General features: G+C 29.6%; 54 protein-coding genes, 1 tRNA gene and 1 other RNA gene. 26 read left to right on the forward strand and 30 right to left on the reverse strand.

Annotated elements, in window-relative coordinates:
• Positions 1-377: peptide-methionine (S)-S-oxide reductase MsrA (msrA, locus tag CAMP18497_RS05605; protein ID WP_337213034.1), on the forward strand; the 377-nt coding region annotated here is incomplete at its 5' end.
• Here the strand turns inward: msrA and CAMP18497_RS05610 are convergent.
• The 7 genes from CAMP18497_RS05610 to CAMP18497_RS05640 form a co-directional block, all read right to left on the reverse strand.
• Positions 374-574, reverse strand: coding sequence for a YgaP family membrane protein (locus CAMP18497_RS05610; RefSeq protein ID WP_012661495.1), 201 nt, complete (start codon positions 572-574; stop codon positions 374-376). The genes msrA and CAMP18497_RS05610 overlap by 4 nt on opposite strands.
• Before the next feature lie 44 nt (positions 575-618).
• Positions 619-990, reverse strand: coding sequence for a Crp/Fnr family transcriptional regulator (locus tag CAMP18497_RS05615; protein WP_337213036.1), 372 nt, complete (start codon positions 988-990; stop codon positions 619-621).
• A gap of 260 nt (positions 991-1,250) precedes the next feature.
• The gene (gene tpx, locus CAMP18497_RS05620) at positions 1,251-1,775 is read right to left on the reverse strand and encodes a thiol peroxidase (RefSeq protein ID WP_337213038.1); all 525 of its coding nucleotides are present in this window, start codon (positions 1,773-1,775) and stop codon (positions 1,251-1,253) included.
• Positions 1,776-1,835: 60 nt separating this feature from the next.
• Complete coding sequence (locus tag CAMP18497_RS05625) at positions 1,836-3,857, reverse strand: ATP-dependent helicase (protein WP_337213040.1); 2,022 nt, start codon at positions 3,855-3,857, stop codon at positions 1,836-1,838.
• A 7-nt stretch (positions 3,858-3,864) separates the two neighbouring features.
• On the reverse strand, positions 3,865-5,106 hold the full coding sequence (locus CAMP18497_RS05630) for an ArsS family sensor histidine kinase (protein WP_337213042.1): 1,242 nt from the start codon (positions 5,104-5,106) through the stop codon (positions 3,865-3,867).
• Positions 5,103-5,777, reverse strand: coding sequence for a response regulator transcription factor (locus CAMP18497_RS05635; protein WP_039626094.1), 675 nt, complete (start codon positions 5,775-5,777; stop codon positions 5,103-5,105). The genes CAMP18497_RS05630 and CAMP18497_RS05635 overlap by 4 nt, the downstream gene beginning before the upstream one ends.
• A gap of 12 nt (positions 5,778-5,789) precedes the next feature.
• Positions 5,790-7,208 (reverse strand): DegQ family serine endoprotease, encoded by a 1,419-nt coding sequence (locus CAMP18497_RS05640; RefSeq protein ID WP_337213044.1) that lies wholly within the window; start codon positions 7,206-7,208, stop codon positions 5,790-5,792.
• Positions 7,209-7,357: 149 nt separating this feature from the next.
• On the opposite strand from CAMP18497_RS05640, the gene CAMP18497_RS05645 reads away from it, so the two are divergent.
• The 17 genes from CAMP18497_RS05645 (at position 7,358) to CAMP18497_RS05725 (ending at position 22,338) form a co-directional block, all read left to right on the forward strand.
• Positions 7,358-8,239 carry a J domain-containing protein gene (locus tag CAMP18497_RS05645; protein ID WP_337213046.1) on the forward strand — a complete coding sequence of 294 codons (882 nt, stop codon included), beginning with the start codon at positions 7,358-7,360 and terminating at the stop codon, positions 8,237-8,239.
• A 12-nt stretch (positions 8,240-8,251) separates the two neighbouring features.
• Entirely contained in the window at positions 8,252-8,626 is a 375-nt protein-coding gene (locus tag CAMP18497_RS05650; protein ID WP_039668403.1) for a heat shock protein transcriptional repressor HspR, read from the forward strand.
• A 28-nt stretch (positions 8,627-8,654) separates the two neighbouring features.
• Positions 8,655-10,280, forward strand: coding sequence for a cation:proton antiporter domain-containing protein (locus CAMP18497_RS05655; RefSeq protein WP_337213048.1), 1,626 nt, complete (start codon positions 8,655-8,657; stop codon positions 10,278-10,280).
• On the forward strand, positions 10,277-10,609 hold the full coding sequence (locus tag CAMP18497_RS05660; protein WP_258107332.1) for a hypothetical protein: 333 nt from the start codon (positions 10,277-10,279) through the stop codon (positions 10,607-10,609). Before CAMP18497_RS05655 ends, CAMP18497_RS05660 begins: the two co-directional genes overlap by 4 nt.
• Positions 10,606-11,232: an HAD family hydrolase gene (locus CAMP18497_RS05665; protein ID WP_337213050.1), complete on the forward strand. Its 627-nt coding sequence runs from the start codon at positions 10,606-10,608 to the stop codon at positions 11,230-11,232. The genes CAMP18497_RS05660 and CAMP18497_RS05665 overlap by 4 nt, the downstream gene beginning before the upstream one ends.
• Positions 11,233-11,234: 2 nt before the next feature.
• Complete coding sequence (locus CAMP18497_RS05670) at positions 11,235-11,498, forward strand: DUF2018 family protein (protein ID WP_039618310.1); 264 nt, start codon at positions 11,235-11,237, stop codon at positions 11,496-11,498.
• The gene (locus CAMP18497_RS05675; RefSeq protein WP_442867791.1) at positions 11,495-11,935 is read left to right on the forward strand and encodes an exporting protein; all 441 of its coding nucleotides are present in this window, start codon (positions 11,495-11,497) and stop codon (positions 11,933-11,935) included. The genes CAMP18497_RS05670 and CAMP18497_RS05675 overlap by 4 nt, the downstream gene beginning before the upstream one ends.
• 47 nt (positions 11,936-11,982) lie before the next feature.
• A complete protein-coding gene (locus tag CAMP18497_RS05680; RefSeq protein ID WP_337213052.1) occupies positions 11,983-12,876 on the forward strand; it encodes a polyprenyl synthetase family protein in 894 nt (297 codons plus the stop codon).
• A complete protein-coding gene (gene hemA / locus CAMP18497_RS05685) occupies positions 12,876-14,183 on the forward strand; it encodes a glutamyl-tRNA reductase (RefSeq protein WP_337213054.1) in 1,308 nt (435 codons plus the stop codon). The genes CAMP18497_RS05680 and hemA overlap by 1 nt, the downstream gene beginning before the upstream one ends.
• Entirely contained in the window at positions 14,170-15,870 is a 1,701-nt protein-coding gene (locus CAMP18497_RS05690; RefSeq protein ID WP_337213111.1) for a proline--tRNA ligase, read from the forward strand. The genes hemA and CAMP18497_RS05690 overlap by 14 nt, the downstream gene beginning before the upstream one ends.
• Positions 15,867-16,262, forward strand: coding sequence for an FxsA family protein (locus CAMP18497_RS05695; RefSeq protein WP_263677795.1), 396 nt, complete (start codon positions 15,867-15,869; stop codon positions 16,260-16,262). Before CAMP18497_RS05690 ends, CAMP18497_RS05695 begins: the two co-directional genes overlap by 4 nt.
• Complete coding sequence (gene hemC / locus CAMP18497_RS05700) at positions 16,253-17,179, forward strand: hydroxymethylbilane synthase (protein ID WP_337213056.1); 927 nt, start codon at positions 16,253-16,255, stop codon at positions 17,177-17,179. The genes CAMP18497_RS05695 and hemC overlap by 10 nt, the downstream gene beginning before the upstream one ends.
• Positions 17,180-18,973 carry a menaquinone biosynthesis decarboxylase gene (locus CAMP18497_RS05705; protein WP_337213058.1) on the forward strand — a complete coding sequence of 598 codons (1,794 nt, stop codon included), beginning with the start codon at positions 17,180-17,182 and terminating at the stop codon, positions 18,971-18,973.
• A 121-nt stretch (positions 18,974-19,094) separates the two neighbouring features.
• A complete protein-coding gene (locus CAMP18497_RS05710) occupies positions 19,095-19,436 on the forward strand; it encodes a FlaG family protein (RefSeq protein WP_263679419.1) in 342 nt (113 codons plus the stop codon).
• A 2-nt stretch (positions 19,437-19,438) separates the two neighbouring features.
• Positions 19,439-21,736, forward strand: a complete 2,298-nt coding sequence (fliD, locus tag CAMP18497_RS05715) for a flagellar filament capping protein FliD (protein WP_337213060.1) — start codon at positions 19,439-19,441, stop codon at positions 21,734-21,736.
• Between the two features lie 18 nt (positions 21,737-21,754).
• The gene (gene fliS, locus CAMP18497_RS05720) at positions 21,755-22,126 is read left to right on the forward strand and encodes a flagellar export chaperone FliS (protein WP_257928202.1); all 372 of its coding nucleotides are present in this window, start codon (positions 21,755-21,757) and stop codon (positions 22,124-22,126) included.
• Positions 22,123-22,338: a hypothetical protein gene (locus CAMP18497_RS05725; protein ID WP_257941661.1), complete on the forward strand. Its 216-nt coding sequence runs from the start codon at positions 22,123-22,125 to the stop codon at positions 22,336-22,338. Before fliS ends, CAMP18497_RS05725 begins: the two co-directional genes overlap by 4 nt.
• On the opposite strand, the gene rnpB is transcribed toward CAMP18497_RS05725, so the two are convergent.
• From rnpB to CAMP18497_RS05765, 8 genes are all read right to left on the reverse strand, one after another.
• Positions 22,333-22,657, reverse strand: an RNA gene (gene rnpB, locus CAMP18497_RS05730) — RNase P RNA component class A. The two genes, CAMP18497_RS05725 and rnpB, sit on opposite strands and share 6 nt — an antisense overlap.
• A gap of 26 nt (positions 22,658-22,683) precedes the next feature.
• Positions 22,684-23,223 carry a hypothetical protein gene (locus CAMP18497_RS05735; RefSeq protein WP_337213063.1) on the reverse strand — a complete coding sequence of 180 codons (540 nt, stop codon included), beginning with the start codon at positions 23,221-23,223 and terminating at the stop codon, positions 22,684-22,686.
• On the reverse strand, positions 23,186-24,196 hold the full coding sequence (locus tag CAMP18497_RS05740; protein WP_337213065.1) for a hypothetical protein: 1,011 nt from the start codon (positions 24,194-24,196) through the stop codon (positions 23,186-23,188). Before CAMP18497_RS05740 ends, CAMP18497_RS05735 begins: the two co-directional genes overlap by 38 nt.
• Positions 24,186-25,058: a GTPase Era gene (era, locus tag CAMP18497_RS05745; RefSeq protein WP_337213067.1), complete on the reverse strand. Its 873-nt coding sequence runs from the start codon at positions 25,056-25,058 to the stop codon at positions 24,186-24,188. The genes CAMP18497_RS05740 and era overlap by 11 nt, the downstream gene beginning before the upstream one ends.
• The gene (hslU, locus tag CAMP18497_RS05750) at positions 25,055-26,374 is read right to left on the reverse strand and encodes an ATP-dependent protease ATPase subunit HslU (protein ID WP_133318898.1); all 1,320 of its coding nucleotides are present in this window, start codon (positions 26,372-26,374) and stop codon (positions 25,055-25,057) included. The genes era and hslU overlap by 4 nt, the downstream gene beginning before the upstream one ends.
• Positions 26,371-26,913, reverse strand: a complete 543-nt coding sequence (gene hslV, locus CAMP18497_RS05755) for an ATP-dependent protease subunit HslV (protein WP_337213069.1) — start codon at positions 26,911-26,913, stop codon at positions 26,371-26,373. The genes hslU and hslV overlap by 4 nt, the downstream gene beginning before the upstream one ends.
• Entirely contained in the window at positions 26,913-27,356 is a 444-nt protein-coding gene (gene rplI / locus CAMP18497_RS05760; protein WP_114640308.1) for a 50S ribosomal protein L9, read from the reverse strand. Before rplI ends, hslV begins: the two co-directional genes overlap by 1 nt.
• A 12-nt stretch (positions 27,357-27,368) precedes the next feature.
• Positions 27,369-28,589: an argininosuccinate synthase gene (locus tag CAMP18497_RS05765; RefSeq protein ID WP_337213071.1), complete on the reverse strand. Its 1,221-nt coding sequence runs from the start codon at positions 28,587-28,589 to the stop codon at positions 27,369-27,371.
• Between the two features lie 114 nt (positions 28,590-28,703).
• On the opposite strand from CAMP18497_RS05765, the gene CAMP18497_RS05770 reads away from it, so the two are divergent.
• Genes CAMP18497_RS05770 through CAMP18497_RS05790 form a run of 5 tightly spaced genes read left to right on the forward strand, consistent with a single transcriptional unit; the run spans position 28,704 to position 31,945 of the window.
• Entirely contained in the window at positions 28,704-28,952 is a 249-nt protein-coding gene (locus CAMP18497_RS05770) for an RNA-binding S4 domain-containing protein (protein WP_039618276.1), read from the forward strand.
• A complete protein-coding gene (tsaE, locus tag CAMP18497_RS05775) occupies positions 28,949-29,356 on the forward strand; it encodes a tRNA (adenosine(37)-N6)-threonylcarbamoyltransferase complex ATPase subunit type 1 TsaE (protein ID WP_337213073.1) in 408 nt (135 codons plus the stop codon). Before CAMP18497_RS05770 ends, tsaE begins: the two co-directional genes overlap by 4 nt.
• Positions 29,349-30,074, forward strand: a complete 726-nt coding sequence (lptB, locus tag CAMP18497_RS05780) for an LPS export ABC transporter ATP-binding protein (RefSeq protein ID WP_337213075.1) — start codon at positions 29,349-29,351, stop codon at positions 30,072-30,074. The genes tsaE and lptB overlap by 8 nt, the downstream gene beginning before the upstream one ends.
• Positions 30,074-31,321 (forward strand): RNA polymerase factor sigma-54, encoded by a 1,248-nt coding sequence (locus CAMP18497_RS05785; protein ID WP_039641436.1) that lies wholly within the window; start codon positions 30,074-30,076, stop codon positions 31,319-31,321. The genes lptB and CAMP18497_RS05785 overlap by 1 nt, the downstream gene beginning before the upstream one ends.
• 6 nt (positions 31,322-31,327) lie before the next feature.
• The gene (locus tag CAMP18497_RS05790) at positions 31,328-31,945 is read left to right on the forward strand and encodes a YggS family pyridoxal phosphate-dependent enzyme (protein ID WP_263727919.1); all 618 of its coding nucleotides are present in this window, start codon (positions 31,328-31,330) and stop codon (positions 31,943-31,945) included.
• On the opposite strand, the gene CAMP18497_RS05795 is transcribed toward CAMP18497_RS05790, so the two are convergent.
• The 9 genes from CAMP18497_RS05795 to CAMP18497_RS05835 all read right to left on the reverse strand — a co-directional run bounded on the left by CAMP18497_RS05795 (position 31,938) and on the right by CAMP18497_RS05835 (position 39,056).
• Positions 31,938-32,969 carry a UDP-N-acetylglucosamine--N-acetylmuramyl-(pentapeptide) pyrophosphoryl-undecaprenol N-acetylglucosamine transferase gene (locus CAMP18497_RS05795; RefSeq protein WP_337213078.1) on the reverse strand — a complete coding sequence of 344 codons (1,032 nt, stop codon included), beginning with the start codon at positions 32,967-32,969 and terminating at the stop codon, positions 31,938-31,940. The two genes, CAMP18497_RS05790 and CAMP18497_RS05795, sit on opposite strands and share 8 nt — an antisense overlap.
• Positions 32,966-33,571: a serine O-acetyltransferase gene (cysE, locus tag CAMP18497_RS05800; RefSeq protein ID WP_337213080.1), complete on the reverse strand. Its 606-nt coding sequence runs from the start codon at positions 33,569-33,571 to the stop codon at positions 32,966-32,968. Before cysE ends, CAMP18497_RS05795 begins: the two co-directional genes overlap by 4 nt.
• Positions 33,568-35,397 carry a biosynthetic arginine decarboxylase gene (gene speA / locus CAMP18497_RS05805; protein ID WP_337213082.1) on the reverse strand — a complete coding sequence of 610 codons (1,830 nt, stop codon included), beginning with the start codon at positions 35,395-35,397 and terminating at the stop codon, positions 33,568-33,570. The genes cysE and speA overlap by 4 nt, the downstream gene beginning before the upstream one ends.
• Entirely contained in the window at positions 35,394-36,620 is a 1,227-nt protein-coding gene (hisS, locus tag CAMP18497_RS05810) for a histidine--tRNA ligase (RefSeq protein ID WP_337213084.1), read from the reverse strand. The genes speA and hisS overlap by 4 nt, the downstream gene beginning before the upstream one ends.
• The gene (tmk, locus tag CAMP18497_RS05815; RefSeq protein ID WP_337213086.1) at positions 36,613-37,197 is read right to left on the reverse strand and encodes a dTMP kinase; all 585 of its coding nucleotides are present in this window, start codon (positions 37,195-37,197) and stop codon (positions 36,613-36,615) included. The genes hisS and tmk overlap by 8 nt, the downstream gene beginning before the upstream one ends.
• Entirely contained in the window at positions 37,188-37,667 is a 480-nt protein-coding gene (gene coaD, locus CAMP18497_RS05820) for a pantetheine-phosphate adenylyltransferase (RefSeq protein ID WP_337213088.1), read from the reverse strand. Before coaD ends, tmk begins: the two co-directional genes overlap by 10 nt.
• Entirely contained in the window at positions 37,667-38,245 is a 579-nt protein-coding gene (locus CAMP18497_RS05825; RefSeq protein WP_337213090.1) for a UbiX family flavin prenyltransferase, read from the reverse strand. The genes coaD and CAMP18497_RS05825 overlap by 1 nt, the downstream gene beginning before the upstream one ends.
• Positions 38,242-38,910 carry a flagellar basal body P-ring formation chaperone FlgA gene (gene flgA / locus CAMP18497_RS05830; RefSeq protein WP_087700599.1) on the reverse strand — a complete coding sequence of 223 codons (669 nt, stop codon included), beginning with the start codon at positions 38,908-38,910 and terminating at the stop codon, positions 38,242-38,244. Before flgA ends, CAMP18497_RS05825 begins: the two co-directional genes overlap by 4 nt.
• A gap of 71 nt (positions 38,911-38,981) precedes the next feature.
• Positions 38,982-39,056, reverse strand: a tRNA-Gly gene (locus CAMP18497_RS05835).
• 109 nt (positions 39,057-39,165) lie between these two features.
• Here CAMP18497_RS05835 and CAMP18497_RS05840 point away from each other — a divergent pair.
• Positions 39,166-39,462, forward strand: coding sequence for a hypothetical protein (locus tag CAMP18497_RS05840; RefSeq protein ID WP_337213093.1), 297 nt, complete (start codon positions 39,166-39,168; stop codon positions 39,460-39,462).
• Between the two features lie 30 nt (positions 39,463-39,492).
• On the opposite strand, the gene CAMP18497_RS05845 is transcribed toward CAMP18497_RS05840, so the two are convergent.
• Both CAMP18497_RS05845 and murA read right to left on the reverse strand, forming a co-directional pair.
• On the reverse strand, positions 39,493-40,653 hold the full coding sequence (locus tag CAMP18497_RS05845; RefSeq protein ID WP_337213095.1) for a molybdopterin molybdotransferase MoeA: 1,161 nt from the start codon (positions 40,651-40,653) through the stop codon (positions 39,493-39,495).
• Positions 40,650-41,906, reverse strand: a complete 1,257-nt coding sequence (gene murA / locus CAMP18497_RS05850) for a UDP-N-acetylglucosamine 1-carboxyvinyltransferase (RefSeq protein WP_337213097.1) — start codon at positions 41,904-41,906, stop codon at positions 40,650-40,652. Before murA ends, CAMP18497_RS05845 begins: the two co-directional genes overlap by 4 nt.
• Before the next feature lie 86 nt (positions 41,907-41,992).
• On the opposite strand from murA, the gene CAMP18497_RS05855 reads away from it, so the two are divergent.
• Positions 41,993-42,850: a DMT family transporter gene (locus CAMP18497_RS05855; protein ID WP_337213099.1), complete on the forward strand. Its 858-nt coding sequence runs from the start codon at positions 41,993-41,995 to the stop codon at positions 42,848-42,850.
• 2 nt (positions 42,851-42,852) lie between these two features.
• Here the strand turns inward: CAMP18497_RS05855 and CAMP18497_RS05860 are convergent, their stop codons facing one another.
• A complete protein-coding gene (locus CAMP18497_RS05860) occupies positions 42,853-43,221 on the reverse strand; it encodes a hypothetical protein (protein WP_337213101.1) in 369 nt (122 codons plus the stop codon).
• 46 nt (positions 43,222-43,267) lie between these two features.
• Complete coding sequence (locus tag CAMP18497_RS05865) at positions 43,268-44,335, reverse strand: tyrosine-type recombinase/integrase (protein ID WP_337213103.1); 1,068 nt, start codon at positions 44,333-44,335, stop codon at positions 43,268-43,270.
• A 100-nt stretch (positions 44,336-44,435) separates the two neighbouring features.
• Between CAMP18497_RS05865 and CAMP18497_RS05870 the strand changes: the two genes are divergently transcribed.
• Positions 44,436-44,618: a molybdenum cofactor biosynthesis protein gene (locus CAMP18497_RS05870; RefSeq protein WP_337213105.1), complete on the forward strand. Its 183-nt coding sequence runs from the start codon at positions 44,436-44,438 to the stop codon at positions 44,616-44,618.
• A 421-nt stretch (positions 44,619-45,039) separates the two neighbouring features.
• Here the strand turns inward: CAMP18497_RS05870 and CAMP18497_RS05875 are convergent, their stop codons facing one another.
• Positions 45,040-45,531, reverse strand: coding sequence for a SixA phosphatase family protein (locus CAMP18497_RS05875; RefSeq protein ID WP_337213107.1), 492 nt, complete (start codon positions 45,529-45,531; stop codon positions 45,040-45,042).
• On the reverse strand, positions 45,528-45,667 hold a 140-nt coding region (locus tag CAMP18497_RS05880), incomplete at its 5' end, for a rhomboid family intramembrane serine protease (RefSeq protein ID WP_337213113.1). The genes CAMP18497_RS05880 and CAMP18497_RS05875, both read right to left, overlap by 4 nt.

The raw sequence follows: 45,667 nt of genomic DNA on the forward strand, positions 1-45,667 counted from the left end.
GCGTGGTAAATGGTGATGGGAATATAGAAGTAGCTAAGATAATTTATGATGAAAAACAAATTTCATTAGAAAAAATCTTAGAAATTTTTCTCAAAATGCACGATCCAACAAGCCTAGATAAACAAGGTGCTGATAAGGGGATACAATATAGATCAGTTATTTTTTATCAAACTAATGAGGAGTTAAAAACCATTAGTGATTTTTTACAAAAAGTACAAAAATATTACGCTAAAGCCATAGTTACACAAGTTTTAAAATTAGAAAAATTTTATAAGGCTGAGGATTATCATCAAAAATATTTTAAAAATAATCCCAGCCAAGCTTATTGTAGATTTGTCATTACACCAAAGCTAGAAAAACTAGTAAATTATTCCTAATTTTTCTTTTTAGAAATAGGGCAAACCCCAAGTGGACAAGCTTGTTTTCCACTAAGCACTCTTATAGGACAAACAGCAAAAATACCCGTTAATAAAGGAATTAAACCCAATAATCCCCACCAAGTTGAAAAATAAACTCCTAAAGAAAACGCCACTATGGCTAAAGCTATTCTTAGCACTCTTTCTAATTTACTCATAATTTCTCCTTTTTGTTGATATTATAAGTATTTCTGTGATAAAGTTACAAAGAAATTAGTATTATTTTAGATCTTTCAAGTTTGATTTTACCTTCTTTTTCTAATTCTTTTAAAATTCTTGAAACAGCTTCTCTAGCGCTTCCTAAGTGATTAGCTAAAGCTTCATGGGTAATTTTTAAAGTATTATTACTAGCATTTTCTTTTAAAAAATCACAAATTCTAGAAGATAAAGGCATAAATAAAGCTTGTTCTAAAACTTTGATTAAGGTGTTAAAACGCTTAGTGATTAAACTTAAAACATAATCATTAATTTTTGGGTATTTTTCTTTTAAAATTTGAAAAATCGATGAGGGGATGATGGCTATACTTGTATTTTGAGTACTTTGTATAAAAACATCATAAGATATGCCATCCATATTACACTCAGAGCAAATAACACATTCATCATTTTCTTTAAGGTGAAAAAGTGTTATTTCTTTTGCGTTTGGAGTTAGAATAAAAGCTCTAAGCTCGCCTTTTAAAATTTTATATTATCATTGACCTTAAAGTCCTTTTCAATGCTTATTATTTGTAAGTGCTCTTGTATAAGTTTGAGATCTTGTTTTTCTATTTCAAAACGAGAAAGAAAATTTTCCATGTTTTTAAGTTTTAAAAGCCTATAAAAGGCTTTTAAATTTTAGTGGCAACCACAACCACCACATCCACAACTTTGACTAAAGAAGCTTTCTAGAGCTTGCATATTTGGAAGTTCTGTTACTTCATTTACTAATTCTTTATAAGCAACCACACCATCTTTAACTACAAACACTGCTCTAGCTAAAATTCCCTCAAGTGGACCATCAGCCATTAAAACACCATATTTTTCACCAAATTCTCTAGAAACAAAATCACTTGCAACAGTTAAATTATCTATACCTTCAGTTGAGCAAAAACGACCCATAGCAAATGGTAAGTCCATACTAACTACGATTACTTCTACACCGCTTGCTGCTGCTTTTTTATTAAATTCTCTAGCTTCAGTTGCACATACTGGAGTATCAAGGCTTGGTACGCTGATAATAATTTGAGTTTTGCCTTTTGGAGCAATTTCAACACCTGAAAGATCTTTAGCTTTTAAGGTGATATTTGGAGCCGTATCGCCAACTTGGATGTTATTTCCTTTTAAATTTACTTTATTTCCTTTGAATAATACACTATTCATTTTTTCTCCTTGAATGATTTTTATTAATCATAATATAAAAAGATTAATAAAGTCTTATTTTTATTCTTCTTTGCACATACCTGCTTCGATTAGAAAACACGAAGGTTGATAATTGCTTTTTTTAATCTTGTCATATTTTGCATAGCTTAAGTATAAAGTATCCTTAGCTCTAGTTACAGCTACATAAAAAAGCCTTCTTTCTTCTTCCAAACTTCCACCCATGCTCATGAGTTTTTGATTAGGAAATCTTCCTTGTGCAAGATCAATTACAAATACAAGTTCAAACTCAAGCCCCTTACTTGCATGTATACTTAAAAGATTAACCCCACTACCACTACTCATTTCACTAGCACCAAGAGTAAGAAAATTATAATATTTATAATTATCACTGTAATTTTTAGCAAGTTCTTTTAATACAAACATTTTTGCGTTGATCTTTTCTAAAATTTCATTTTTTTTATTTAAATCAACATTGGAGTTTTTATTAGTCGCTCTTTTAGTTGCTAAAATATCACAAATTTCTTTAAAATAATCATTTTCTAAGATCAAATTTACAAGCTGGGTTGAAACCTTACACTCGCTTGCTTTTTTAATAAAAAGATAAATTTTTTCAAGATTTTTCGCACAAAGCTCGTTGATTTTAGGAAGGCTTAAAATAGGGTGGGTGTTAAATTCGCTTTCTAGGTTAAATCTTGAAGGCGAGGCTAACTCCTCAATATCATCAAAAAGTCCTAGTTGGTAACTTTGTTTTTTGTATTTTTTTAAACTCACACTACTATCAGGATTTAAAAAACCTTTAATCAAACTAGAATGTCCTAATTTTAATAAAGCGTCAAAAATATCTTTTGCTAAAACCCCACCAACTCCTTTGGTGTATTCAAGTAAATGTATAAAAGCCATGATATCTTTTGGATTAAGCACGATTGCAAGCATAGAACAAAAGTTTTTAACTTCCAAGCTTTCAAAAAAGCTTCCCCCACCTTTTCTTTTGCTTGCTATACCAAGTTCTCTTAAGGCAACCTCTACTCCATCTGCACTAGAATTGTTTCTAAAAATAACAGCGATTTCATCAAGATTAACCCCGCTTTGTAAGATTATTTTTGCTATGGTAGAGTATTGATCAAATAATTCATTAAAAGTTAGCAAACTTGGTGCTTTAAAATCTCCTTCCCTAGTTACAATCAATTCTTTAGGATATAATCTTTCATTGTTTAAAATAACCTTATTAGCTAGTGCAAGTATATTTTTACTAGAGCGATAGTTTTTATTTAAAGTAAAAATATTTGCATCGATAAATCTATCTTTAAAACTTCCTATAATAGAAATATCAGCTCCATTAAAAGCATAGATACTTTGATCATAATCACCCACACAAAATAAACTTTTGCTTTTAAAAGCATCAATTAATGAACCTTGTAAAGTATTAGTATCTTGGTACTCATCTACTAAAATCTCATCAAATTCAAAATGATGTGAAACTAAAACATGTTTTAATTTGATCAATAAATCATTAAAATCCACATAGTTAAAACGTGCTTTTTCTTCTTCGTATTCTTTTAAAATATCCTCATAAATTTCAGCATAAACAGCTTGTTCATCATAATTTTGACAAAACCAATTATAAAATTCATCTAAATTTGCATTAGTATTTTGAAATAAAGAATACACATCATACAAATAACTTGGCATATAAGGTTTAGTATCACTTAGATGGTGAAAAGTGCGTTTTTCAAAAATGGAACGTAAAAGAATTTTAAGCTCACTTGCAGGTTTTAAAATAATATCATGATTTAATTCTTTAAGCAGAGAATAAGCAGTGCTATGAAAAGTTCCTGCTGTGATTTTTGAAGTAATGCTTTTATCAAAATACCTACTAAGTCTTTCTATCATTTCTTTACTAGCTTTGTTTGTAAAGGTTAAAAGCATAATTTTTTCAGGCTTTATACCATTTTGAAGCAAAAAGGCTATTCTTGCAACTATGGTTGAAGTTTTACCTGTGCCTGCACTTGCTATGATTAGATTGTGTCCAAAAGGAGCACTAGCAGCTTTGTATTGTTCTTCATTTAAACGCGATAAGGGCATGAGCTTCCTAGTTTAAAATTATATTTTGTATATCATTAAAATAAAAATGATTGATACTATCTTTATATTCATAATAAAGCGTAAGTTTATGAGAATCTAAAATAGTCTTAACAATATATAATCCAAGTCCAAAACTATCTTTATTTTTTTTACCTTGCGTAAAGGCTTGAGTATAGTATTTTAAGTCTTTATCTAAAGCTTTTCCTTTGTTTTTAAAGCAAAGATAATCTTTAGTTATTTCTATAGTAACGCAATTTTCATCAGAATATTTTGTCGCATTATCTATCATATTTTTCATCGCAGTAGTAAAAAGTTTAAAATCCACATTAACGCTAAAACTTTCTTTTATGCTAATTTTTACTTTTTCATCATCACTCATAGCTATATCTTTAGCTTCATCTAAAAGATCTAAGATATTGTATTTTTTTAAATTAATTAAACCAGCACCTGAAGTAATTTGCTCAATGGCTGCAAATTCATTAATCAAAATTTCCAAACGATTAAAAGCGCCTACTAATCTTTCTTTATATTTGCTATCTTCAAGCATTTCTAAAGTAATTAAACCTTTAGTAATGGGGGTTTTTAACTCATGCATAATATTTCTTAAGAAAAATTGCCTTGAAGTGTTTAGTTTTTGAATTCTTAAAATAGACTCATAAAAGGCTGTTGCTACTTGAGAAATTTCATCATTACCTTTACTGACATTTTGAATTTCATTGAGTTTGTTTTCGCCAAATTTATCTATTTGTCTTTTTAAAGCTCTAAGTGGTTTTAATTTTCTAATGATAAAAATATATAAAATCAATAAAACCATTACCACTATACTAGCAATAAGCTTAATCACAAAATAACGATAACCTTGATATTCTAAATCTTTATACAAATAAAGCTTACCATCAAAAATGATTTTTAAATACACATTATCTTCTAAAGTAATGATTTCAACCACACCCGTGCTAGTTTGAGCGCGTGCTATGGTTTCAGCCTTATAGATGATTTTTCTTATAGAAGATGGCGCGGTTAGTTCTATCATCTTGTAATTTTTTGTTTGCTCATAAAATTCTTTTTCGCTAATTACATGATTAAAATACAATAATCTTGCATTAGCTATAAAAGAATATTTCGCATTAAGCTCATTAGTGTAATTTTGTTGATCATATTTTATAAGCCATAAAAATGCCAAAATTACACTAACACTAGCAAGTAAAAAAACAAAGGTTATAGTATAAAAAATTGATGATTTATTCATTGAGTTAATTTATATCCTATACCTCTAATTGAATGAATATATTTTGGAGTTTTAGGATCATCTCCGATTTTTTGTCTGATTCTGCTAATGATTACATCTATGCTTTTATTGCTAGAGTCTTCACTAATAGAGCTACAATTATACACAAGTTCTTCACGGCTTACCACTCCACCTTCTTTTTTAATCAAATAACTTAAAATATCAAATTCAGCATTAGTAAAGCTAATCTCTTGATCTTTCATAGTGATAGTATGTTTGTATTTATCATATACAAGATCTTTTTTAACTTGAGCTTGAGCGGTTTTGGTGTTTGAAATTCTTCTTAAATGACTTTTAATCCTTGCTTGAAGCTCTTGAGGATTGTATGGTTTTGGCAAATAATCATCAGCACCCAAATCAAGCGCAGCAACCTTATCACTAATATCATGTCTTGCACTTGAAATGATAATAGGTGTATCATATTTTTTACGAATTTCTTCACACACTTCAAGTCCATCAAGCCCAGGCAAGCTTAAATCCAAAATGATTAAATCATAAGGATTTAAAGCAAGTCTTGAAAGACCTATATAAGGTTCATGAGCAATATCTACTTTCATATCAAATTGCTCTAAATATTCAGCTATAATCTCTGCTAATTCTAAATCATCTTCTATCATTAAAATATTTGTCATTTTTTTCCTTTCTTAAAAAAGTAAAGCTCTAACCATACCGCCTCTATTAATCCAAATTTTAACATATTCTTTGCCTTTATTTAATTCTAAAGCCTTAGATAATTCTTTAAAATTTGAAACTTCATATTGATCAATACCTATGATAATATCACCTTGCTCAAAGCCTATTTTTTCTGCTTTTGATTTTGGAGTAACTTCAGTGATTAAAATACCACTAATATTTTCAGGTATGCGGTATTGTTGTTTATTTTTAGAATCAAGCTCTACTAATTTTAAACCATCAATATAACCTTTTTCATATTGTAGCGATTTTTCATCTGTTTTTAGCATAAATTTAGCTGTTTTGATTTTATTATCTCTTTCATAAGTTACTTCTATAGCTTGTTTTGGGTCAATACTTCCTATATAATTTTTTAAATCCATAGGGCTTTTAATCACAGTTTTATCTACTTTTATAATCAAATCTCCTCTTTTTAGCCCTGCATTATAAGCTGCTGAATCTTTTTGAACTTCTGTTATTAAAGCTCCTTCTTGATTAGTATAAGCTTTTTTAATATCTTGAGTTAAAGCTCCTATAACTACACCTAAATATCCTCTTTCTATTTTTCCATGCTCGATAAGTTTTTGTGCAATAGATTTTGCCATATTAGAAGGGATTGCAAAGCCTATGCCATTATTTCCACCACTTCTTGAAAGTATGGCTGAATTTATCCCAACTAAAGCTCCTCTGCTATCCACCAAAGCTCCGCCTGAATTTCCAGGATTAATAGAAGCATCAGTTTGGATGAAATTTTCATATTGATTTAGACCTATATTGTTTTTATTTAAGGCCGAAATAATCCCACTTGTAACGCTACTTCCAACACCAAAAGGATTGCCTAGAGCAAATACAACATCGCCTTCTAATAATTTATCCGAATCCGCAAAAACCGCAGCAGGTAAGTTTTTTGCTTCTATTTTTATCACTGCTAAATCTGTTTTAGGATCAGCGCCAATTAATTTAGCTTTATATTCAGTACTTGAATCAGGTAAATTTACAGTGATTTTTTCAGCACCTTCTATAACATGATTATTTGTTATAATATAGCCATCACTTGAGATAATTACACCAGATCCAAGTGAACTTACTACTTCTTTTTTATTCTTTTTACTTTTTGGAGCTTGTGGAAAATCAAAACCAAAAAATTGTTTAAAATAAGGATCATTGAAAAAATCATCAATCCCAAAAGAATTACTTTGAACGGTTTTAGAAGTTGAAATATTCACAACTGAATTTTTAACTTTTTGTATAGAATCATGATAAGAGAGTATAGTATTTTGATTATCAGTTGGTAAAGATCTTTTTACATTATCATCTGCTTGTTTAAAATCAATACTAGCACTAAAAAGACTAGTTGCTAATGCCAAAGAAAGAATCATAGTTTTTTTCATGTATTATCCTTTGTAAAATCAATTTATGCAAGTATAAAATTTTATTTTTACACAATTGTAAATAAAACCTTTAGTTTTAAAACTTATAAAAGTTGATTGACTAAGACTAAAGTTTATGATATAATCTTATAAAAAATAAGGGATAATAAATGAGTAATAGTTTATATGAAACACTAGGTGTTTCGCAAAATGCTAGCGCAGATGAGATAAAAAAAGCTTATAGAAAATTAGCAAGACAATATCATCCAGATATCAATAAAGAAGCAGGTGCTGAGGAAAAATTTAAAGAAATCAACGCCGCTTATGAGATTTTAAGTGATGAGAAAAAAAGAGCTCAATATGATAGATATGGTGATTCTATGTTTGGTGGGCAAAGTTTTCATGATTTTTCAAGAAATGCAGGCGGAGCTGATATCAATGATATTTTGAATAATATTTTTGGCGGAGGCTTTGGGGGATTTGGTAGAGGCTTTAGCTCTAGTAATAATTTTAGAAGTGGTTTTGGGGGCTTTGGGGGCTTTGGGGGCTTTGAAGAGGATTTAGACTTGCAAGCAAGTGTTAAAATTCCTTTTGAAAAAGGAATTTTAGGTGGTGAACATACTATAAATATCAATAACGAACAAGTTAAAATCAAAATTCCACATGGCATAAAAGATGGCGAAAAGCTACGCATACGAGGTAAGGGAAAAAGCTTTCAAGGGCAAAAAGGAGATTTGATTTTAAAAGTTGAACTTGAAAAAAGTGATGAATACGAAAGAGAAGATGATGATTTATACAAAAAGGTTGAAATTAGCTTAAAAACAGCACTTTTTGGAGATAAAATCAGCGTGCATACTCCAAGAAAAGAAGTTAAAATCACTATACCGCCAAATTCTAAAAACAATCAAAAAATCAGACTTAAAGGCTATGGAGTGCAAAATAGAAAAACAGACCTTTATGGAGATATGTATTTAATTTTAAATGTAAAAATACCTGATATTAATAGTCTTGATCCTGAATTTGTAAAAATTTTAGAAGAAAAATTACCTTAAAAGGAGTATGCAATGGAGCATAGTTATGATGAACCGGTGTATCTTATAAGCGTTGTTGCAAAAGTTTTAAGCATACACCCACAAACTCTAAGACAATATGAAAAAGAAGGTTTGGTTGAGCCAAGTAGAACTGATGGCAAAATGAGACTATATTCTCAAAAAGATATAGATAGAATCAAAATGATTTTACGCTTAACAAGAGATCTTGGGGTTAATTTAGCTGGTGTTGATGTGATTTTAAAGCTAAAAACAAAAATCGATGAGTTTGAAAATACCATTGAAGAATTAAGATTAGAACTTGATAGAAGAGATAATCCTTCAAAATCAAGAGCAGTGGTCAAACACAGAAGTAATTTTGACTTAATTTTTTTAGAAAAAATAAAATAATATAACATTACAAAAAAAAGGTTGGTGAGTGGATGCTTTTATAACTTTATTTTTAACTGCAGTAGCAGTTGCTGTCGTACTTAATGTTATACTTAAAAAATTTGGAATTCCAACCATTATAGGCTATATAGCCACAGGTTTATTTGTGCGCGAATTTTATGGTTTTAGCACGAATGAAATCATTATCCATGTGGCTGAGTTTGGTATAGTTTTTTTAATGTTTACCATAGGGCTTGAATTTTCATTTAAACACCTTTTAGCAATGAAAAAAGAAGTGTTTTTAAATGGAAGTTTGCAAATGCTAACTTGTGGCTTGGTTTGTACTTTGCTTGTAACTTATATTTTAGGTATAGCAAACCATATAGCAATGATAGCAGGTTTTGCTCTAGCTTTATCATCCACTGCTATAGTTTTAAAAATACTTAATGATAGTGGCGATATCAATGAAGAATATGGCAGAAAAGCTTTGGGAATTTTGCTTTTTCAAGATATTGCTGTAATACCACTACTGTTAATGATTGATATATTTAGCTCTCAAAACGCTGATATTTCAAAGCTTTTATTTACAACCTTAGTTAGTGCTGTGATTTTACTTGTTTTGCTTTATTTTATAGGCAAATACCTTTTTACTTATGTTTTAAAATTTATCATTAAGACTAATGCAAATGAAATTTTTATTGCTACCATTCTTTTTACCGTAATAGGAGCAAGCTTTTTAGCACATTCTTTTGGTTTTTCATATTCACTTGGGGCATTCATAGCTGGAGCTTTGATAGCTGAAACTAAGTATAAACATAAAATAGAAGCAGATTTAGTTCCTTTTAGGGATTTACTTTTAGGATTTTTCTTTATTAGTGTTGGCTTGCAAATTGATTTTCACATAGTTTTTGAAAATTGGTTTTTGATTTTTGTTTTTGTAAGCTTGGTGTTATTAATAAAATTTGTAGTAATTTATGGTCTTTTAATCCTTTATACGAGAAAAAGAGTAGCTTTAAAAACTGCTTTGAGTATTTCTCAAATTGGAGAATTTGCACTAGCAGTATTTTCGCTAATGCAAGTAAATTCACTTATAGATGAAAAAACAGCACAAATTTTCATTATAGTTTCTATTATCACTATGGTTGCGACGCCTTTTATTTTAAATAATCTTAGAAAAATAGCCAACGCAGCCGAAGGTGAGCAAAATGATATGGCTAAATTTTATTTATGCGATCAAAAAATGAAAGATCATTTTATCATTTTTGGTTATGCAAGATTAGGTCAAGAAGTAGTGCAAAAGATTAAAAAAACAGGTATTCCATATCTAGTTTTAGAAAGTGATTTAAATTTGGTTGAACTTGGGCGTAGCAGAAATGAGAATGTTTTTTTTGCTAGTGTAGCGCAAGTAGAAACACTAAAGGTAGCTAATATAGAAGAATGTTCAGTTGCTATTATAACTATAAGCAATGAAGCTAAACTTGATATGCTCTATCAAGTGCTTTCTGGTTTTAACAAACCTATACAAACAGTTTTAAAGACAAGTGGTACGGGTGCTAAGATCATTTTCCCACATACTGATAAACATTTACACATTGTAGATGCTGAAGCTTCAATAGCTAGAAATTTAGTACAAGAAGCATTACAATGTAGAATTAATACAAGTGCAGCAGAATGAAAAATGATGAAAAAGCTTTGAGAGTTAAATACGTAAGAGCTTTAGAAAAATTTACTAATTCTGCTGTGAGTGCTTTAAAAAGGGAAGATTTTGATTTAACTCTTTTTAGAGAAAGAATGCAAAAAAATGCTAAAATCTTTGAGAAAATTCAAGCGGTGTTTTTAGATTCTACTTATACTAAGGCTTTAGAGATTTTTGTAAATGAGTGTTTAGATGAAAGTTTAGACCAAAAAACCTTAGCTTCAAAAGCCAATGCCTTATATAAGCTAAAAAATAATCAAAGTTATAAAAAAGACAAACATAAAATTAAATTTAAGGATGAATATTGATAAATGTAATTTTTGATATGGATGGCACGCTTATAGATAGTGCTAATGCTATAGTATGTGCAGTAAATGAGATAAGAGCGGATTTAAATTTAGAACCTTTAAAAAGAGAGTTTATTTTAGATACTATCAACACTCCTGGGCAAAATTATGCTAAGATTTTTTATGGGGTTGATACTTACTCACATACTAGCTTTAAAGAAGGTTATGAGAAGTATTTTATCAAGCATTATGATCAAAGCGTGGTGCTTTTTGATGGTGTGCTTGAGGTTTTGGAATTTTGTAAAAAAAATGATTGTTATCTGGCTATAGCTACTAATGCACCTCAAGAAAGCTTGGTACCTATTTTAAAAAAACAAAACATTCTTTCATATTTTGACAAAATACTAGGTGTTAGTTATGGTATAGAAGCTAAGCCTGATCCTATTATGTTAAGATTAATCGCAGATGAAGCAAAATATGAAAAAAGTATTTTCATAGGCGATAGCTTAAAAGACAGACTTTGTGCTAAAAATGCTAAGATGGATTATATACATATTTCTTGGCAAAAAGAAATTAAAGACTTAGATGAAGCTAACGATAAAACTACTTTAATAGAAAAAATTCAAACTCACATAAAAGGTTAAAAATGGATATATTTGATGAAATGTTTGCAAAAAGCCCTAAAGAAAAATTTATCGAAACAATAAAATATGCAAATTTAGGTGCATTAGAAAATGTTTTAGAAAAATTACTAGCCGATCATATCGCTATGATAGAGCTTTTAGAAAAAAATAATTTAAATGAAAGCGATGTAGCGCAATTTCAAATGGAAAATTCACTCTTAATAGATGAGAGAAAAAATGATTTTTACATAGGATTAAGCGCTGAAATTTTAGGGCATGAGGGTTGATTTTGCGTTTATTTTTATCTTTATTTTTGATACTTAATTTTTTAAAGGCTGAAGTATTTTTTGATTATACTTATAAATTTACCTTAAGTAAAGATGAAAAAGCAAGTGTAAAAATAAAAGAAATTGACTATCCTGATGAGATTTATTATTTTGACTTTTCATGGACTTTATTTGATCAAACCAATATCATTGTTCATTCAAAGTATAAAAAATACCCTAGGCAATTTGTAATGTCTTTAAGAAGAAATTTAAACTGGGTAGATCAAACCTTAGTGCCTGATTATAAAAATCCTCATATAGATAGAGCAAGATTAATACTTGAATTTAGTGATTTTAAAAAAGGCGAAGCTATTTTTACTGTATATATAGAAGATAGAGATAAAAGATTAGAAGTGGAATTTTTAGACCCTAGAAAAGCTAGTCTTAACCAAAACTAAAGTAAAATTTAATAAAATACAATTATAAGAAAACTAAGGAAAGCATAGTGCAAAAGATCGATCAATATATGCATGAATTTTTATCTGAATTAAATTATGAGCCTATTTTAACCATGAGTTCAAAACTTCAAGGTGGTAAAAAATTACGCTCAAAACTACTTTTAAAAATAGCTGGGGAAAGTGATATTAGCTATAAAATCTGTGCTATTATAGAGTTAATTCATGCTGCAAGCTTATTGCATGATGATGTGATTGACGAGGCAAAATTAAGAAGAGGGGTAAAGTCTATCAATGCGCAATTTGGAGCTAAAAATGCTATCATGCTTGGAGATATTTTATACTCAAAAGCCTTTTATGAGCTTTCTTTAATAGATTTAAAATTAGCAAAAATCATTTCTAATGCTGTTGTTATGCTTTCTGTTGGTGAATTAATGGATGTAAATTTAAGCGAAACTTTCAATACTGATAAAAATGCTTATTTACAAATGATATATAACAAAACAGCCGTTTTAATCGAAGCTAGTGCAAGATGTGGGGCAATACTTGCTAATTTAAATGAAGATGATTTTGCAGAATATGGCAAAAACTTAGGTTTGGCTTTTCAAATTGTAGATGATATTTTAGATATCAAAGGTGATAAACAAACCTTGGGTAAACCTGCTATGAATGATTTTAAAGAAGGTAAAACCACTCTTGCTTATATGTATTTATATGAAAAATCAAATCCACAAGATCAAGAAATACTTAAGTCTTATTACAAGAAAGATTTAAGTATAGATGAGCTTACTTGGATTAAAAATAAAATGCAAGAATATGAAATTTTTAATCAAGTTGGTCAAGAATTAAATACTTATGCAAATAATGCTTTAAAAGCCATAGAAAAATACAATATAAAAGACTTAGAAGATATTATTAAAAGTATGATAGAAAGGGAATTTTAATGCATTATTATTGTATCAGTTTTACACATAAAAATACAGATATTGCTACTAGAGAAAAACTTTCCTTTTCTAATGAAAACAAAAAAAGAGAACTGCTAAAGTTAATCCATACTAATAATAAAATTTTAGAAAGCTTAGCACTTAGCACTTGCAATAGGGTTGAAATTTTTCTTTTTGTTGGAGAGATTGAAGGCATTAATAAGCATATTTTAAGAACGCTCAGTTTGCTTTGTGGGGTTGATAAAGAAAATTTAAGCACTAAGGCTGATTTTTACGAAGATAGCGGAGCCATCCATCATTTATTTTCTGTGGCAAGCTCACTTGATAGCTTGGTTATTGGTGAAACACAAATTGCTGGACAATTAAAAGATGCTTATAAATTTGCCCTGCAAGAACAAAGATGTGGTGTGCATTTAACTAGAGCGGTGCATTATGCTTTTAAATGTGCAGCAAATGTTAGAAATCAAACTGAAATTTCTAAAAATCCTATTTCAGTTGCTTCAGTAGCAGTAGCAAAAGCCAAAGAACTCCTAAATTTAGAAAATAAAACTGCTGTTATAGTAGGTGCAGGGGAAATGAGTGAGCTAGCCTGTAAGCATTTGTTAAATGCTAAGGCTAAAGTATTGATATTAAATAGAGATATACAAAATGCCCAAAAGCTTTGTGAGGATTTGGGTGAAAATGCAAGTTGTGAAAGTATTGCAAATTTAAAAGAAGCATTAAATCAATATGAGATATTTTTTAGTGCCACAAATGCTCCGCATGCTATCATAACTAATGATTTATTAGAAGAAAAAGATTATAAAAGATATTTTTTTGATATAGCAGTGCCTAGGGATATTGATGTAAAAGCAAATGAAAAAAATATAGTCTATGCTGTTGATGATTTAGAAGAAGTTGTAAGAAAAAATTTAACTCTAAGAGAACACCAAGCTCAAATTGCCTATTCTATAGTAGGAACTATGACAAATGAATTTTTTCAACATCTAAGCAAACTAGCAACCCTGCCTTTAGTGAAACAACTACGTTTACAAGCTGATAAAATTGCCAAAGAACAATTACAAAAGGCTATAGATAAAGGATATTTAAAACACTCAAACCATGAAGAAGCAAGAAAGCTTATAAGACAAGTAATGAATGCATTTTTACATCATCCAAGTGTAAATTTAAAAAAACTAAGTGGAACTATGCAAAATGATTCAGTAGTTAATGCTATGCGTTATGTATTTGATTTAAAAAATGAAAATATGGAAGGTTTAAACCTTTATAAATGTGAATTTAATTTGGAGAATAATCATGAAATTTAGTAAATTTTATGCCATAAGTACAAAAGAAAATCCAAAAGACGCTACTTTACCAAGTCATATATTTTTAGTTAAAGGTGCCTTTGTAGAACAAATTGGAAGTGGTTTGTATAATTTTTTACCTTTAGGAAAAAGAGTTTTAGATAAGATTAAAAATATCATCAAAGAGGAAATGGATAAAGCAGGGGCTTTAGAAGTAAATTTAAGTTTTAATACTCCAGCAGAACTTTGGAAAGAAAGTGGGAGATTTAATGTTTTTGGTAAAGAGCTTTTACGCTTTAAAGATAGAAAAGAAAATGATTTTGTCTTAGGGCCAACTCATGAAGAAGCTATGGTAGCTTTGGTAAGAAATAAAATAAATTCTTATAAACAACTTCCTTTACATTTATATCAAATAGGACTTAAATTTAGAGATGAAGCTAGACCTAGATTTGGACTTTTAAGATGTAGAGAATTTTTAATGAAAGATGGTTATAGTTTTCATAGTAGTGAAGCTGATTTAGACAAAGAATTTAATCTTATGCATGAAACTTATAGTAAAATTCTTACAAGATTAGGGCTTGAATTTAGAGCTGTTGAAGCCGATAGTGGGGCTATTGGCGGCAGTGGTTCAAAAGAATTTATGGTTTTGGCTAAAAATGGTGAGGATGATATATTATTATGTGAGCATTGTGATTATGCTGCAAATATCGAAGCAGCAAAAAGAGCTAAAAAAAGTTGTGAAGATGAAAGGCCAGAAGCTGATTTTGCTACACAATTTCACACTCCAAATGTAAAAACTATAGAAGAATTAGCGGAATTTTTTAAAATTAATCCTTACTATACTATCAAAGCTATTGCTAAAAAAGCTATTTATGAAAATGAAGAAAAAATTGTAGTATTTTTTATACGCGGTGATGATGAATTACAAGAAGTTAAAGCACTAAATACAGCAAATGCACTAGAATTAGTTGATGCAAGTGAAGAAGAATTAGAAAAAGCAGGTTTAGTGCCAGGATTTATCGGCTTTGTAGGATTAAATGGAGTTGATTTTTATATTGACCATGAGCTTGAAAATGAAACAAATATGATTATTGGAGCAAATAAAAAAGATTATCATTTAGTCGGAATCAATGTTGTAAATTTAAATAAAGAACGCTTTAAAGATCTTGCGGCAGTTAAAGAGCATGATCTTTGTCCAAAATGCCAACACAAGCTTAAGCAAAGCAAAGGTATTGAAGTAGGGCATATTTTTAAACTTGGAAATAAATACTCAAAAGCAATGAATGCAAGCTATTTAGATGAAAATGGTAAAGCTCAATTTTTCACTATGGGTTGTTATGGTATGGGTGTTAGTCGTTTGGTTGCGGTTGCCATAGAAGCAAACCATGATGAAAAAGGTTGTATTTGGAATAAAACTTTAGCTCCTTTTGTTTTAGATATCATCGTTTCTAATATAAAAGATACAAAAGCTATGGAATTTGCTGAGCAAATTTATACTCATTTTAATGATAAAGAGATTTTATTTGATGATAGAAATGAGCGTTTTGGTGTAAAGATTAATGATTTTGAATTAATGGGCTTTCCTTATGCTTTAGTTATAGGCAAAGGCTTAGAAAATAATGAAGTAGAGTTAATCCATAGAAATACCTTAGAAAAACAAGTTTTAAAAACCCAAGAAGTAATTTCACACTTAGAGAAAATTCTATGATAGCAAAAACAAATTTAAGTGCATTTTTGATTTTAGAATTAATTGCTAGTATTTTATTTATAGCCTTTTTTGGTTTTTTAAATTTTTTTATGATAGTTTTTGCAAGTATGTTTTTAGGAGCAATGTTTTTAGCAAAGACTTGGACAAATCTCATTACTATGCAAAATACTAATACGAATTTATTTGGTATGATTAAATTATTTTCCTTAACTATAGTAGGAATTTTACTTTTAATACCAGGAATTTTAAGTACATTTTTAGGAATTTTGCTTTTATTTTTTATGATGGTGCTAAAACTTTTTACAAAACAAAAAAGAAAATATCATCAAACAAATAATGAAGAAGAAATCATAGATGTAGAAATCATACAGGAGCATAAAAAATGCAATTAATCATCGCAACAAGAAAAAGCCAACTTGCATTATGGCAAAGTGAGTATATAAAAAATAAATTATTACAAACACATTCTGATTTAGAAATTTCTTTAGAGGGTTTTAAAACTAAAGGTGATGTTTTACTTGATTCACCTTTGGCTAAAATAGGTGGAAAAGGACTTTTTACAAAAGAACTTGAAGAAAGTATGTTAAGAGGTGATTCACACTTAGCTGTGCATAGCTTAAAAGATGTGCCAAGCTTCTTTCCTGATGGCTTAGTTTTAGCTGCTATTTCAAAAAGAGAAGTGGTAAATGATGCTTTTTTAAGTGAGTATTATGAAAGCTTAAATGCTCTCCCAAAAGGTGCAAAAGTAGGCACTACAAGCCTTAGAAGAAGAATGCAGCTTTTAGCACTAAGACCTGATTTAAATATCATTTCTCTAAGAGGCAATATCAACTCGCGCTTAGAAAAACTTAAAGCCAAAGAATTTGACGCTATTATTTTAGCTTTAGCTGGTATTAAACGCTTAGGTTTGGATAAAGAAATAAAATACATTAGAGCTTTTGAGCTTGATGAGATGATACCCGCAGCTTCTCAAGGAGCCTTAGGTATAGAAAGCATTAATGATAAGCAAATTTTAAAATATCTTGAATGCTTAAATGATGAAAATACCTTCATAGAAACCCATATAGAAAGAGATTTTATAAAAACTCTAGAAGGTGGCTGCCAAGTACCTATAGGAATTAATGCAAAAATCATTGATGAAAAAATAGAAATTCGCGCCATAGTAGGCTTACCTGATGCAAGTAAAATTCTCAAAGAAAAAAGAGTAATTGATAAACAAGATTACACTAATGCAGGCGAGCTTTTAGCTAAAGAAATGATAGCAAAAGGTGCAAAAGAAATTTTAAAAGAAGCAGAGAGTATGATATAAATGCAAAAATTCATAGAGCTTTTAGAAAAAAATAATTTATTAAAAACCATTCATGAGCCTGTTGATGTTGATCTTGAAATGGCACATTTAGCTTATATAGAAGTTAAAAAAGAAGATTCAAAAGCCTTACTTTTTACTAATGCAGTAAAAAATGGTAAAAAATACGATTATCCTGTTCTTTTAAATACTTTTTGTAATGAAAAAGCTTTAAATTTAGCATTTGAAAAAGACTATGAAGACGTGGCTAAAGAAATTAGCTCTTTACTTAAAATGCATATACCTCAAAGCTTTGGTGCAAAATTAAATTTTTTCAAAACCTTACTTGATTTAAAAAATATCCCACCAAAACGCATTAAAAAAGATGGAGAATTTAACTACAAAAGCTTAAATTCTTTATATGATATGCCTATTTTAAAAACTTGGGAAAAAGACGCTGCGCCTTTTATCACTATGGGACAAGTTTATACTCAAAGCTTAGATGGAAAACAAAATAATCTTGGAATGTATCGTTTACAAGTAGTTGATGAAAAAACCTTGCTTATGCATTGGCAAATTCATAAAGATGCAAGCCATTTTTTCCATGAATATAAAAAAGCAAATCAAAAAATGCCAGTAAGTATAGCCATAGGTGGAGATCCTTTATATATTTGGTGTGCCCAAGCACCTTTACCAAAAGGAATTTTCGAACTTTTACTTTATGGTTTTATCAAGAAAAAACCTGCCATTTTGGCAAAATGCAAAAGCAATCATCTTTATGTGCCTTATGATAGTGATTTTGTAATTGAGGGTTTTGTAGATCCAAATGAATTTGCACCTGAGGGTCCTTTTGGAGATCATACAGGTTTTTACACTCCGGTTGAGCTTTGTCCTATTTTAAAAGTAGAAAAAATCTTTGCTAAAAAAAATGCGATTTATCAAGCTACCGTTGTAGGGAAACCACCTTTAGAAGATAAATACATGGGGCTTGGTACAGAAAGAGTTTTTTTACCTTTACTTCAAACAAATGCTCCTGATTTGATAGATTATAATATGCCTGAAAATGGAGTTTTTCATAATCTAATCTTGGCTAAAATAGAAGCAAAATACCCAGCTCATGCAAAACAAGTCATGCATACTTTTTGGGGTGTAGGGCAAATGAGTTTTGTAAAACATGCTATTTTTGTTGATGAAAATGCACCTTGTTTGCAAGATTATGACAAACTCATACCTTATATACTCAACCGCTTTGATGAAGAAAAATTGCTCATTAGTGAAGGAATTTGCGATCAACTTGATCATGCTTCAAGCACTTATTGCTATGGTGGTAAAGCAGGACTTGATGCGTGTGGTGATGAGAAAAAAGTTGAACTTGAAATTCTAAGCAATGAAGCTTTACTTTCACTTTTTAAAGAAAAAGATCAAAGTATTTTAAAATTAAAGCAATTTTACACCCAAACCTTTGCTCCAGTTTGTGTGATTTTGATTGATAAAAAAGAAAAAATTACTCAAATTTTTGAAAAACTACAAACTTATAAAAAACATTTTAGAATTTTAGTTTTCTTAGATACAGATGCTATTTTAGAAAATCCTTATATGTTAATTTGGCGTGTGGTGAATAATATCGATGCAAAAAGAGATATATTTATCAAAAAAGATTGCGTTGCGATTGATGCAACAAATAAAGGATCATTAGAAGATTATCATAAAGAATGGCCTTTAATGACAAATTGCTCTAAAGAAGTCATAGATAGACTTATTACAAGAAATTTACTTCCAAATGATGAAAAATTATTCAAAAAGTTTGAAATTTTTTAATTTTAAGCTTTTTGAGAACACTTTTTGCTTATTAATAATATAGAGATTTTTAATCTAAATATTAAGTTTTTTAAAATTATGTCGATAGAGTATTTTAAAGTCTTTTAAAAAGGAGTTTAAAATGGACATTGGAAATATTCAAAGGGATGCAAACACAGCACAATTTAATACAAAAAGTACTGGAAAAGTATCTCAAGAAAATCAACAGCAAACTAATTTAAATAATCAAGATGAGAATTTAAATGAAAAATTGAAAAATGCAACAGAAAAACTTAATAATCAAATGGAAACGCTAGAAACAAACGTACGTTTTGCATATAATGATAAAATCAATGAAATGTATGTTAGTGTAACCGAAAAAGATACTGGTAGGTTAATACGCAAAATTCCTAGCGAGGAAGTTATGAAGCTAATAGAACATTTTCAAGGTGTTATTGGCACTATTTTTGATAAGGAGAGTTAATTATGGCAGTAGGTAGTTTAGGAAGTTTAGGAATAGGTTCAGGAGTTTTAACAAGCGATACATTAAACAAGCTAAAAGAAGCAGAAATGAATGCGCATTTAGGTCTTTATAACTCACAGCTTGAAACTAATACTTCAAGACAAAAAGACCTAGCGGAACTTGAAGCTAAGCTACTTGCGTTTCAAACAGCCGTAAATAGCTTAGGTGATGCTTCACAATTTAACAAGAAAAAAGTATCACCTAGCGTAAGTGGAGATAGCGCTGCTGCAAGCTTAGTAGTAGGATCTTTATCTAATCTTACAAACATGAAAGTTATTGTTGATCAACTTGCACAAAAAGACGTATATCAAAGTAATGGATTTAAAGATAAGACTGCTACTGTAATGGGTAGTTTAGGTATAAAAGGCACAGATGGCAAAACTTCTTTTACTATTACCCAAGATGGAAAAGATTATAAAATCGATATTGATGAAAGCACTACTGTATCTCAGCTTGCAGAAAAAATAAATGCCGCAACAGGTGGAAAAGTAGAAGCTAAAATAGTTAATACAGGAGATAGAGATAATCCATACCGCTTAGTAGTACAAAGCACTGAAACAGGAACTAAAAATAATATTTCTTTTTCAGGTGATGAAGATCTATTAAATGCTATGGGTTGGGGACTTGATAAAAATAGCATTAGCGCTGGTGGTTTGTATGGTTTTAGACCAATAGGTGCTGGAGAAGAAAATAAAGATAAAATAAGCGGAAAATTTAGTGGAAATCCTGACGATAAACTACTTGGTTCTGGTGAAAAAACCTCTTTTACTTTTGTTATTAAAAATGGTGAAAGATATGATAGATTTACCATTGACATAGACGAGAACACTACTTATAAAAGTTTAGCAGAAGATTTAAAAAAACAAACCAATGGAAAAGTTGAATTAAGCTTTGGAGAAGGAAATACTTTTACTTTTAGAGCTACCAATGGTGGACAATTAAGTCTTTTTGATGGTGGTTATGCAACTGATGCTGAAGGCAATATAGATCAAGCTAATTATGCTAGAGATAGCAAAGCTACTTCATTATTGAAAGATAAATTTGGTATTGAATTAGATACAAGTACACCGCAAGGTTATAATGTAAAAGCAGATAATGAAAACCATATCCAAAAAGGCATGGACGCTATCTTTAGTGTAGATGGTGTTAAAATGACAAGACCAACTAATACTATCACTGATATAGCTCCAGATGTTACCTTAGAGTTAAAACAAAAAGGAGAGATAACTTTTAACGTTTCTCAAGACACTGAAGCACTTGCGCAATCTTTAGAAAGTTTAGCTACTGCTTATAATGATTTAATGATAAATCTTAACGCAGCAACAAAGTACGATCCTGATGCAGGTACAAAAGGAAATTTCGTAGGTGTTAGCGAAATTTATAATATAAAATCTGAAATAAACAATATTTTACTTCAAACTATAACAGTAGATGGAACTGTTACAGTTGGTGATAGTGAAAGTTCAGAAGGGATTGAAGTTTCCTCTAAAGTAAGTTTATCTTTGGCTGATTATGGCTTAACGTTAAATGATGGTGTTTTATCTTTTGATTCAGGAAAATTTAACTCTAAATTTAGCGAAGATCCTGAATTAGCTGAAAAATTTTTCGTAGGAAGTAATGGTTTTGAAGATATTGATTTAGCTGGTGATAGAGTAAGTAATCTTGGCAGTGAAAATATAGAATTTAAAGAAGGTAGTTTTACTATCACTTATAATGATACAACCATAGATTTAAGCAAAACTCCAAATGGAGATCCTTTTGTATTAACAGGTGCAGATGATATTGAAAAAGCTAAAAATTTGGTTGATCATATAAATAGTTTTGGCTTAGAAGGTTTAGAGGCTAGCTTTGAAATCATTAACCAAGGTAATCAAAATCAACAAATTCAATTTAAAATCAAAGGAACTTCAGGTAGTAACTTAGAAATTCAAGGTGATAATGAATTTTTGAAAAAATTTGGTTTAAGTTCTAGAACCTTATATTCAGTTTATAAAGAAGAAACTGGAACTTTTGGTATGCTAAAAAATACCATGGGTGAAATAATGAGTTCTGAAGGTTCATTTGGAGGTTACAAAGAATCTTTAACAAAAGAATCAAAAAATCTAAATGAAACCATAGAAAGCACCAAAGCTTCCATAGAAAGTAGATATGATACAATGTGGTCAAGATGGGCAGCATATGATGGTATCATTGCAAAACTAAATAACCAAGCAAGTGTTATTGCAAATATGATTAATGCAGCAAATAATCAAAATTCTTAAAATAAAGAAAGGGTTTAAATGCTAAATAGTGCAGTTTATAGCGCATATTCACAAAATCAAACTGGTGTAGAATCCCAAGAGAAACTTATAGAAATGCTATATAGTGGGATTTTACGCTTTTCAAGTAGGATAAAAATAGCTATACAAAATGAAAATATAGAAGAAAGAGTGTATTATGTAAAAAGAGCTAGTGCTATTTTTATTGAATTGTTAAATTGTCTTGATTATGACAAGGGCGGCGAAGTAGCACATTATTTAAGTGGCTTATACACTAGAGAATTACAACTTCTTTCTTTAGCAAACATAGAAAACAATGAAGCAAGAGTGGATGAAGTAATAAATGTAGTAAAAGGCTTATTGGAAGCTTGGAGAGAAGTACACCAAAAATGAGTGAAAAAAAATGGATTGATGAGTTTAAACTAGCTGTTTATACTGAAGATGTAGAAAAAATAGTTAAACTTATGGAAAAACCGGATTATAAAGATTGCCCCAATGAGGCTTTAGCGCTAACTAATGAAGCGATAGCTTTTATGAAAAAAAAGCAAGATGAAATAGCTGTTAATTTACAAAAACTCAAAAAAGCTTCTGCTTACATAAAGTAAAACATGGCTATAAGCCGAGTTCTGTCAAGAACGATCATTTATCTAGACTTGTTTTTACAAACAAGTTCAAGCGAAGGGTTATATTATAAGACAAAAACCACCCCTTCTTGCTGCAGATTGGGTTTACATAGCTAGCTTTGTTACCAAAGCTACTGGTAGGCTCTTACTCTACCGTTTCACCTTTTCCATATAAAATATGGTAGTTTTCTTTCTGTTGCACTTTCCCTTAGGTTGCCCTAGCCATCCATTAGATGGAATCTTTGTCTTATTGCAGCTCGGACTTTCCTCTTCAAAAAGAAGCGATCGCTTGCCATGTTTAGACAAATTCTACCAAAAAAATTATTTTTATACCAGAGCAAAAACAAGATTTAATGTAATTTTTAATTTATTTTTATATTTTACAAGTTCTAAATTTTTAACTTTTATATAAGGATCTAATTTTTGCAAAAACTGCGTTAAAAAAATAAAATCGCCAACAAAACTTAATCTTAATTCATAATAAGCAAAATATTCATCTTGACTTTTGTAACTTTGAATTTGCAAAGATTGAATTCCACTAAGATTCTTTTCTATATCCTTTAGGATACTTTGATAATCTTTATTTATGCTTAAAAACGAGCGATCATTATAAGATATATTTTCATCTTCTTTTAAATCAGAAATCACTTCTTGTTTTTGCTCGTATTTTGTTTGTAAATTATATAGTTCATCTTTTGACAACTTCATTTGTTTTTCAAAATAGTCAAAAACACCCATATAAACCATGAAAAAACCAAAAACAAAAACAACTATCAAAGACAATATAAATTCACGCTCAGATAACTTAGCAAAGATATTTTCTAAATTTTTATAAAGATTTTTCAAAAACAAGAGTGATTTTTCCATTATTAACTTCTTTATTTTTTAATACAAAATGATGCTTTTTAAAATCTTCATAAAATTCATAGTCATTTTTAAGCTCTATAATAAAATCATTATTTTTAACATGCAAAGCCTCTATATAAGCTTGATGAGAATTTAAAACTTTTAAAAAATTATAAAAATCTTTATAACAAAGTGTATTTGTATAAAATTTTTGCAACAAATCAACCTTTAACTCATTTTCTTCTTGTAGTTTTTTAAACTCTTGATTTTGCTTTTGATTAATTTTTACCTGTTCTAAAATATCATCTTGTTTTTTTATTAAATTTTCATATTTTGTTTTCTCATTTTCATAAAATGATTTTTGTGTATACAAATACAAAGGATAAGCTAAAGCTAGTAAAACTCCACAAACAAAAGCCAATAAAATCTTAAAACTAAAAGATTTTAAATGATTTATTTTTTCTTTGTTGGTAAAATTAATCTTGACTTGATCGCAATTTTTTAACAATTTTTGATAAAAAATATTACTATTAAATTTATCAAAACTACTAAGATTTTGAGTATCATCTATGCTTATAATGTGCTTATAAGTATTTTTTAATTTTTCTTCATATATTTTATCATAAACATTTAATGGTATAACTTTACAATTTTGAAAATCACATCCTAAATACTCCACTAAAACTATGTATTTTTTCTTAAACAATAATGCAAGATTTTCACTATTTACATCGTTCTTAAAATACACTTCAAAAAGCAGGGGTTCTGGTATTATATAATCAATATCTAAAATATCTTCATACTTGCACAAGAATACATATGCAAAAGATTTATCTTGAAAATACTTTAGCTTATAAGAAAAATCATCTTTAAGACCAAGCTCCTCAAAGCTCTTTTTTAAAATTTCATCTTCGCTAATAGGATTTGCAAATTTAATATATAAAAGCTTTTCATAAGCAAGAAAATCTTTTAGAATAGTTTTCTTACTCATCATAAAGTATTTTCTTAAGGTTTTGCTCGTTTTTGTGCCAATTTTTCTCAAGTTGAACGAATAATTTTAGCATTACCTTTTTTTGTGCTAATTTTTCTATTTTAACCCTAGCTTCTTTACCTATACGCTTAATTGTAGCACCATCTTTACCTAATATCATTCCTTTGTGAGAATTACTATCTGTAATGATGATAGCGTTAATATAATAAATTTGCTCTAGTTCTTTGATTTTTTCTATTTTTACTTCAGTGCTATAAGGAATTTCATCACTTAAATTTTCATATATGGCTTCTAAGATAAAATCTCTATAAATATCCTTTTCATTTGTTGTAGTAATAAACTCAGGATCAAAATAATACGGGTGTTCAGGCAAATACTTAATCGTCTCATCTAAAAGAATTTTTTTATAAAATTTTTGCTTAGCAGAATAGGGGATAATAGCACTAAAATGTGAGCTAAACTGAGAATACTCACTTAATTTTTTAAGCAAAACCTCTTTTTTTACTAAATCAACCTTATTGATTAATACAATATGTGGCACTTTAGGGTTTAAACTTAAAAAATTTTCATAATCTTTAATATCATCATAAATACTAGCTACAAATAAAATCACATCACAATCAGCAATGCTTTTAATCGCTAAATCAATCATAAGCTGATTCATAGCCTTAGAGCTTGCATGCAAACCTGGTGTATCTATAAAAATAAGCTGATGATTTTCATGCATTATGATCGCATTAATCTTTCTTCTTGTAGCGTTTTGCTTATGAGAAACCATAGCAACTTTTTCTTCTAATAAAGAATTTAGGATAGAACTTTTTCCCGCATTAGTTCTACCCACTATGCTTATAAAGCCACTTTTCACAAGATGTACCTAGCTAAATCTTTATTTTCTATGATATCTCCAAGCTTAACTTGCACTTTAAAATCGTCTATTTTATATACCTTACCTGCGTATTCATCTGCTTCAAAACTAATATCTTCTAAAAGTTTTTCCACTACTGTATGTAAACGTCTTGCGCCAATATCTTGCATTTCTTCATTGGCCTTGCTTGCTATTTTTGCTATTTCTCTAATAGCTTCATCTTCAAAAACAAGCTCTACATTTTCAGTTTTTAAAAGCTCAATGTATTGTGTTAGTAATGAATTTTTAGGTCTTGTTAAAATAGCATATAAAGCATCCTCATCTAATGAATCAAGCTCAACTCTTAAAGGAAAACGCCCTTGAAGTTCAGGGATTAAATCACTTGGCTTACTTAGATGAAAAGCACCTGCTGCAATAAATAAAATATGATCAGTTTTTAAAGGTCCAAATTTAGTTTGTATAGTACTACCTTCAACTATAGGAAGTAAATCTCTTTGCACCCCTTCTTTGCTTGGATCTTGGCGGTTTGAATTGGAGCTTGAAACTGCTACTTTATCTATCTCATCGATAAAAATAATCCCTTCGTTTTCTGCTCTTCTTAAAGCCTCGCCTTTAATGCTTTCCATATCAAGAATTTTCTCACTTGCTTCTTGAGCTAGAGCTATTCTTGCATCTTTTACTTTCATTTCTTTTTTAACTTTTTTATTACCCACACCAATAACTTTTACTATATCTTGCATAGCACCCATTTCAGGTGGTAAATTTGGATTAGTATCAAACACGCTTTGTGAAATTTCAACTTCTATTGTACTATCATCTAAATCACCAGCTTTTAATTTCACGCGCATTTTTTCTAAAGAATTTTGATATTCTTCTTGTTTTTCTTCGCTAACACCCTTTGGTAAAGGCGGTAAAAGTTTTTCTAAAATCTTATTTTCTATAAATTCATTAATTTTGTCTTTATTTTTTTCTTTTTCCTCATTTTTTACTAAATTTAAAGCAGCATTAGCTAAATCTCTAACCATGCTTTCTACATCACGTCCAACAAAACCAACTTCAGTATATTTACTTGCTTCAACTTTTACAAAAGGAAGTCCCATCATCTTAGCAAGGCGTCTTGCAATCTCTGTTTTACCAACCCCAGTTGATCCTATCATTAAAATATTTTTTGGCATGATATCATCTTGAAGTTCAGGGCTAAGCTGCATTCTTCTATAACGATTTCTTAAAGCAATTGCTATGATTTTTTTAGCATTTTTTTGTCCAATTACATAATCATCTAAAAATTTCACAATCTCTTTTGGAGTTAAATTCATTTATCATCCTCAATTACATAAGTTTTAATATTTGTATTAGTATAAATGCAAATTTCACCAGCTATTTGCAAGCTTTCTTTGACTAATTCCTCTTCATCTAAACTTGAGTGTTTAGCTAAAGCTCTTGCAGCAGAAAGTGCATAATTACCCCCACTACCAATAGCTGCTATAGCGCCATCTTCAGGCTCTACTACATCTCCAGTTCCTGAAAGTAAAAATATATGATTTCTATCTAATACTAACATCATTGCTTCAAGTTTTCTTAGGTATTTATCCTTACGCCATTCTTTTGAAAAATCTATTGCAGCCTTTAATAAATCACCCTTAGAACTAGAAAGTAGTTTTTCAAACATATCAAAAAGATTAAAAGCATCAGCAGTGCTTCCTGCAAAGCCTACTAATACTTTTCCATTGTTTAATTTTCTAATTTTAACTGCATTATTTTTTAAAACAGTATTTCCAAAACTTACTTGTCCATCTCCGCCAATTACAGACTTATTTTTACCTTTATAAGCTAAAATTGTAGTTGCGTGAAACATTATTCTCCTTTAACTTCTAGCTTAAATACAGCATGAATCGCATGGCCTAATTTTGCTGAAATTTCATGCACGCCAAGTTCTTTTATAGTATCACATTCTAGGCTTTTTTTATCAAGCTCTATGCCTTTTTGCTCTTTTAGCGCATGTGCAATTTCATCTTTAGTAACCCCACCAAACAAGCTTCCATTAGCTCCCACAGGCTTAGCTATACAAATAGTGATTTTAGATAATTCCTCTTTTAATTTTTCCAAATTTGCAAGCTCAAATCTTAAATTTTCTGCCTTTTTCTTTTGCTCTGCTTCATATTGTTTTAAAACTTCATGTGTAGCAGCCTTAGCAAAACCTTTGGCAATTAAAAAATTTTGTCCATATCCATCTTTTACTTCTTTAACCTCTCCTGCTTTTCCTAAGCTTTTTACATCTTTAATCAATAATACTTTCATTGTTTTCCTTTTTTAAAATTTTCTTCCATTTTTACCTGCGATGATAAATCTTAAAGCATTTAATCTTATAAAACCTGCTGCATCTTTTTGATCATACACAGCATCTTCTTCAAAAGTACAATAAGCCTCACTAAATAAACTATCATTCGCACTTTCTCTGCCTATTATCATTACATTACCTTTATATAATTCAAGTTTAACTTTACCATTTACATATTTTTGTGACTCATCAATTAAGGCTTGAAGCATTAATCTTTCAGGTGAGAACCAATAGCCATTATAAATTAAACTTGCATATTTTGGCATCAATTCATCTTTTAAATGTGCTGCTTCTCTATCAAGTGTGATACTTTCTATAGCACGGTGTGCTTTTAAAAGTATACTTCCACCTGGAGTTTCATAGCAACCTCTACTTTTCATACCCACATAGCGATTTTCGACAATATCAAGACGACCTATACCATGTTTTGCACCAAGTTCGTTAAGTTTTGCTAAAAGCTGTGCAGGAGTCATTTTTTCTCCATTAATAGCACACAAATCACCTTTACTAAACTCAAGCTCTATCACTTCGCTTTCATTTGGAGTTTCTTTTAAATCTTTCACCCAGCGCCACATATCCGCTTCAGGTTTAGCCGCAGGATCTTCAAGCACTAAACCCTCATAAGAAATATGCAATAAATTTGCATCCATAGAATAAGGTGACTTACCTGGCTTTTTAGCTATATCAATACCATGTTTTTGTGCATAAGCTAAGAGTTTTTCACGGCTATTTAAATCCCATTCTCTCCAAGGAGCAATGATGGCTAAATTTGGATTTAGTGCCAAAGCACCTAATTCAAAACGCACTTGATCATTTCCTTTACCAGTTGCTCCATGGCTAATAGCATCTGCATTAGTTTTATTTGCTATTTCTACTAAAGCTTTTGCTATCAAAGGTCTTGCTATACTTGTACCTAGTAAATATTCTCCTTCATAAATAGCATTTGCTCTAAACATAGAAAACACATAATCTTTTACAAATTCATCTTTTAAATCTTGAATAAAAATATTTTCTTCTTTTACGCCCAAAGAAAGTGCTTTTTTTCTAGCAGGCTCAAGCTCTTCACCTTGTCCAATATCTGCTGTGAAAGTTACTACTTCACATTTATACTCATCTTGTAGCCATTTTAAAATTATACTTGTATCAAGTCCACCAGAATATGCCAAAACCACTTTTTTGATATCTTTTTTCATTGTCTTTCCTCTTTGTAAAAAATGATTGTAAAATTTAACGAATTTAGCTTAATATAATGTAAAATATTTAAACATTTTATAACATTTTCTTGTATTTTTTGATAAAATATTTTTATGAGAATAGATAAGTTTTTAAATGTAGTTAATATCACTAAGCGCCGTGCTATTTCAGAGGATATGTGCAAAAGTGGCGTAGTAAGTATAAACAATCAAGTAGTTAAAGCTAGTAAAGAAGTAAAAATTGGCGATGAAATAAGCATTAAATTCATAGAATATACTAATATTTATAAAGTTTTAGACATACCAACAACCAAAAGCATACCAAAAGCTATGCAAGAAAAATATGTGGTAAAAATTCAATGAAAGAAATGATTTTAAGCCAAAATGAGCTTTACAAGCTTTGTGAAATTTTGCCTAAAAATGGAGTTATTTTACTTCAAGGGAATTTAGCAAGCGGTAAAACTACTTTGGTGCAAAACTATGCTCAATTTCTTAAAATAGAAAAAACGCTTAATTCTCCTACATTTTCTATCATGCAAGAGTATGATTTTCAACAAGGTAAAATGTATCATTATGATATTTATCAAGAAGGTTTTGATGGACTTTTAAAAAATGGTTTGATTGAAAATTTTTTTGAAGAGGGTTTGCATTTGGTAGAGTGGGGTGATGAAAAATTAAAAAAATACTTAGATAAGTATCAAATTTTTAATATAATTTTACAAATCATTCCTTATGAAAATAAAAGAAAGTATATAATACATGAATAAGCTAGAAGCTAGAAATTTAGAAAAAATCATTAAAAAAACAAAAATCATACACGATGTTTCACTAGAAGTACAAAGTGGGGAAGTTGTTGGACTTTTAGGGCCTAATGGAGCAGGAAAAACTACAAGTTTTTATATGATATGTGGGCTTATTTTGCCAACAAGTGGGCAGGTGTTTTTAGACTCACAAGATATCACAAAAGAACCGCTTAATAAAAGAGCAAAGCTTGGCATTGGGTATTTACCTCAAGAAAGTAGTGTTTTTAAAGACTTAAGCGTAGAAGAAAATTTACTTTTAGCCGCCCAAGTAATATATAAGGATAAAAATTTATTAGAACAAAAGATAGAACAAATGCTAGAATTACTTAGCATAGAACCTATTAGACATAGAAAAGGTATGAGTTTAAGCGGGGGTGAAAGAAGGCGTTGTGAAATCGCAAGATCGCTTATGTGTGATCCTAAATTTTTACTTCTTGATGAACCATTTGCTGGGGTTGATCCTATCGCAGTGAGTGAAATTCAAAGCTTAATTAATGACTTAAAAGCTATGAATATAGGTGTTTTAATCACTGATCATAATGTAAGAGAAACTCTAGCAATTTGCGATAGAGCTTATGTAATTAGAAGTGGAAGGTTGCTAGCTAGTGGCAATGCTAATGAAATTGCACATAATGAAGATGTTAAAAAATACTATCTTGGAAGTGAGTTTAGACTTGAATAATGCTTAAACAAAAAACCTCTATAACACAAAAAGCAAAACTATCACAAACCTTAAGATCTTGGCTTCCTATATTGCAAGCTAACATTGAAGATCTAAAAGAAAGCTTAGATGAATTTGCTAAAGAAAATCCTTTTATAGAGATCAAAGAAAACTCAAGCATTACAAACAATCAAAACAAATATTATCAAGAATATTTTAGTAAAAATACCACCACGCAAATGATTGATGCAAAAAGCTTAGAAGTAAAAAATGTGTATGAACTTTTAAGCGAGCAAATCATACCACCATTTTTTCCTACTAAAAAATCCCAAACCATTGCTGAAAAAATCATAGAATGTTTAAATCATGAAGGTTATTTTGAGTATGATGAAGAAATTTTAGGTGAATTTGATCCTCTAGAAGTAGAAAAAATCAGACAAAGATTTAAATATCTTGATCCCGTTGGAGTAGGGGCAAAAGACAATCAAGAAGCTTTTATTTTTGCATTAGAGCATTTTGACTTAGATGATGAGCTTTATGAGTTTTGTAAAATGTTAATTTTAAATTTAGAAAATGCAAAAGATTTTATCAAAGATCCTTTATATAAAAAGGCTATAGCGATAATTAAAAAAATCTCTATTCCGCCTTTTTTAGAGTATTTTGAAGAGAGCATGGAAATCATTCCTGATATATTTATTTATCAAGAAAATGGTGAAATTAAAATTAAAATTAATGATGATTATTACCCTGAAATTGCTTTTGAAGCAGATGGTTTAGATCATGAGTTTTTAAGTGCTTATTTAAAAGATGCTAAAAATTTAATCGATGCACTAGCCATGCGTAAAGCTACCCTTTATAAACTAGGGCTTATGATTATAGAATATCAATATGATTTTTTCATGGGCGGAGATATCAAACCTATGCAACTTAAAGACTTAGCACAAGATCTTGAAAGAAATGCCTCTACCATTTCAAGAGCAATTGCAAATAAATACTTAAGTTGTGATAGAGGCTTAATACCCTTAAAGTCTTTCTTTACTACTGCAGTTGATGATGGTGAAACTTCTAATGCAACTATTAAAGATTTTCTTAGTAATTTAATTAAAAAAGAAAATCCTAAAAAACCTTTGAGTGATTTAAAAATTCTTGAACTCACTCAAAAAGAATTCCCAAGTGTGCAACTAGGGCGTAGAACTATCACTAAATATCGTATGCAACTTGGTATAGGAAGCTCAAGTGAGCGTAAAAAATTATATGAATTGATGTAGGAAAAGATGAATTTAGAAAGTATTTTTGAAAAAACCATAAAACAAAATGTACGTTTAGTAGCAGCTAGCAAGTATGTTCAAGATGAGCAAATTCGAGAGCTTTTTAAGCAAGGTGTTATAGAGTTTGGAGAAAATCAAGTCCAAGCTTTAGCTTTAAAAAAAGAAAAACTTCAAGACTTAAAAATCAAATGGCATTTTATAGGTAATCTTCAAAGTAATAAAATCAATCTTTTAATCAAACAAAACCCATTACTTTGGCAATCTTGTAATGGCTTAAAAAGCGCCAAAGCTGTAGATAAAAGACTTGATTATAAATTAGATACTTTATTAGAAATAAATACTGCCAATGAAAGTTCTAAAAGTGGCATAGAGCAAAATAAGGCCATAGAAGAGTATTTGCAAATACAAGAAGAGTGTAAAAATTTAAACCTTATAGGTATTATGTGTATAGGTTCTATGGATGAGGAAAAAGTTCAAGAAAGTTTTGAGCAAACTTTTAAAATCTATGAAAATTTACAAAAACACGGGGCAAAAATTTGCTCTATGGGTATGAGTGGGGATTTTGAACTAGCTATAAAATGTGGCTCAAATATGGTGCGTTTGGGGAGTATTTTATTTAAATAAACCCCATTTGTTTTGCTTTTTCTATCATAAAATCTGCACCATTTTCATTTTTTAACTCTTGCAAGGCTATAGATTTTTCTTCTAGTGAGAAATTTTCTACCAAATTTAAAAATTGATGTTTCTCTTCTTGAGTTAAAATTTCACACAAATTACGCTCTTTTAAATACAAAGCATTAAAATACTGATGATTTTTAGCCGCATATGGATAAGGAATAAAAATACAAGGAAGCAAATTTGCACTAAGCTCAAAAAGACTACTTGCACCTGATCTTGATATAGCTAAATCTGCTTTAGAAATTTTATCTATAATGTTTTTATCAAAGTCAAAAAGCTCTACATTAACATTTAAATCCTCATAAGCTTTTTTACATCTTTCATAATCATTCTTACCACATTGGTGAATGATATTTATATCTTTTTCTTTAAAGTATAAAGCATTTTCTAAGGCAAGATCGTTTATAAATTTAGCCCCTTGAGATCCACCAAGAAAAATAATATTTTTTAATTCTTTTCTCACTCTTGCTTTTTGTGAAAAAATTTCACTAATAGGATAAGGACAAAAGAAAGTATTTGCTTTATTAACTTGATCATCAAAAGCAGTAAAAAAAGCTTTAGAAAAAGGCTTTAAAAGTGAATTTAAACTTCCTATTTTTGAATTTTGCTCATGGATTAAAAGTGGGATATTTGCCATTAAAGCACCAAAAGCGCCTGGAGCACTGCTATATCCACCCACACTAAAAACTGCTTTAATATTATGTTCTTTTAAAATTTGTTTTGTTTTTCTTGCAAGTTTTACAATATGCAAAAACGATTGAACCTTAGCTAAGCCTTTTTTATTAACAACGCCTTGAGAACTTAGAAAGTATTTTTTATAAAAACCATCTTCATTTTCAAACCAAAGTCTATCTTGGCCATTTTCACTTCCTATGTAAATACACTCTAAACCTTGTTCTTTTGCACTTTGCAATAAACATCTAGCTATAGCCAAATGTCCTCCTGTGCCTCCACCTGTAATTGCTATCATTTATCCTCTTTATTTATCTTTTCTTCTAAAATAGCAAGCCTTGCTTCTAATTTAGCGATTTTTTCTTCATAATCAATCTTACCATATTCTTTAATATAAGCAGGTATGCCAATAGCTGTTAAATTTGACCCAACATCTTTTAATACAACTGCATTTGAACCTATTTTGGCGTTTTTACCTATGGTGATATTACCTAAAATTTTAGCCCCAGAGCCTATTACTACGCCATCTTCTATAGTAGGGTGTCTTTTAGTATTTTTATCTAAACTCGTTCCGCCCAAAGTAACACCTTGATAAATCAAAACATCATCACCTATGATAGAAGTCTCGCCAATCACAACCCCACTTGCATGATCTATAAATATCCTTCTACCTAGCGTAGCTCCAGGGTGTAAATCAACTCCGGTAAGAAACTGTGAAATTCCACTAATAATCCTTGCTATTTTTTTAAAACCTTTTTTGTAAAAAAAATGCGCAAAACGATAATTCACCACAGCCCAAACACCAGGATAGTTAAAAACTAATTCTACCCAAGATCTATATGCAGGATCTTTTTGTTTTGGCATAGAAAAATCTTCTTTGATTAGTTTAAAAATACTCATTTAGAACCTATGCTTTTTAAATATCCATTATCATTTAAAAATAAATAAATTTCACCCAAAATATGCTTTTTTTGATTTTCATTTACAAGTTTTGAAGCATAAATTTTTTCATTAATATTATCCATAATTGCATGAATATCATAATCAAGATCTTCTAAGGTATCTAAAATAGATTGAGCCTCTAGCACACTTTCTACTTCAAAACCCTTTTCATTAATACTTATACAAGCTTCGGTTGGATGTGTAAAAAGATTGTGCTTCATACCAAGGACTTCTTGATAAGCTCCCACTAGGAAAAATCCTAAAAAATAATCTTCAGCTTCTACATCAATATCATGTAAAAACAAAGGATTATCTTTAGAATAAGAAATTTCCCCATCACTATCGCAAGTTATATCCCATATACTTGCACTTCTTGTGGGTTTTTTATTAAGCCTATCAAGCGGCATGATAGGGAAATTTTGGTCTAAACCCCAAAAATCAGGTAAAGACTGAAATACTGAAAAATTCACTAAATATTTTTCTTGTACTTCATTTTGCAAACTTGATAAATCAGCTTGATCACCCACCAAAGAAATAGCTTTTCTCATAATCAAATGCACTAAAATTTCACTATTAGAGCGATCTTGTAAATCTACATAACCCAAATCAAACAAGGTTAAAATACTCTCCATATGATCAATACTATCATGTAAATACTCAAGTGCATTAGAAGCTTTAATATTTTTATACAAATCATAAAGTTCATCAATAAGTTTTGGATTTTTATCTTTTAATAAAAGTTTGCTTTCTGTGTATTCTTGAGAAAATAGCTCTAAAACAGGTGCCACTAAAACAGCATGATTAGCCGCTACAAAACGCCCACTTTCTATAAAAATATCAGGCTCTAAATCTTTTTTTTGCTCTGCAATGCCTTTTAAAATAAACACAACATCGTTTGCATACTCACTTAAGGTGTAATTTCTACTTGTTTCATTTTTAAACTGAGAGTATTCTACTGCTAAACCCCCGCCAAGATTAATAGCTTTTAAATTTTTTGCCCCCATTTTTCTAAGCTCAGTGTAGATATTACCCGCTTCATTTAAGGCTTTTTTTAAAGGATGAATTTCAGTAATTTGCGAGCCTAAATGAAAATGTATCATAGTAAATTGATCTAAAAGTTTATTAGTTTTTAAAAGATTTACCGCTTCAATAAGCTCAGTGGATGTTAAACCAAATTTTGAATTTATACCACCACTTTTTGCCCAAATTCCTACCCCAGCTGAATGCAAACGCACCCTTAAGCCTATATTTGGCTTTGGCTTAAAACGATTTTTAGCAATTTCAATCATCGCTTCAAGCTCATTAAGCCCTTCCATAGTTAAAGTGATATTATGACCCATTTCACACGCTATAAAGCCCATATTTATGAGTTCTTTATCTTTAAAACCATTAACTGTTATAGGAGCGCCTTCATTATTATAAGCCATAGCTAGTAAAAGCTCAGCCTTACTTCCTGCTTCTAAGCCATAGTTGTATTCTTTACCTAAATTAACTAAATTTTTTACAAAACCTGGATATTGATTGACTTTTAAAGGATATACAGCATTAAAAGAACCTTTGTAGTTAAATTCTTTTTTTGCTTTAGAAAATTTTTCATAAATTTGCTCAATTTGCTTATGGATTAAATGAGGAAAACGAAGCAATAACGGTCCCTTATAACCATCATCACGCAAAGTATTTACTATATCTATAATGGCAGGTTTTTTACCATGATTTACACATACTTTGCCATTTTCGATGATAAAATTATTCGCACCCCAAATATTAATACCATAATCAATCATAACTCATTCTCCAAATCTGCTAATTTTATATTTTTATTTTCTTTACTATCTAAATTTTTATAAAAAATCTCTTCTTTTTGCATTTCATCTTCACCTATACACAAAAAGATTTTAGCATTAGCATTATCTGCTTGATTTAAATGCTTTGCAAGTTTTTTTGCTTCATAACTTATATATACTTTATGTTTTTTTCTTAAAGTATTTGCTAATTTAAAAATAGTATCTATATAAGCTTCATCCATGGCACAAAGATAAATTCCTTCTCTAGCTTTTACGCTTTGTTTTTGCTCTAAAATAGCCATAATCCTTTCTATACCCATAGCAAAACCCACGCCATAGCCACTTTTACCATCTAAGTATTCAATTAATCTATCATATCTTCCACCACCTGCCACAGCAGCCTTTGCACCGATTTCATCACTAACAAACTCAAATGCACTTTTAGAATAATAATCAAGCCCGCGCACTAATTTCTCATCACATTCAAACTCAACATTATTTTCTTTTAAAAGTTTTTGTAATTTTTCATAATCTTTCTTACAACATGGACATAAATTTTCACTTAGTTTTGGCGCATTTTCGATTAAACTTTGACAATGATCATTTTTGCAATCAAGCACTCTAATAGGATTTAAGTCTTTTCTTCTTAAGCAATCTTCACAAAAACCTTCTTTAGAATTTAAAAAAGCTATGAGTTTTTCTTTATATACACCCATACATTCTTTACAGCCTAAAGAATTAATTTTCAAGCTTGTATGAATTTCTAAGCGTTTAAAAATTTCATTTAGCATTAAAATAATGCTCGCATCCTCATACACACTTGCTATGCCAAAGCTTTCTACTCCAAATTGATGAAATTCACGCAATCTTCCTTTTTGTGGCCTTTCATAGCGAAACATAGAGCCATGATAAAACCATCTTTTAACACTTTGAGCCTTGTCCATTTTAGCTTCTATATATGATCTTACCACCCCAGCTGTCCCTTCAGGCCTCAAACACACATCATTGCCTGCTTTATCAACAAATTCATACATTTCTTTGCCAACTATATCAGAGCTTTCTCCAACACTTCTTTTAAAAAGCTTAGTAAGTTCTAAATGCGGACAATTAATAAAAGTAAAACCATAGTTTTTAGCTACTTCTTCACAAGTTTTTACCACTTTTTCATAAAGAGTAGCTTGATCATCTTGTAAATCTTTCATTCCTTTTAAAGCATTAATCATCTATAAAATCCTTAATTTTTTCATGTAAAATTTCAATACTCAAAGAAGCATCTAATTTTAAAATTTTTATATCTATCTTAGTTTTTAAAAACTCTAAAGTTTCTTCTAAAGCTTTTTGTATATTTAAAAAATACTCAATCCCTCTTTTTTCAATACTATCTAAATCTTTTTTAGAAAGTCTTTGCTCAATAAGCTCTTTAGAACCATGTAAAAATACAACCTTTTGTGGAAAAAGTCCACCTGTGGCAAAAGAATTTAACTCAAATAAAATATTTTGATCAAAATCACATCTTGCATAAGCCATATTTGAAATAAAACTACGATCTGAAATGATAAGTTTGTTTTTATTATGCGCTAAATGCATGTCGATTAAATTTGCTCTATCTGCTAAAAAAAGCAAAAGCTCAGCCTTTTTAGAAAATTGCATTTTACTTTCTAATAAAATTTTTCTCAAATGCACTCCAAGCTCACTTCCACCTGGTTCTTTGGTAAAAAATGCATTATGAAAATATTTTTTTAAAAGCTCTATTTGCGTACTTTTGCCTACACAATCAACCCCTTCAAAAGCTATATACAATCTCTCTCCTTTAATAAAGGTATAATTTCTTTTGGCACAAGCTTACTCACATCGCCATTATGCATACAAATTGATCTTACTATGGAGCTTGAAATAAAGGAATTTTTTAAATTCGGCATAAGATATATAGTTTCAAAATCTTCCCAAAGCATGTGATTTGCATAACCAAGTTGTAATTCATACTCAAAATCACTCACCGCTCTTAAGCCTCTTATAATGATATTTATTTGCAAATTTTTAGCAAGATCTACTAGTAAGTTATCAAAAGTTGTAATTTTAACATTTTTTAAGTCTTTTGTAGCAATTTTTACCATTTTTTCTCTATGCTCTAAGCTAAACATAGGCTTTTTACTCTCACTTTTAGCTATGGCAACGATTACTTCTTCAAACATCTTGCTAGCTCGAACGATCACATCTAAATGTCCATTAGTGATAGGATCAAATGTCCCTGGGTATATACAACTAGCCATTATTGCCACCTTTGATATAAATTATGCTCAATATTTGCTAGATCAAGCCATTTTCCTATGATAAATTCATATAGTTTTTCCAAATTATCAATCTTAGCATAACTTGCCATTACAGGAGGAGCGATGATAACTCCATAGCTAGAAAGTTTAACCATTTGTTCTAAATTTAAAGTAGAATAGGGCATTTCCCTTACCCCAAGTATGAGTTTTTTGCGTTCTTTTAAAGCCACTCCTGCAGCTCTTGTAAGCAAAGTATCATTTATACCACAAGCAATTTTTGCCAAAGTATTAATCGAGCAAGGTGTGATAAAAGTCGTTTCTATACCAAAAGATCCACTTGCAACGCATTGACTAATATCTTCATTATCTAAAAAATTTACATGTTCAAGCTCAAATTTATCTTTTATGTGTTGCAAAAAGTCTATATTTTCTAAAAGAGAATTTTCTTTTGTAAAGCTTATTTTTGCATTTTTACTCACAATGGCATAAATTTGCCCTTTTTCTTTTAAATGTTTTAACAATAAAAAACCAAGTTCACAAGAACTAGCCCCGCAAATACCTACTAAAATTTTTCTCATTTTAGCTCCACATAATTTTTACTAATAACTTTACCATGCACGACTTTTCCATCTTTATTTTTAAGGCGAATTCTTTGGTTTAAATTCCCGCTTTGCAAGGCTTTTAATTCTATTATCATGCTTAAATCCCCATCTTTGATAACCCCATAAACAGAATCATTTCTTTGTATAAGGGTTTTGGTTTTAAACATATTATATTTTAAAATCATATTTTCTCTTATATTGCTTTTGGCTATTAAATTTGCGATTTCATCTTTTTTTAATACACCTTGAGGAGCTTTATCAAAAGGAATTTTTAAAATTTTAAAACTGGCAGGACTTAAATTTTCATTGCGCGCAATAGGGCGCGTGGTTTGCAAAACTTCTAATTTTGCCTTTAAAAAATACTTAAAAAATATATTTTTTTTAAACTGCTCTGGAGTTTTAAATTCAGCCTTTACAAAACCATCCGCTCTATCAAAATTATGATTACCTAGTTTTAAAAAAATGTATTGATTAAAATCAGCAGGCAAACTTGATTGAGTGTTAAGATCTAAAGAAATGATTTCTAGTTGCGGATAATTTGTCTTAAATTCTTTAATCAAAGCTAATTTTACTTCATCAAAATTCGAAGCAAAACTTAAAGTATAGAAAAATAAAACTAGAATGATTTGCTTAAAAAACAATACAGTAACCTTTTATAAAAATATATTAATCATATAATACATTAAAAAAGTTTGATTTTAGTTAAAAGAAGTGGAGCGGGAAACGAGATTCGAACTCGCGACCCCAACCTTGGCAAGGTTGTGCTCTACCCCTGAGCTATTCCCGCACTTTGAAAGTAGAGTGTGATTTTATCAAAACTTTATTTTATTGTCAAGTTTTTAAAATTAAGGAATGTTTTTTGCTTATAGTTATTAAATTTTAAAAAAGGAGTTCTCATGCAAGTAAATGATAAAAATAGTCCACTAGCCCTAAATAATATGACAAAAATCAAAGAAAAAAACACATCTTCAGATGAATTTCAAGCTACACTTAATGCACTTAAAGACAAAGAAGAAAAAGAGTATAAAAAAGATAGCAACAATGCTTTTAGTAATACAGATTTAAATACAGGTTCAATTTCTAAAGATTATAGTGTATATGCTTGGGAGAAATTACGTCAAAGTAAATACCAAAAAAATGAAGAAAATATCTTAAATAATCTTTTTAAAACCTTAGATAAAGCAAGAAATTAATCATTCAAAATAGGGTAGCGCAATACCCTATTAAATTTTTAAAACTTTAATTTCTTGATCTTTTGCTAATTTTGTGTCATCTACTTGCGTGATTAAAATATGTGTGTTTTCACATAAAGGTTTTAGCATACCTGAGCCAAATTTAGATTCGCTTGGTTTAAAATATCCATCGACTAATTTTCCAAAAGCAAAATCATTTCTTTGGCCTTTGAAATTTAAATCTTTAGTCAATCTTGCTTTATCAAATTCCAAAAGTTCTTTACCATAAAGTAAATTGAGTATATTTTTTGCAAAAATATGCGTTGAAACTAAAGAAGCCAAAGGATTTCCTGGTAGAGCTAGAAAAAGCATATCACTTTTGCTAAAAAGTTTTACATGCTTACAAAGTTTAGCATTGATTTTTTCAAAAATAGGGCTAAAATCACACTCAAGCAAAGCTTGCTTGATAAAATCAGCCTCACCCACGCTAGCTCCACCACTGCTTATAAGCATATCAAATTCTTTATTTTCTAAAAGCTTTTTATATACATTTAAATCATCTTTTATAAGTCCTAAATACTCAACATCAGCATAATCTTGCAAAATAGCATAAATTCCAAAAGCATTTGCATTATATATGCTGTATTCATCAGCATTTTCCCAAGGCTCTACAAGCTCATCTCCACTTGAAAAAATTCCAATACGCATTTTCTTAACTACTTTTAGCTCATAAATTCCTTGAGCAGCAAGCATAGCTATCATACCTGAAGTGATTTTTTGTCCCTTTTTGAACAAAAGCTCTCCAAGCTTTGCTTCCTCGCCTTTAAAACGGATAGCATTGTTTTCTTTAGCGTTTTTAGCATTGAGCTTTTCATCTTCAAGCAAAGCTTCTTCAAACATTAAAATGGTATTTGCATTTTTAGGAATTTTAGCCCCTGTCATGATTTTATAGCATTCATTTTTTTCTATAATATAATCATTCTTATCGCCTGCTAAAATACTTCCTTTTATTTCTAGCAATTCATTCTTATGTGTATAATTTAGCGCATAACCATCTAGGGCTGAATTATCAAAAGCGGGTAGGTTTTTTTTCACAAAAACATCTTCATACAAAATACACCCCAAAGCCTGTGTTAAATTTACTTTTTGAAATTCATTTTTTGCTTTGATTTGTTCTTTTAAAAAATCTAAAGTTGCAAAAATATCTCTCATTCTTCAAGCCTTCTTATACTTGCGCCTAGTTTTTTAAATTTTTCTTCTAAATTTTCATACCCTCTATCAAGATGATAAATTCTATGAATTTTACTTGTGCCTTTAGCTGCTAAAGCCGCTAAAATCAAAGCAGAAGATGCACGCAAATCAGTAGCCATAACATCAGCTCCCAAAAGCTCTTTAGTACCATTTATAGTAGCAATATGCCCGTTTAATCTTATATCAGCTCCCATTCTTAAAAGCTCACTTACATGCATAAAACGATTTTCAAATAATCTTTCATCAATAATACTTGTACCATTTGCTTTTAAAGCTAAAGCCATAAATTGTGCTTGCATATCCGTTGGAAAGCCTGGGTATTCGCTAGTTAAAATTTCAACCGGTTTGATTTCTTTAGCAGGATTTATACTAATACTATCTTCATTAATATCAAAGCTAAAACCCATTTGCTCTAGCTTTGCCAAAACTGCGCTAAGATGGCTTGCATTGACTTTTTTTAGAGTGATTTTTGAGTTAGTGATAGCTCCTGCACACAAATAAGTTCCTGCTTCAATACGATCAGGAATGATTTCAAAAGGTTTAAATTCTAAAAGTTCTCCACTTGTACCATAAATTTCAAGCTCAGAAGATCCTATGCCTTGTATATCAAGCCCAGCCCTAGCTAAAACCTTACAAAGTTGCACCACTTCAGGCTCTTTAGCAACATTTAAAAGTCTAGTTTTGCCATGAGCTAGAGCTGCTGCCATGATGATATTTTCACTACCTGTAACAGTGATTTTATCAAACATCACATCAGCACCCTTAAGCTTTCCGCTAGCTACCACATAACCTTGCTTGATCTCAATATTAGCTCCCATTTTTTCTAAAGCTAAAAGATGTAAATCAATAGGGCGTTGGCCTATAGCACAACCTCCTGGTAAAGAAACTTCGCAATTTCCAAATCTAGCTAGTAAAGGCCCTAAGGTAAGTATAGAAGCACGCATTTTACGCACGATGTCATATTTTGCTATGGTTTTATTTAAATGCTTTGTATTTATTTTTGCAAAATTGTCTTTAAAAGTATAATTTGCTCCTAAATTTTCAAGCAAAGAAAGTAGGGTGCAAATATCTGCTACATTTGGTAAATTTGAAATTTGAACTTCATTTTTAGCTAAAATACTTGAAGCTATCAAAGGGAGTGCAGCATTTTTTGCACCGCTTATTATCACTTCTCCATTTAATTTTTCAACACCATCAATCTCTAAATAAGTCATTAATTTTCCTTAAAATATATACATTTAATGATATAATAATATTTTACTACAAATATTATATAAATTAATAAGATTAAAGGTATTTTTTGGGAGTTTTTCTAGTCATACTTGGTGGGATATTTTGGGCTGTAAGTGGAGTTTTGGCTGAATATTTGTTTAAAAATCATTATTCTGCTGAATGGGTAAGTTTTTATCGTTTGCTTTTTACTGGCGTTATTTTAATAATTTTGGGTGCAAAAAAATTTAAATTAAAATTACTAAAGCAAAAACAAGAACTTAGCTCTCTTTTAATTTTTTCTATCTTTGGTTTATTGATAACTCAATATGGTTATTTTAAAGCTATTTATTATACCGATGCAGGAACTGCCACGATGATACAATACAACGCACCATTAATCATAATGCTTTTTATGTGTTTTAAAAATAAAATTTTACCTAAAAAAATAGAGCTAATCGCTTTGTTTTTAATACTTTTTGCCTTATTTTTACTTATAACAAATGGGGATATTAATGCATTAAAACTTGACATAAGAGGTGTTATTTGGGCTTTTTTTGGAGCTCTTGGAGTGGCATTTTATTCTTTGAGTGCTAGACTTATCATAGCAAAATATGGCTTATTTTTAATCATGGGTTTGGCTAGTTTATTTGCTTCTTTTTTACTTTTTGTATTATTACAAGGAAATATCCCAAAACATGATTTTTCTTTAAATTCCTTTTTGGCTATGAGTGGGATTGTATTTATAGGTACAATAGGGGCTTTTTGTTTATATTTAAAAGGAGTTGAATTAATAGGAGCTTTTAAAGCTAGTATGATAGCTTGTATAGAACCTGTGGCTGCTGCTTTTATGAGTTTTTTATTTTTAGGAACTATTTATAGCGTGATTGATCTTTTTGCTTTTGCTTTGATCATTCTTAGTGTGTTTTTAAATGCTAAAAAACATTAGAGTCATTGCATAGCTTGCATGGTTTGAGATAACATTTGGGTTATTCTTGCATAAATGCTTTGCATTTGCGAATTTAAACTTTGAATTTGAGAATTGATCATTTGAGCTTTTTGTGGATCTTGGCTTGACTGTAATTTTGCATTTAATTCTGTTATTTTAGCTTGTATTTTAGAAAGTTCTTTATAAAGTTTACTTAACTCATCTTCTGATTTTTCTCCATTTTGACTTTCTTTAACACTTTTTTCAAGTTCTTTTATACCTTGAGTGAATTTAAACTCTATAAAATTCTTGCTCTCTTTGCTTTCTTTTTCTTCTTTTTGAGTGTTTAAAACATAAGGATTGATTTTACTAATATAATCATTTATTTGCATGATATATCCTTTCTTTTAAAGGATATATCGGATTTTTTATAAAAAATTAATTTCTATCGTGAAGTTTTTTTGCTACTTCTGCGGCTAATTTTAGCTTTTCATTATCAAAATGTGTGTAAATTCTTGAAGTATTTAAACTTGCATGGCCTAGTGCTTCTTGGACTAAAACTAAATCTTTTTGCTTTTTATAAAGTAGGGTAGCAAAAGTGTGTCTTAACATATGAGCTCCATTTTTTTGCTTGCGAATTCCTGCTTTAAATAAAATTTGCTCTACTATGCGCGAAACATAAGCTTGGGTTAGGGCTTTACCATTGCGATTGACAAACAAAAGCCCATCACAAGAAAGATAATTTACCCTTACATCTTTTAAAAGGTGTTCTATAAGCTCTTTTTTAATCATCACAACGCGGTATTTATTACCCTTAGCCCTAATGCGTATAATATAAAGATCATTTTCTTCGCTAATATCTTTTAATTTTATATTAATAGCCTCACTAACCCTAATTCCTGTAAAAATGATGATTTTAATAATCAAGCGATTGCGTATAGTATTGCTTTTAAAATCCGTATTATCAATAGCATCTAAAAATTTACTCACTTCATCTTCGTTCATATATTCAGGTAGCTTAACTCCCTTAGAACCACTTATACCCGCCCAATTTTTAAGGTTGATATCAAAAATGTGCGCCTTTTGATCTTCTTCATTTTGTTTATCTAAAAATGCAAAAAAATTAATCACAGCTATGCGATAATTTTTTTTACTCGCATCAGATAAAGAAGCGCTAATACTTGCTAAAATTTCCACTAAAAGCTCTTCGTCGATTTGTTTTAGTGAATAAAGCTTGTAAAATAACAAATACTCATAAAGTTTTTTCAAAGGATTAAAATACGTATTTACACCGCTAAGTCCTGCATTTCTTGCTTTTTTTACATAAGCATCAAGCTCTTGTATATTTTTAACACCCTTGCTTAGAGCTAAATTTACTATAGCCAAAGCTTGAGGGTCTTTTAATTCCTTATTTGATAAAGAATTAAGCTTAAATTTCACATATCTACAAAGCCAAAATAAAAATGACTTTTCAAAATTTTCTTCACAATCTAGAGGATATTTCATTTTTAGTCTCCAAAACTTCTAAAACAGCTTAAAAAATTATAAAAAAATCTTACTTAAAAAATATCAAGCTATAATTATAAAAACAAAATAGGGTGATGACATGTTTTTTAAGAAAAAAACTACGCAAAAGCAAATAAAACAAAACAATACTTCAAACAATGACTTTGCACAAGAAAAAAGACTTTATGAATTTAGAGAAAATATGAAAAAACTTAGTAAAGATGAAAATAGTGCTAAACTTTTAGCAAGACAACTTTCAAGATTAATCCAAAAATCCAAATAAAACCAAAAATTCCTTACAAGCTAAACTTTTATATTTATTTTCCTTTTTACTCATCATTTTAGCTTTTTTAGTCTATAAAAATATTTTAACTTAAACTTAATATATATGTAAAATTATATGATAAATAGTAAAATCTTGAAATTATATATATTTTGTATTGAAAACTATAATTTTCAAACTTTTATATTTATCTGTTTATACATAAGTAAAATATATTTAAAAGTACCTATAATATAGTATTTTAAGGCATTTTAATTTTTGGATGAAAACAATTTATCCATAAAAAAATAAGTATAATTTTTTGAAAAATATTATAAGTTATTTTATGTAGCTATAAAAGACTAAAGACGTATATTTTTTATTTCAACTAAATTTTAGTTTATATTTTTGCTTAAATAAATTTGAAGTTTAAAAATGTAGATTAGTTATTTTCTTGACTTTTAGGATAATCAAAAAACACAACTTCCCCGCTGTGTTCTTTTATATCTTTAAATTCTTTTATATCAAATTGCATACATAAAATAGCAGAAGTTGGAAAATTTTCTAAATCTATATGGGCTAAATATTCACAAAGTTCTTGCAATAAAGGATTGTGCATAATTAGCACTACCCTACTCTCTTTTAATTCTTTTATAAATTTTAATACATCTTCTAAATTACCATCATAAAAGTTTTTTTCTATCTTAATATCTTTTTCTTTTAAAGAAAAACTTTTGCAAAGTTTTTGTGCTGTTTTTATACAACGCCTAGCAGGACTTGAAATAATGCTTTGAGCTTTAAATTCTAAATCTTTAATCCTATAAATCATAGTTTTTAAATCATCTTTTCCACTAGAGCTAAGCTCTCGTTGCAAATCTTGATCGTAGTTTTCTTTTTGAGCTTTAGCATGACGGATAAAATAAATATATTTCATCTTATAACCTTAAATTTACCCAAAGCATATCCACATATAAAGCCAAAAATATGTGCATACCAAGCTATATTTACACCCATAAAAATAGGTACAAAACTCATTAATAATATAGCTACGATAAGTCCTTTAGTGGCGG

Source organism: Campylobacter sp. W0066.1 (assembly GCF_024723635.1).
In the GTDB taxonomy this organism is placed as follows: Bacteria; Campylobacterota; Campylobacteria; order Campylobacterales; family Campylobacteraceae; genus Campylobacter_D; species Campylobacter_D lari_C.

Excerpts from the sequence above, each read along its gene's own strand:
- CAMP18497_RS05610 (WP_012661495.1), bottom strand. The coding sequence starts at position 574 with ATGAGTAAATTAGAAAGAGTGCTAAGAATAGCTTTAGCCATAGTGGCG.
- CAMP18497_RS05615 (WP_337213036.1), bottom strand. The coding sequence starts at position 990 with ATGGATGGCATATCTTATGATGTTTTTATACAAAGTACTCAAAATACA.
- tpx (WP_337213038.1), bottom strand. The coding sequence starts at position 1,775 with ATGAATAGTGTATTATTCAAAGGAAATAAAGTAAATTTAAAAGGAAAT.
- CAMP18497_RS05625 (WP_337213040.1), bottom strand. The coding sequence starts at position 3,857 with ATGCCCTTATCGCGTTTAAATGAAGAACAATACAAAGCTGCTAGTGCT.
- CAMP18497_RS05630 (WP_337213042.1), bottom strand. The coding sequence starts at position 5,106 with ATGAATAAATCATCAATTTTTTATACTATAACCTTTGTTTTTTTACTT.
- CAMP18497_RS05635 (WP_039626094.1), bottom strand. The coding sequence starts at position 5,777 with ATGACAAATATTTTAATGATAGAAGATGATTTAGAATTAGCAGAGATT.
- CAMP18497_RS05640 (WP_337213044.1), bottom strand. The coding sequence starts at position 7,208 with ATGAAAAAAACTATGATTCTTTCTTTGGCATTAGCAACTAGTCTTTTT.
- CAMP18497_RS05645 (WP_337213046.1), top strand. The coding sequence starts at position 7,358 with ATGAGTAATAGTTTATATGAAACACTAGGTGTTTCGCAAAATGCTAGC.
- CAMP18497_RS05650 (WP_039668403.1), top strand. The coding sequence starts at position 8,252 with ATGGAGCATAGTTATGATGAACCGGTGTATCTTATAAGCGTTGTTGCA.
- CAMP18497_RS05660 (WP_258107332.1), top strand. The coding sequence starts at position 10,277 with ATGAAAAATGATGAAAAAGCTTTGAGAGTTAAATACGTAAGAGCTTTA.
- CAMP18497_RS05670 (WP_039618310.1), top strand. The coding sequence starts at position 11,235 with ATGGATATATTTGATGAAATGTTTGCAAAAAGCCCTAAAGAAAAATTT.
- hemA (WP_337213054.1), top strand. The coding sequence starts at position 12,876 with ATGCATTATTATTGTATCAGTTTTACACATAAAAATACAGATATTGCT.
- CAMP18497_RS05695 (WP_263677795.1), top strand. The coding sequence starts at position 15,867 with ATGATAGCAAAAACAAATTTAAGTGCATTTTTGATTTTAGAATTAATT.
- hemC (WP_337213056.1), top strand. The coding sequence starts at position 16,253 with ATGCAATTAATCATCGCAACAAGAAAAAGCCAACTTGCATTATGGCAA.
- CAMP18497_RS05705 (WP_337213058.1), top strand. The coding sequence starts at position 17,180 with ATGCAAAAATTCATAGAGCTTTTAGAAAAAAATAATTTATTAAAAACC.
- CAMP18497_RS05710 (WP_263679419.1), top strand. The coding sequence starts at position 19,095 with ATGGACATTGGAAATATTCAAAGGGATGCAAACACAGCACAATTTAAT.
- fliD (WP_337213060.1), top strand. The coding sequence starts at position 19,439 with ATGGCAGTAGGTAGTTTAGGAAGTTTAGGAATAGGTTCAGGAGTTTTA.
- fliS (WP_257928202.1), top strand. The coding sequence starts at position 21,755 with ATGCTAAATAGTGCAGTTTATAGCGCATATTCACAAAATCAAACTGGT.
- CAMP18497_RS05725 (WP_257941661.1), top strand. The coding sequence starts at position 22,123 with ATGAGTGAAAAAAAATGGATTGATGAGTTTAAACTAGCTGTTTATACT.
- CAMP18497_RS05735 (WP_337213063.1), bottom strand. The coding sequence starts at position 23,223 with ATGGAAAAATCACTCTTGTTTTTGAAAAATCTTTATAAAAATTTAGAA.
- CAMP18497_RS05740 (WP_337213065.1), bottom strand. The coding sequence starts at position 24,196 with ATGATGAGTAAGAAAACTATTCTAAAAGATTTTCTTGCTTATGAAAAG.
- hslU (WP_133318898.1), bottom strand. The coding sequence starts at position 26,374 with ATGAATTTAACTCCAAAAGAGATTGTGAAATTTTTAGATGATTATGTA.
- hslV (WP_337213069.1), bottom strand. The coding sequence starts at position 26,913 with ATGTTTCACGCAACTACAATTTTAGCTTATAAAGGTAAAAATAAGTCT.
- rplI (WP_114640308.1), bottom strand. The coding sequence starts at position 27,356 with ATGAAAGTATTATTGATTAAAGATGTAAAAAGCTTAGGAAAAGCAGGA.
- CAMP18497_RS05765 (WP_337213071.1), bottom strand. The coding sequence starts at position 28,589 with ATGAAAAAAGATATCAAAAAAGTGGTTTTGGCATATTCTGGTGGACTT.
- CAMP18497_RS05770 (WP_039618276.1), top strand. The coding sequence starts at position 28,704 with ATGAGAATAGATAAGTTTTTAAATGTAGTTAATATCACTAAGCGCCGT.
- tsaE (WP_337213073.1), top strand. The coding sequence starts at position 28,949 with ATGAAAGAAATGATTTTAAGCCAAAATGAGCTTTACAAGCTTTGTGAA.
- lptB (WP_337213075.1), top strand. The coding sequence starts at position 29,349 with ATGAATAAGCTAGAAGCTAGAAATTTAGAAAAAATCATTAAAAAAACA.
- CAMP18497_RS05785 (WP_039641436.1), top strand. The coding sequence starts at position 30,074 with ATGCTTAAACAAAAAACCTCTATAACACAAAAAGCAAAACTATCACAA.
- CAMP18497_RS05790 (WP_263727919.1), top strand. The coding sequence starts at position 31,328 with ATGAATTTAGAAAGTATTTTTGAAAAAACCATAAAACAAAATGTACGT.
- CAMP18497_RS05795 (WP_337213078.1), bottom strand. The coding sequence starts at position 32,969 with ATGATAGCAATTACAGGTGGAGGCACAGGAGGACATTTGGCTATAGCT.
- cysE (WP_337213080.1), bottom strand. The coding sequence starts at position 33,571 with ATGAGTATTTTTAAACTAATCAAAGAAGATTTTTCTATGCCAAAACAA.
- speA (WP_337213082.1), bottom strand. The coding sequence starts at position 35,397 with ATGATTGATTATGGTATTAATATTTGGGGTGCGAATAATTTTATCATC.
- hisS (WP_337213084.1), bottom strand. The coding sequence starts at position 36,620 with ATGATTAATGCTTTAAAAGGAATGAAAGATTTACAAGATGATCAAGCT.
- coaD (WP_337213088.1), bottom strand. The coding sequence starts at position 37,667 with ATGGCTAGTTGTATATACCCAGGGACATTTGATCCTATCACTAATGGA.
- CAMP18497_RS05825 (WP_337213090.1), bottom strand. The coding sequence starts at position 38,245 with ATGAGAAAAATTTTAGTAGGTATTTGCGGGGCTAGTTCTTGTGAACTT.
- CAMP18497_RS05840 (WP_337213093.1), top strand. The coding sequence starts at position 39,166 with ATGCAAGTAAATGATAAAAATAGTCCACTAGCCCTAAATAATATGACA.
- CAMP18497_RS05845 (WP_337213095.1), bottom strand. The coding sequence starts at position 40,653 with ATGAGAGATATTTTTGCAACTTTAGATTTTTTAAAAGAACAAATCAAA.
- murA (WP_337213097.1), bottom strand. The coding sequence starts at position 41,906 with ATGACTTATTTAGAGATTGATGGTGTTGAAAAATTAAATGGAGAAGTG.
- CAMP18497_RS05860 (WP_337213101.1), bottom strand. The coding sequence starts at position 43,221 with ATGCAAATAAATGATTATATTAGTAAAATCAATCCTTATGTTTTAAAC.
- CAMP18497_RS05865 (WP_337213103.1), bottom strand. The coding sequence starts at position 44,335 with ATGAAATATCCTCTAGATTGTGAAGAAAATTTTGAAAAGTCATTTTTA.
- CAMP18497_RS05870 (WP_337213105.1), top strand. The coding sequence starts at position 44,436 with ATGTTTTTTAAGAAAAAAACTACGCAAAAGCAAATAAAACAAAACAAT.
- CAMP18497_RS05875 (WP_337213107.1), bottom strand. The coding sequence starts at position 45,531 with ATGAAATATATTTATTTTATCCGTCATGCTAAAGCTCAAAAAGAAAAC.